At 61.0% G+C, this 57,671-nt stretch carries 47 protein-coding genes, 1 rRNA gene, 4 pseudogenes and 1 other annotated feature (1 of these 53 running past the window's edge); of the genes and pseudogenes, 25 read left to right on the top strand and 27 right to left on the bottom strand.

What is annotated here, in order from left to right:
- The 3 genes from EVC45_RS23380 to EVC45_RS23370 form a co-directional block, all read right to left on the bottom strand.
- Nucleotides 1–456, bottom strand: partial view of an ABC transporter permease gene (locus tag EVC45_RS23380; RefSeq protein ID WP_211193465.1) — the 5' portion only. The gene continues 414 nt to the left of window position 1, outside the view; only the first 456 of its 870 coding nucleotides appear in the window; its start codon is at nt 454–456; its stop codon lies beyond the left edge, outside the window.
- Nucleotides 457–469: 13 nt separating this feature from the next.
- Nucleotides 470–1,564, bottom strand: coding sequence for an ABC transporter substrate-binding protein (locus EVC45_RS23375; RefSeq protein WP_129960602.1), 1,095 nt, complete (start codon nt 1,562–1,564; stop codon nt 470–472).
- Between the two features lie 579 nt (nt 1,565–2,143).
- A complete protein-coding gene (locus EVC45_RS23370) occupies nt 2,144–3,649 on the bottom strand; it encodes an efflux transporter outer membrane subunit (RefSeq protein WP_129960601.1) in 1,506 nt (501 codons plus the stop codon).
- 86 nt (nt 3,650–3,735) lie between these two features.
- On the opposite strand from EVC45_RS23370, the gene EVC45_RS23365 reads away from it, so the two are divergent.
- The 3 genes from EVC45_RS23365 (at nt 3,736) to EVC45_RS23355 (ending at nt 8,655) form a co-directional block, all read left to right on the top strand.
- A complete protein-coding gene (locus tag EVC45_RS23365) occupies nt 3,736–4,353 on the top strand; it encodes a TetR/AcrR family transcriptional regulator (protein ID WP_129960600.1) in 618 nt (205 codons plus the stop codon).
- Nucleotides 4,354–4,438: 85 nt separating this feature from the next.
- Nucleotides 4,439–5,560 carry an efflux RND transporter periplasmic adaptor subunit gene (locus EVC45_RS23360; protein WP_129960599.1) on the top strand — a complete coding sequence of 374 codons (1,122 nt, stop codon included), beginning with the start codon at nt 4,439–4,441 and terminating at the stop codon, nt 5,558–5,560.
- On the top strand, nt 5,557–8,655 hold the full coding sequence (locus EVC45_RS23355; RefSeq protein WP_129960598.1) for an efflux RND transporter permease subunit: 3,099 nt from the start codon (nt 5,557–5,559) through the stop codon (nt 8,653–8,655). The genes EVC45_RS23360 and EVC45_RS23355 overlap by 4 nt, the downstream gene beginning before the upstream one ends.
- Nucleotides 8,656–8,881: 226 nt before the next feature.
- Here the strand turns inward: EVC45_RS23355 and EVC45_RS23350 are convergent, their stop codons facing one another.
- Nucleotides 8,882–9,517 (bottom strand): glutathione S-transferase family protein, encoded by a 636-nt coding sequence (locus tag EVC45_RS23350; RefSeq protein ID WP_129960597.1) that lies wholly within the window; start codon nt 9,515–9,517, stop codon nt 8,882–8,884.
- 169 nt (nt 9,518–9,686) lie between these two features.
- Between EVC45_RS23350 and EVC45_RS23345 the strand changes: the two genes are divergently transcribed.
- Nucleotides 9,687–10,085 carry a hypothetical protein gene (locus tag EVC45_RS23345; protein ID WP_248295228.1) on the top strand — a complete coding sequence of 133 codons (399 nt, stop codon included), beginning with the start codon at nt 9,687–9,689 and terminating at the stop codon, nt 10,083–10,085.
- A 781-nt stretch (nt 10,086–10,866) separates the two neighbouring features.
- Here the strand turns inward: EVC45_RS23345 and EVC45_RS23335 are convergent.
- Nucleotides 10,867–11,748, bottom strand: coding sequence for an NmrA family NAD(P)-binding protein (locus EVC45_RS23335; RefSeq protein WP_129960596.1), 882 nt, complete (start codon nt 11,746–11,748; stop codon nt 10,867–10,869).
- Nucleotides 11,749–11,866: 118 nt separating this feature from the next.
- Between EVC45_RS23335 and EVC45_RS23330 the strand changes: the two are divergent.
- Nucleotides 11,867–12,421: pseudogene (locus tag EVC45_RS23330) on the top strand (nucleotidyl transferase AbiEii/AbiGii toxin family protein); the annotation flags it as partial.
- Nucleotides 12,415–12,678: a sequence feature (23S ribosomal RNA rRNA prediction is too short), on the top strand. Its footprint overlaps the pseudogene before it by 7 nt.
- A gap of 207 nt (nt 12,679–12,885) precedes the next feature.
- Nucleotides 12,886–12,999: ribosomal RNA gene (gene rrf, locus EVC45_RS23325) — 5S ribosomal RNA — on the top strand.
- 213 nt (nt 13,000–13,212) lie between these two features.
- Here the strand turns inward: rrf and EVC45_RS23320 are convergent.
- Nucleotides 13,213–13,401, bottom strand: coding sequence for a hypothetical protein (locus tag EVC45_RS23320; RefSeq protein ID WP_129960595.1), 189 nt, complete (start codon nt 13,399–13,401; stop codon nt 13,213–13,215).
- A 535-nt stretch (nt 13,402–13,936) separates the two neighbouring features.
- On the opposite strand from EVC45_RS23320, the gene EVC45_RS45715 reads away from it, so the two are divergent.
- The 3 genes and pseudogenes from EVC45_RS45715 (at nt 13,937) to EVC45_RS23305 (ending at nt 16,011) form a co-directional block, all read left to right on the top strand.
- Entirely contained in the window at nt 13,937–14,101 is a 165-nt protein-coding gene (locus tag EVC45_RS45715) for a hypothetical protein (protein ID WP_168991517.1), read from the top strand.
- Nucleotides 14,102–14,501: 400 nt separating this feature from the next.
- Entirely contained in the window at nt 14,502–14,972 is a 471-nt protein-coding gene (locus EVC45_RS46200; RefSeq protein WP_211193464.1) for a hypothetical protein, read from the top strand.
- A gap of 13 nt (nt 14,973–14,985) precedes the next feature.
- Nucleotides 14,986–16,011 (top strand): annotated as a pseudogene (locus EVC45_RS23305) (IS110 family transposase).
- A 591-nt stretch (nt 16,012–16,602) separates the two neighbouring features.
- On the opposite strand, the gene EVC45_RS23300 reads toward EVC45_RS23305, so the two are convergent.
- The 4 genes and pseudogenes from EVC45_RS23300 to EVC45_RS23285 all read right to left on the bottom strand — a co-directional run bounded on the left by EVC45_RS23300 (nt 16,603) and on the right by EVC45_RS23285 (nt 20,339).
- A complete protein-coding gene (locus EVC45_RS23300; protein WP_129960594.1) occupies nt 16,603–17,628 on the bottom strand; it encodes an IS110 family transposase in 1,026 nt (341 codons plus the stop codon).
- Between the two features lie 462 nt (nt 17,629–18,090).
- Nucleotides 18,091–18,228 (bottom strand): annotated as a pseudogene (locus EVC45_RS23295) (integrase); the annotation flags it as partial.
- Nucleotides 18,229–18,260: 32 nt separating this feature from the next.
- Nucleotides 18,261–18,668 (bottom strand): hypothetical protein, encoded by a 408-nt coding sequence (locus EVC45_RS23290; protein WP_129960593.1) that lies wholly within the window; start codon nt 18,666–18,668, stop codon nt 18,261–18,263.
- A gap of 765 nt (nt 18,669–19,433) precedes the next feature.
- Nucleotides 19,434–20,339, bottom strand: coding sequence for a hypothetical protein (locus EVC45_RS23285; protein ID WP_129960592.1), 906 nt, complete (start codon nt 20,337–20,339; stop codon nt 19,434–19,436).
- Here EVC45_RS23285 and EVC45_RS23280 point away from each other — a divergent pair.
- On the top strand, nt 20,318–20,575 hold the full coding sequence (locus EVC45_RS23280) for a high-potential iron-sulfur protein (RefSeq protein WP_129960591.1): 258 nt from the start codon (nt 20,318–20,320) through the stop codon (nt 20,573–20,575). The two genes, EVC45_RS23285 and EVC45_RS23280, sit on opposite strands and share 22 nt — an antisense overlap.
- A gap of 142 nt (nt 20,576–20,717) precedes the next feature.
- On the opposite strand, the gene EVC45_RS23275 is transcribed toward EVC45_RS23280, so the two are convergent.
- The 5 genes from EVC45_RS23275 to EVC45_RS23255 form a co-directional block, all read right to left on the bottom strand.
- On the bottom strand, nt 20,718–20,915 hold the full coding sequence (locus EVC45_RS23275; RefSeq protein ID WP_129960590.1) for a hypothetical protein: 198 nt from the start codon (nt 20,913–20,915) through the stop codon (nt 20,718–20,720).
- 539 nt (nt 20,916–21,454) lie between these two features.
- Nucleotides 21,455–21,991 (bottom strand): heme-binding protein, encoded by a 537-nt coding sequence (locus EVC45_RS23270; RefSeq protein WP_129960589.1) that lies wholly within the window; start codon nt 21,989–21,991, stop codon nt 21,455–21,457.
- Between the two features lie 128 nt (nt 21,992–22,119).
- Nucleotides 22,120–22,512, bottom strand: coding sequence for a cupin domain-containing protein (locus EVC45_RS23265; protein WP_129960588.1), 393 nt, complete (start codon nt 22,510–22,512; stop codon nt 22,120–22,122).
- A gap of 333 nt (nt 22,513–22,845) precedes the next feature.
- Nucleotides 22,846–23,859, bottom strand: a complete 1,014-nt coding sequence (locus EVC45_RS23260; protein WP_248295227.1) for an AEC family transporter — start codon at nt 23,857–23,859, stop codon at nt 22,846–22,848.
- Between the two features lie 41 nt (nt 23,860–23,900).
- On the bottom strand, nt 23,901–25,007 hold the full coding sequence (locus EVC45_RS23255; RefSeq protein WP_129960587.1) for a mandelate racemase/muconate lactonizing enzyme family protein: 1,107 nt from the start codon (nt 25,005–25,007) through the stop codon (nt 23,901–23,903).
- A 270-nt stretch (nt 25,008–25,277) separates the two neighbouring features.
- On the opposite strand from EVC45_RS23255, the gene EVC45_RS23250 reads away from it, so the two are divergent.
- The 3 genes from EVC45_RS23250 to EVC45_RS23240 all read left to right on the top strand — a co-directional run bounded on the left by EVC45_RS23250 (nt 25,278) and on the right by EVC45_RS23240 (nt 28,783).
- A complete protein-coding gene (locus tag EVC45_RS23250; protein ID WP_129960586.1) occupies nt 25,278–26,009 on the top strand; it encodes a FadR/GntR family transcriptional regulator in 732 nt (243 codons plus the stop codon).
- 319 nt (nt 26,010–26,328) lie between these two features.
- Entirely contained in the window at nt 26,329–26,694 is a 366-nt protein-coding gene (locus tag EVC45_RS46850) for a glutathione S-transferase C-terminal domain-containing protein (protein WP_248295226.1), read from the top strand.
- 346 nt (nt 26,695–27,040) lie between these two features.
- Nucleotides 27,041–28,783 (top strand): FAD-dependent oxidoreductase, encoded by a 1,743-nt coding sequence (locus tag EVC45_RS23240; RefSeq protein WP_129960585.1) that lies wholly within the window; start codon nt 27,041–27,043, stop codon nt 28,781–28,783.
- A 962-nt stretch (nt 28,784–29,745) separates the two neighbouring features.
- Here EVC45_RS23240 and EVC45_RS23235 read toward each other — a convergent pair.
- From EVC45_RS23235 to EVC45_RS23210, 6 genes are all read right to left on the bottom strand, one after another.
- Entirely contained in the window at nt 29,746–31,011 is a 1,266-nt protein-coding gene (locus EVC45_RS23235; protein WP_129960584.1) for a site-specific integrase, read from the bottom strand.
- Between the two features lie 239 nt (nt 31,012–31,250).
- The gene (locus EVC45_RS23230) at nt 31,251–31,688 is read right to left on the bottom strand and encodes a DUF6691 family protein (protein ID WP_129960583.1); all 438 of its coding nucleotides are present in this window, start codon (nt 31,686–31,688) and stop codon (nt 31,251–31,253) included.
- A gap of 1 nt (nt 31,689) precedes the next feature.
- Nucleotides 31,690–32,121, bottom strand: coding sequence for a YeeE/YedE family protein (locus EVC45_RS23225; protein ID WP_129960582.1), 432 nt, complete (start codon nt 32,119–32,121; stop codon nt 31,690–31,692).
- Nucleotides 32,122–32,168: 47 nt separating this feature from the next.
- Nucleotides 32,169–32,972, bottom strand: a complete 804-nt coding sequence (locus tag EVC45_RS23220) for a sulfite exporter TauE/SafE family protein (protein ID WP_129960581.1) — start codon at nt 32,970–32,972, stop codon at nt 32,169–32,171.
- A 31-nt stretch (nt 32,973–33,003) separates the two neighbouring features.
- Nucleotides 33,004–34,311 (bottom strand): FAD/NAD(P)-binding oxidoreductase, encoded by a 1,308-nt coding sequence (locus EVC45_RS23215; RefSeq protein WP_129960580.1) that lies wholly within the window; start codon nt 34,309–34,311, stop codon nt 33,004–33,006.
- 34 nt (nt 34,312–34,345) lie between these two features.
- A complete protein-coding gene (locus tag EVC45_RS23210; protein WP_129960579.1) occupies nt 34,346–35,227 on the bottom strand; it encodes an MBL fold metallo-hydrolase in 882 nt (293 codons plus the stop codon).
- A gap of 258 nt (nt 35,228–35,485) precedes the next feature.
- On the opposite strand from EVC45_RS23210, the gene EVC45_RS23205 reads away from it, so the two are divergent.
- The 5 genes from EVC45_RS23205 (at nt 35,486) to EVC45_RS23190 (ending at nt 39,535) form a co-directional block, all read left to right on the top strand.
- Nucleotides 35,486–36,901, top strand: a complete 1,416-nt coding sequence (locus tag EVC45_RS23205) for a sigma-54-dependent Fis family transcriptional regulator (RefSeq protein WP_248295225.1) — start codon at nt 35,486–35,488, stop codon at nt 36,899–36,901.
- 194 nt (nt 36,902–37,095) lie between these two features.
- Nucleotides 37,096–38,025, top strand: coding sequence for a Ku protein (locus EVC45_RS23200; protein WP_129960578.1), 930 nt, complete (start codon nt 37,096–37,098; stop codon nt 38,023–38,025).
- On the top strand, nt 38,022–38,864 hold the full coding sequence (locus tag EVC45_RS23195; RefSeq protein WP_129960577.1) for a tetratricopeptide repeat protein: 843 nt from the start codon (nt 38,022–38,024) through the stop codon (nt 38,862–38,864). Before EVC45_RS23200 ends, EVC45_RS23195 begins: the two co-directional genes overlap by 4 nt.
- A gap of 313 nt (nt 38,865–39,177) precedes the next feature.
- On the top strand, nt 39,178–39,345 hold the full coding sequence (locus EVC45_RS45710) for a hypothetical protein (protein WP_168991514.1): 168 nt from the start codon (nt 39,178–39,180) through the stop codon (nt 39,343–39,345).
- 10 nt (nt 39,346–39,355) lie between these two features.
- Nucleotides 39,356–39,535, top strand: a complete 180-nt coding sequence (locus EVC45_RS23190; RefSeq protein ID WP_129960576.1) for a hypothetical protein — start codon at nt 39,356–39,358, stop codon at nt 39,533–39,535.
- A 113-nt stretch (nt 39,536–39,648) separates the two neighbouring features.
- Here the strand turns inward: EVC45_RS23190 and EVC45_RS23185 are convergent, their stop codons facing one another.
- On the bottom strand, nt 39,649–41,757 hold the full coding sequence (locus EVC45_RS23185; RefSeq protein WP_129960575.1) for a glycoside hydrolase family 28 protein: 2,109 nt from the start codon (nt 41,755–41,757) through the stop codon (nt 39,649–39,651).
- Nucleotides 41,758–42,270: 513 nt separating this feature from the next.
- On the opposite strand from EVC45_RS23185, the gene EVC45_RS23180 reads away from it, so the two are divergent.
- The 3 genes from EVC45_RS23180 to EVC45_RS23170 all read left to right on the top strand — a co-directional run bounded on the left by EVC45_RS23180 (nt 42,271) and on the right by EVC45_RS23170 (nt 49,304).
- The gene (locus EVC45_RS23180; protein ID WP_129960574.1) at nt 42,271–45,312 is read left to right on the top strand and encodes a CHAT domain-containing protein; all 3,042 of its coding nucleotides are present in this window, start codon (nt 42,271–42,273) and stop codon (nt 45,310–45,312) included.
- A gap of 265 nt (nt 45,313–45,577) precedes the next feature.
- Entirely contained in the window at nt 45,578–48,649 is a 3,072-nt protein-coding gene (locus EVC45_RS23175; RefSeq protein ID WP_129960573.1) for a CHAT domain-containing tetratricopeptide repeat protein, read from the top strand.
- Nucleotides 48,650–48,758: 109 nt separating this feature from the next.
- Nucleotides 48,759–49,304 (top strand): M23 family metallopeptidase, encoded by a 546-nt coding sequence (locus EVC45_RS23170; RefSeq protein WP_129960572.1) that lies wholly within the window; start codon nt 48,759–48,761, stop codon nt 49,302–49,304.
- Between the two features lie 79 nt (nt 49,305–49,383).
- Here the strand turns inward: EVC45_RS23170 and EVC45_RS23165 are convergent, their stop codons facing one another.
- The 4 genes from EVC45_RS23165 to EVC45_RS23150 all read right to left on the bottom strand — a co-directional run bounded on the left by EVC45_RS23165 (nt 49,384) and on the right by EVC45_RS23150 (nt 52,236).
- Nucleotides 49,384–49,752, bottom strand: coding sequence for a nitrile hydratase accessory protein (locus tag EVC45_RS23165; protein WP_129960647.1), 369 nt, complete (start codon nt 49,750–49,752; stop codon nt 49,384–49,386).
- Between the two features lies 1 nt (nt 49,753).
- Nucleotides 49,754–50,425: a nitrile hydratase subunit beta gene (gene nthB / locus EVC45_RS23160; RefSeq protein ID WP_129960571.1), complete on the bottom strand. Its 672-nt coding sequence runs from the start codon at nt 50,423–50,425 to the stop codon at nt 49,754–49,756.
- Nucleotides 50,422–51,096 carry a nitrile hydratase subunit alpha gene (gene nthA, locus EVC45_RS23155; protein WP_129960570.1) on the bottom strand — a complete coding sequence of 225 codons (675 nt, stop codon included), beginning with the start codon at nt 51,094–51,096 and terminating at the stop codon, nt 50,422–50,424. Before nthA ends, nthB begins: the two co-directional genes overlap by 4 nt.
- A gap of 180 nt (nt 51,097–51,276) precedes the next feature.
- Complete coding sequence (locus tag EVC45_RS23150; protein ID WP_248295223.1) at nt 51,277–52,236, bottom strand: GDSL-type esterase/lipase family protein; 960 nt, start codon at nt 52,234–52,236, stop codon at nt 51,277–51,279.
- 1,913 nt (nt 52,237–54,149) lie between these two features.
- Between EVC45_RS23150 and EVC45_RS23145 the strand changes: the two genes are divergently transcribed.
- The 3 genes from EVC45_RS23145 to EVC45_RS45705 all read left to right on the top strand — a co-directional run bounded on the left by EVC45_RS23145 (nt 54,150) and on the right by EVC45_RS45705 (nt 56,737).
- Nucleotides 54,150–55,391 (top strand): S53 family peptidase, encoded by a 1,242-nt coding sequence (locus tag EVC45_RS23145; protein ID WP_129960569.1) that lies wholly within the window; start codon nt 54,150–54,152, stop codon nt 55,389–55,391.
- Between the two features lie 865 nt (nt 55,392–56,256).
- Complete coding sequence (locus EVC45_RS23140) at nt 56,257–56,601, top strand: hypothetical protein (RefSeq protein WP_129960568.1); 345 nt, start codon at nt 56,257–56,259, stop codon at nt 56,599–56,601.
- Nucleotides 56,591–56,737, top strand: a complete 147-nt coding sequence (locus EVC45_RS45705) for a hypothetical protein (protein ID WP_168991515.1) — start codon at nt 56,591–56,593, stop codon at nt 56,735–56,737. Before EVC45_RS23140 ends, EVC45_RS45705 begins: the two co-directional genes overlap by 11 nt.
- A 69-nt stretch (nt 56,738–56,806) precedes the next feature.
- Here EVC45_RS45705 and EVC45_RS23135 read toward each other — a convergent pair.
- Nucleotides 56,807–57,160 (bottom strand): annotated as a pseudogene (locus EVC45_RS23135) (dimethylsulfonioproprionate lyase family protein); the annotation flags it as partial.
- A gap of 311 nt (nt 57,161–57,471) precedes the next feature.
- Between EVC45_RS23135 and EVC45_RS46195 the strand changes: the two are divergent.
- A partial coding sequence (locus EVC45_RS46195; protein WP_129960567.1) for a hypothetical protein occupies nt 57,472–57,671 on the top strand: 200 nt, incomplete at its 3' end.

Here is a 57,671-nt window from a genome sequence, read left to right as displayed (position 1 = left end):
GACACCGACGAGCAGCAGCAGAAACGGCAGCCAGCCAAGCACGGGAATCTGCACGAGCGCATTGAAGCCGGGCAGAACGTACGATTCGACCGTGGGCGACAGACCGAGCGCCGCGCCGATCACGAGCCCCGCCAGCGTGCCCGCGCCGAAACCCAGCAGCACGCGCTGCAGACTCACGAACGTGTGATGAGCCAGGTCGCCGCTGCGCGCGAGGTCGCACAGCGTGTCGAACACCATCTGCGGGGGCGGCAGGATTTGCGGCGCGATCCAGCCACGTTCGCAACCGATGCTCCACAGCGCGAACAGCGCGGCGGGCAGCAGCCACGGCGCGAGATGCCAGCCGACGGCCCGCGCGCGCCGCCGCAGATTCGTCTTCGCTTTCGCCTTCGCTTCGTTCGCGATGCGCGCCGGCGCGCGCGCCGCGGCGGGGGACCATTCGCCAAGCACCTTGCTCATCGTCGATCTCCGGTCAGCCGAGGGGTTTGCCTTGCGCGTCGTAGCGCGTCCAGTAGTGGTCGAGAGACTGGCTGTGCAACGCGTTGTCGAGATAGCGCGGCTCGAACCAGCCGTCGACCTCGACGGGCAGGCGGATCAGCTTTAGCTTCAACGCGTCTCCCGCCACGGCCTTGTAGCGCGCGACGATGAACGGATCGATCAACGGCGAGTTGCGCGACTTCAGCGTCTGGTTCGCGAACTCGGCCTGCCACGACGCGTAGCTGACGCCGCTCTTCGCCCAGAGCTTGAACAGCGCATCGCGGTTCGCTTCATCGGACGACCATTGCGCGCCTTTGACGAACTGGTTGACGACCCGTTGCACGATGTCGGGATGCGCGCGATCGAAATCGTCGAGCACGAGCAGGTGCGATTGCCGCGTGAACTGCGGACCGGCCGTCTGCGACTCGTAGACGATCTTCGCGAGACCCTGATCGCGCAGCTTGTAGAGGTGATAGTCATTGACCGACGCGTCGATGCCTTTCGACGAGAGGGCCGCGAGCGCGCTGGCCGAATCGAGATTGATCACGCGCAGGTCGCGCTCGTCGAGCTGGTTGGCCGCGAGCACGTTGTCGGCGACGAGCTGCAGGTTGGTGCCGCGAAAAATCGACACGCGACGGCCTTTCAGATCCTTGATGTTCTGTACGGGCGAGTCGGGCGGCACGGCGAACTTCACGCCGACACGCACGCCCGATTCGAGCAGGATGCGCGTCTTCAATCCGTTTGCGCGGCCGAGCACGGACGGCAGATCGCCCTGAAACGCGAAGTCGAGCGACTTGTCGGCGATCGCTTCGTTGACGGCGGGTCCCGCGCCCTTGAAGAACAGCCATTCGACCTTGATGCCGTCGGCGGCGAATTCTTTTTCGAGCAGCTGAAGCTGTTGCACCGTGGCGGCGGGCGAGCCGCCGAAGGTCGGCGGGTCGCCCGCGCCTTGCTGCGCGACGCCGATGCGGATCACAGTGGGTTTGTCGGCGTGGGCTTGGGGCACCATGGATGCCAGTGCGGCGGCGACCAATGCGGACCTCAGCAGGCCGACGGTACGCAGAAGGTTTCGCGAGATTCGATTTGCCATGGGACAGGACGATGCGCAGCGCGGCGTGGTCGTGGAGCGCTCATTCTTGTCGACGTGCTGGCTCAGGACAAGGAAGCATTGCAGCTATGGATATGCGCGGCCGTGCTTTCCCGTTTCCACAAGGAGGCGCTGGACGGGACGGATGCGTGTCGCAGCGCGGCTTGAGGACCTTCGATAGCGAAGATGATCGTTGGGGCGGATTTCGTTTCCGCATGCGCGCCGGAGCACTGATCAAGCGGCTGAAACTTCTGGAATTGCTATTGAAAGATGGTGTGTGGTCAGCTCACGAGGGATGGCCGTCCTTGAGGCTGAACCATGCACCTGACGGCAGACGGGGCCGCCCGTCGATCGGCAATGCGCCAAACTATCGCAATCGGGCACCCATCTGTGCCGCCAGGAAGCCCGGCTCAGATATCGACGCGCGCTGTGCCTGTATCAGACGCCGGAGATATCGCTCATCGGACTGTCTGCGCTGGATCAGAATTATGCCGACGCAGCATTGCTGCCCAGCGTAGTGCCGCGGCGGGCCGGACACGCTGCACATCATCAGCCAGTAATCAGCCCGCTGTCCGGTACAACTCATGGGGCACTCGTCGCTGCAATCTGGGCGCCTGAATGTGCGATTGAGGGCTTCTGCGTCTGAAGCGTTTCCGGATTCCAGCCGCCACCGAGTGCCTTGAACGTCGCAATCGCTGCGCGAGCGGATTCCGTCTGCGCCTGCACCCTCGCGTCCGAAGCCTGCAGCAGGGTCTCATCGGCGTGCAGCACCTCGATAAAGCTCGCGGCGCCCCCGCGGTATGCCGCCATCGAGGAATCCCTTGCTTTCGTCAACGACGATTCTGCGTGCGACAGGGTGGCGGCCTGGGCCTCCCGGTTCACGAGCGACGAGAGCGAATTTTCGATATCCTCGGTGGCGCGAAGAGCCGTCTGGCGATACGCCGCAAGAGCTTCCGCGTCCGCGCCTTTCGCCTCATTCACGTCGGCGTTAATACGCCCGAAGTCAAACAGGCGCCAGCGCAACCCGACGAGGCCTGCCATCTGGCTGGCGCCGCCAGTAAACAGTGTGCCGGCCGCCGCCGAGGTCGCACTGCCCAGGAATGCATTCAGCGAGACAGTCGGATAGTACTCGCTGATTGCCGCGCCGATGCGGGCGTTGGACGCCGCCAGGTGTCGCTCTGCGGCGATGAGATCGGGGCGCCGTTGCAGCAGATCTGCCGGTGTTCCCATGTCGGAAATGGAAGGAGCAGCGGGGATTGAACCCGCGTCCGTGAGCTCTGCCCTGTGTGTACCCACAGGGGAGCCCAGCATGACGTCAAGTGCGTTCAATGCCGCATCCAGGCCCGCATTGAGCACCGGCACCGTTGCTTTGACCTGGTCGAGCGATCCTTGCGCCTGCTCGACCTGATAATCGGCCGCAGCGCCCTTCGAGTTAAGGAGCTTCACGTCGGTGAGCAGTTGTTCCTGTGTTTTCACCTGCCGGTTCGCAATATCCAGGCGCGTCTGAAGCCCTCGTATCGTGACGTAGATGTCCGCTGTCTGTGCTGCGACGGCGAGTCGGGTGGCAACAGCGGCCGCCTGGGTGGCCGAATAGTCTGCGAGCGCTGCTTCGCGCTGCCTGCGCAGTCCGCCGAAAATGTCGATCTCCCAACCTGCTTCCAGGTTGACTTCATATTCACTGCCCCAGCGCTTGAAACCGGGCTGCGAGTTGAGAAGCTGACCGACCGGCGTATTGACCGACTGGTAGGCCCTGGTCGCCGAACCGGAAACAGTGGCCGATGGCAGCAACGCCGCGTCAGCGGCACCGAGGCGCGCCCGAGCCTGATCGATTCGCGCGACGGCCTGGGCGAGGTCCAGGTTCTCTGCAAGGGCGAGAGAAACGTAGCGTGTCAGAAGAGGATCGTTGAACTGCTCCCACCAGACGGAGAGGTCAGCCGCAGGGACGGCTGCGCCGGCGTGGATCGTGGGCTGTGTCATATAGGTGGCCGGCATTGGGACGGCCGGCTGGTGGTAGTCAGGGCCTACCGCGCAGGCTGAAAGAACTGCGGCGGCGGACAGCAGGAGAAGAGGGCGGAAAGGTGAAGGCATGATCAACTCGCAAGTGGCAACATTGTGACCAATATACAATATGGTCACTGGTTGTCAACCACTCTTTTAGCCGGTAAGCTTTCGCCATGAACAAGCCCACCCCATCCCCACAGCCGTCCCGTGGCCCCACGGAACATGAAGTTCGCGCCCAGATCGTGGACGCGGCCACGGATTATTTCAGCCGGTACGGTTACGAGAAGACGACCGTTTCGGACCTCGCGAAGGCAATCGGCTTCTCGAAAGCCTATATCTACAAGTTCTTCGATTCGAAGCAGGCGATCGGCGAGGTGATCTGCGCGAACCGGCTCGCGGCCATCATTGCTGCGGTGAACGAAGCCGTCGCCGAGCCGTACAGCGCGACCGAAAAATTTCGCCGTATGTTCAAGGCCTTACTGGCTGCTGGTAGCGAACTCTTTTTCGCGGATCGCAAGCTCTACGATATCGCTGCAGTGGCCGCAACCGAGCCGTGGCCATCCGTCGGAGGGTACGAGGCGCAGATACAGGATCTCCTGAAGCAGATCGTCCTCCAGGGTCGCGAGTCCGGCGAATTTGAGCGCAAGACGCCGCTGGACGAAACGGTGCACGCTATCTTCCTGGTGATGAAGCCGTACTTCAGCCCGCTGCTGTTGCAATACAACCTCGATTCTGCCGACGACGCGACGATGCAGCTTTCAAACCTCGTGCTGCGAAGTCTGGCGCCATGAAAACACTGTTTCGTTTTGTGACTATTGACGTATTTGGTCACTCGCATCAAAATGAGGGCACTTACTCGTCGCAAGGAGAGTCCTCATGTTTTGGCGCCGTTCTGTTGTTTTCACACTGAGCCTGACGTCGATCGCCCTTGCGGCGTGCGGCAACGGGCATGTCTCTGACCCGCGTACCGAGGCCCCGCTCGTACGCACGAGCGTTGTCCAGACCGCCCCGGGAGCGAGCCGCGAGTTCACGGGAGTGGTTGGTGCCCGCGTGCAAAGCGATCTCGGATTCCGGGTTCAGGGAAAAGTCATCAAGCGTCTGGTCGACGCGGGGCAAACGGTCAAGCGCGGTCAGCCTTTGATGCGCATCGACCCAATCGACCTGGGTTTGCAGGCGCGCTCACAACAGCAACTGGTTGACGCCGCGCAGGCTCGAGCCACACAAACCGCGGACGATGAGGCCCGGTACCGGGATCTCGTGGCCGCAGGCGCCGTATCGGCATCGACGTACGAGCAGCTCAAGGCGGCCGCCGATTCCGCGAAAGCCCAGCTCGTTGCCGCCAGGGCGCAGGCTGATCTCGCGAACAACGCATCCGGATACGCCGTCCTCGTGGCGGATGCAGACGGCGTGGTCGTCGAGACGCTGGCTGAGCCGGGCCAGGTGGTCGTCCAGGGTCAGATCGTCGTGCGTCTTGCGCACGCAGGGCCGCGCGAAGCCGTTGTTCAGCTCCCCGAAACACTTCGCCCCGCTGAAGGTTCGATCGCGCAAGCGACGCTCTACGGCGCCGGCAGCAAGAGCGTTCCCGCCACCTTGCGGCAGCTCTCGGACTCCGCTGATCGCCTGACACGCACTTACGAAGCCAGGTATGTCCTTGGTGGCGCGCTTTCCGACGCTCCGCTGGGCGCCACCGTGACTATCGATCTCCCTGGCGACGGCGGAAAGCAGGCCGTCGCTCTGGAAGTTCCGGCGGGCGCGTTGTTTGATCCGGGAACCGGCACGGGCGTCTGGGCGGTTGAAGGATCGCCCGCCCATGCGTCCTGGCATAAGGTTCACATCGCGGCACTGGGCAACGAGACGGCGACCGTCACCGGCGACCTTCACGAAGGCGAACGGGTGGTCGCGCTGGGTGCCCAGCTGATTCACGATGGCGAAACGGTGCGCCTCGCCGATGACGGTATGGCTATGGCTTCGGTCTCGCGGAAAGGAGAGGCGCAATGAGCGGCTTTAACCTCTCGGCCCTCGCCGTTCGCGAGCGCTCTGTCACTCTCTTTCTGATCATCCTGATCTCGATTGCGGGGATCGTCGCCTTCTTCAAACTTGGACGCGCGGAGGACCCGCCCTTTACCGTCAAGTCGATGACGGTCATCACGGCATGGCCCGGCGCCACCGCGCAGGAAATGCAGGACCAGGTCGCCGAACCGCTTGAAAAGCGTATGCAGGAGCTGCGCTGGTACGACCGCACCGAAACGTATACGCGTCCCGGACTGGCATTTACCACGGTGACGTTCCTGGATAGCACGCCGCCCGCCGAGGTTCCTGAGCAGTTCTATCAGGCCCGCAAGAAGCTGTCCGATGAGGCCGCTAATCTGCCCCCCGGCGTGATTGGTCCGCTGGTCAATGATGAGTACTCCGACGTAACCTTTGCGTTGTTCGCGCTGAAAGCGAAAGGGCAACCGGAACGGTTGCTCGTGCGTGACGCCGAGGATCTTCGTCAGCGACTCCTCCACGTGCCGGGGGTCAAGAAAATCAACATCGTCGGCGAACAGGCCGAGCGAATCTACATCTCGTTTTCGCACGACCGTCTCGCGACGCTTGGCGTGACGCCGCAGGATATCTTCGCGGCGCTGAACAGCCAGAACGTCCTGACACCGGCAGGATCGATCGATACGGCTGGGGCGCAGGTTTTCATTCGCGTCGAAGGCGCATTCGACAAGCTGCAGAAAATCCGGAACACCCCGATTGTTGTTCAGGGCCGCACGCTGAAGCTCTCGGACGTCGCCACTGTCGAGCGCGGTTACGAAGATCCGGCCACCTTCGAAATTCGCAACAACGGCGAACCGGCGTTGCTCCTTGGCGTCGTCATGCGAGACGGCTGGAACGGACTGAATCTGGGCCAGGCGCTCGACAGAGAGGTGGCGTCGATCAACACCGGGCTGCCGCTGGGCATGAGTCTCACCAAGGTGACCGACCAGGCCGTCAACATCCATTCGGCTGTCGACGAGTTCATGGTCAAGTTCTTTGTCGCGCTGCTCGTTGTGATGGTAGTGAGCTTCGCCAGCATGGGATGGCGCGTCGGCATCGTCGTGTCGGCAGCGGTGCCGCTGACACTCGCGGGCGTCTTCGTCGTCATGGCTGCGACAGGCAAGAATTTCGACCGTATTACACTTGGCTCGCTGATCCTCGCGCTCGGACTGCTTGTGGACGACGCCATCATCGCCATTGAGATGATGGTCGTGAAGATGGAGGAAGGTTACAGCCGGGTGCAGGCATCGGCTTACGCGTGGAGCCATACAGCCGCGCCAATGCTCTCGGGCACACTGGTCACCGTAGTCGGCTTCATGCCGAATGGCTTTGCCCGCTCCACCGCTGGCGAGTACACCAGCAACATGTTCTGGATCGTGGGCATCGCGCTGATCACTTCATGGATCGTTGCGGTCGTCTTTACACCGTATCTGGGCGTCAAGCTGCTGCCTGAGATTCCAAAGATCGAGGGCGGGCATGAGGCGATCTATAACACCCCGAACTACCAGCGCTTTCGCCAGTTCCTGGTGCGCGTGGTTCAGCGCAAGTGGATGGTCGCCGGGATCGTCATTGCCTCGTTCGTCGTCGCCGTGATGGGAATGAGTGTGGTGAAGAAGCAGTTCTTTCCGACCTCCGATCGCCCGGAAGTTCTCGTGGAGGTGCAGATGCCCTATGGCACGTCCATCGAACAAACGTCCGCGGGGACGGAAAAGGTCGAAGCCTGGCTCGCAAAGCAACCCGAAGCAAAAATCGTGACGGCGTATATCGGGCAGGGCGCCCCGCGCTTCTATCTGGCGATGTCTCCGGAACTTCCGGATCCGTCCTTCGCGAAAATCGTGATACGCACGAATGACGAGAAGCAGCGCGAGGCGCTCAAATTCCGTCTGCGCAAGGCCATTGCGGAGGGTTTGGTGCCTGGAGCGCAGGTTCGCGTCACGCAGCTCGTGTTCGGTCCTTATTCGCCGTATCCCGTTGCGTTTCGCGTCATGGGCACGGACCCGCAAAAATTGCGCGCGATCGCGGCGCAGGTCGAGGGTGTCATGAGTGCCAGTTCGATGATGCGAACGGTCAATACCGACTGGAGCCCGCTCGTTCCGACAGTGCACTTCACCCTGGACCAGGATCGGCTCGGCGCTGTCGGGTTGACGTCGAGTTCGGTCGCGCAGCAGTTGCAGTTTCTCCTGACCGGCATCCCTGTTACGAATGTGCGGGAGGACATCCGCTCTGTGGAAGTCGTCGCGAGGTCGGCAGGTGACACCCGGCTTGATCCGGAGAGAATCAGCGGGTTCACGCTGGTCGGTGCCGCTGGCCAGCGTGTGCCGCTCTCCCAGGTGGGCAAGGTCGATATCCGGATGGAAGATCCGATCCTTCGCCGGCGCGATCGCACGCCGACGATCACCGTGCGCGGCGACATTGCCGAAGGCCTGCAGCCGCCTGATGTATCGAAGGCCATGCTGGCAAACCTGCAACCGGTCATTGCGAAGCTTCCGGCGGGTTACCGGATCGAGGAGGCAGGGGCGACGGAGGAATCGGGCAAGGCGACGAAGGCGCTCGTGCCGCTCTTTCCGATCATGATCGCACTCACGTTGTTGATCATCATCTTCCAGACGCGGTCGATCTCGGCGACCATGATGGTGTTTGCGACCAGTCCGCTCGGGTTGATCGGGGTGGTTCCGACGCTGTTGCTGTTCAATCAGCCATTCGGCATCAATGCGCTGGTGGGGCTCATTGCGCTCTCTGGCATCCTGATGCGCAACACACTGATCCTGATCGGCCAGATCGAGCAGAACACACGGGAAGGCATGACGCCTTTCGATGCGGTGGTGGAGGCGACCGTCCAGCGGTCCAGGCCAGTCATATTGACTGCGCTTGCGGCAATGCTCGCCTTCATCCCGCTCACCCATTCCGTATTCTGGGGCACGTTGGCCTATACCCTGATTGGCGGAACGTTCGCGGGAACGATCATGACGCTGGTGTTCCTGCCCGCGATGTACGCCATCTGGTTCAGGATCAGGCCTGACGCCAGCGAAGCACCGGCCGCTCAGGAGGAGCGTGTAAGCGAGATCGCATAGCCGCTATCGTGCACAGGCCTGCACGCCCCGTGGGCGTGCGGCTAGCCAGGGCACTCTCATTTCCGGAAACTGAATGGATCGAGGCGCAGCAGCACGAGCGCCTCGATCACGACGTTCGGGCGACCGTTGGCCTAGGCCTGGTACCGCTCATAAGCCATCGTTGCATATGTGCGGGACTGGAGTACCCATCGTCCGGGGAACGTGTTCCTGGCGTGCGAGGCACTCATCAGCGCGCTGTCGGCGCGATATCGAATGCCTGCAGGCCGCGGAGAACGGCCGGCCTCGCTTCGACAACCTCGTACCAGCGTTGCAGTGTGGGCAGCGTCCGCCACGGAAGATCCGCATAGACCGATCGGGTGATCGTGAACGCCGCAATGTCGGCGATCGAGAATGCATCGCCAGCCATATACGCGTGCCTGTCGAGATAACGCTCCGCGGTTGCGAGCGCGGCGAGCATGCTTTCGGTAAGCAACGCCTGGGCATCTCTGGCGCCGACGCATTTGAGGGAAAAGGCCGCATGGCCAGGTGCGATCACCTCCGTCAGGAAGAAGAAAAAGCGCTCATAAGCTGCGGCGCGGGCCCGTACGTTCATGGGCAGCAGGGAACCCGGCGATTTCTCCGCCACGTAGAAAACGATGGCGTTCGACTGCGTGAGGATTAATGGTTGTTGGTCGGCTTCGCGCTCGACAAGAACCGGGACCTTACCCGCAGGATTGAGAGCGAGATGCGACGGCGCCATCTGTTCGCCGGCGGCGAGATTGACAAGTCGCACCTCGTACGGCAGTCTGGCTTCCTCCAATGCGATGGCGGCGCGGATGCAGTTGCCCGTCGGCGCGCCAACAAGCTCATAGGTCGTGTTCACTCGACAATACCTCCAGGCTGACGATGGAACTCGTCTGGACCCACGACTTGCCACGGTTTCGACGGCTACAATCCGAGCTCAGCCGGGCGCCCGTTGCACCGCGACCGTGGCCGTTGATTCACAAAGGTGCGGGCTGAATTCAGGCTATCACCGATACGGCGAGCAAACGATGAAAACTTTCCTTCTGAGGTTGGCCTCCGCGTCGGTGGTCAGTGTCGCCGTAGCTGGCGCAATGGCGCAAACGCCTCCTTCAGTAACGCCGACGACGGCAATTCTCGCGATCGGCACATTCCCCGCCGGCACGGATATGCAGCTTGTCAGGCGCATCCTGCCAGGCGAAGTCCGCGAGACGGCTAATCTCTATCTCAATGGCAAGATCCAGCAGTGGTACTCGCTTCAGGATCGGCCCGGCGTCGTACTGGTTCTCAACACGACTGACGTCGAACTTGCGCGAGCGATGCTTGAGCAGTTGCCGCTCGGAAGATCGCATCTCATGACCTTCCAGCTGCTTCCCGTCGGGCCGTTGAATCCATTGCGGGAGCTGGTTACGCCACCCGGCCCTCGTTAGGGCGGAGCCGGAGTGGTCCAAAGGCTGCGCGCGATATGCTCTGCCGCGTCGCCTGGAGTGCTGTACGGACTGTCGCGAACTTGAACCGGCGAAGGTCGGGCTGTCACTGGCTGAAGGAATAGATGTGCTGCGCGTGGCAGCGCAGACTGACGAGGTCTGTCACCGGTCCGTTTCGGCATGGTCGGTGGTGGAGATCGACGCGGATGGTGAGTTTCGCGTGCAACTCCGGTGGCCGTGACTGTCGACAGCCGAGGCACCCGCACTCGAAATCCCGGGGGTTTTTAGTGCCGCTTTATCGCGTTTGACGCAATATGCGTTGAATTTCTCTGCATTCACGATTGAAGAAGAGTGCCTGGCGCCTGCGCGGCGTGATTCGCCAGCCTGGCGTCGATAAGAGCGCGAGCTTCGCGGTCAACGCACGTGAGAGCAACGCTCTCCGACTCGTATGTAACGGGACCGGCGGCTTCTGCGGTGACGTCCTGTTTTCGTGTCCTTCCACGCAACGACCACGTGACTTGATATGTCAGTGCGATTCCATCGGACAAACGGGCCGTCCGCGGCACCAGGAACGCTTCGATAACGAACCCGCGATAACGCCCGACGATGTGAGTTTTCATTGATGGACTTCACCGTTTCCAGGCAATAGTCTCTACAACTCCGGAGCTGCAGAGGGCCAATTGTTTCACGAAGCCTGAATCGATCGGATGGATACCATCCGAATCGTCTTCAGGTGCTTTAACGATGGGTGAGCAGCGTGTGGCAAAGCAACGGCCGCCGCCCATCAGCCTTCGAAAAGCTGGCGGTTAGCGCGGACAAATGCTTCAACGGTTTGCGGCGCCTGTCCGGTGACTTGCTCGATGATGCCGTCTTTGCCCGCGAAGACGCCGTTCTGGTAGTCGATGGCAACTTCAATGAAGTGCTGGATCATGAACTCCGGGAGACCGTACTTGTGCAAGTGCTTGCGATATTCGTCGAGCGTCGCTGGGCGATAAGCAATCTTCCGGTCGAGAACCTTGCCGATTTCATCCGCGATACCGTGATGGTCGAGTTCGATCGGACCGCAGAGGTCGTAGGTCTTGCCAATATGTCCTGCAGGATTGGTCAGCACAGTGGCGATGAAACGCGCCTGGTCTTCTGCGGCGATCGGTGCATGGCGCCCGTTGCCGTAGGGAAGGGTAATTCTTCCTTCGTTGACGATGGTATCGAGCACCCATGGGAAGATCAGCCATTCCGAGAAGAATGTCGGACGGATGTGAACCGATGGCACGCCCGACCAGTCGAGAACCCGTTCTGCGATCCAGTGATTGCGCGCCGCGTGACTCTTCGAGTCTTCCCGCGCGGAAATCTGTGACATTTCTACGAGGACTTCGACCCCCGCACGCCGCGCCGCGTCCGCGAAATACGCTGTCGCCTCGATGAAGCCCGGCCGCACCGGATAGCACAGGTATGCGCCAGTCACGCCGTCCATTGCCTGGAGCACATCGTCATGCTCGAGCAGATCGCCGACGACGACTTCGGCACCCTGGGCACGAAGCGCTGCACTGCGTTCGTCTTCCTGGTGCACGAAGGCACGGACCGCATGCCCGTCGTTCAACAGATGACGGATTGTGTGAGCGCCTGTCTTGCCTGTGGCGCCAGTGATCAGATATTTACGTTGCTGCATGATGGACTCTCCAGTCTAACGATGTGAGCACTCGTCGCGAGTGCGGGGCTGCCAGATCTCGCCGCGATCGAAGAATCGCTTCGAAATCATTGAGGTGCATATTTGCGCACCTGCCGGCATGGATGCAGGCGTTCCTGCGCACTGTTCCGTCCTTCGATCCGAGTCCCGTCAATGCAGCTGCGCCGTACGTACATGCAAACGCGGATACAGCGAGTCGGTCTCCAGCCGCAGTCAACCCTGCTGGAGGTTCGCGATGAACGAGGCGTTCAGGGAGATCATCACGGCCAGTGAGGCTGACCGTCGTGATCTGTTCGTGGGTACGGCTGCCCGCCTCGGCACGGCTGTGCAGAACGTCGAAAAGGACTTCTGGGTATGCTGGGTTCTGGACGCGCTCTTCAACGGACTCCCACCGCACGGGCCGCGCCTTCTGTTCAAGGGTGGCACCTCGCTATCAAAGGCGTTCGGCTTGATCTCCCGGTTTTCTGAAGACATCGACATTACGGTCTTCCGGGATGACCTCGGGCAACCAGCCGCGCCCGCTGAGCTTGAGGCACTGAGTGGAAAGCAGCGTCGTCTTCGGCTCGACGCGATACGCGAGGCGTGCCAGGCCTTCATTCAGGGAGACTTCGATACGGGGTTGCGCGAGCGCGCCGTCGAGTTTATCCAGCAGGGTTTTACACTTGAGGCCGATCGTGACGACGCCGACGGACAGAGCCTGCTGTTGTGGTACCGGTTGTCACGCCAGTGGCATCGCCGGGTAGCTATGTTCGGAAGAGATAACCGCTGAAAGCATCTAAGCGGGAAACTCGCGTTAAGATGAGATATCCCCGGGGCTTCGAGCCCCTTGAAGGGTCGTTCAAGACCAGGACGTTGATAGGTCAGGTGTGCACGTACAGTAATGTACTGAGCTAACTGATACTAATTGCCCGTAAGGCTTGATCCTATAACCGGTGTGTTTTGCGATGATCGTTGGTGCTTCAGCACTTACGGGCATCTCACCCCCGAAGGGGGGACGGACACGCAGACGGTTGAGAGATCGGTGTTGTGCCAGAAACAACACAACCCCCACACGAATCCTTTACGCTTCTTCCCCGATTGGCTGTGGCGCGCACAACCGCGACGCAGCAACCCCTCATGCCTGATGACCATAGCGAGTCGGTCCCACCCCTTCCCATCCAGAACAGGACCGTGAAACGACTCCACGCCGATGATAGTGCGGATTGCCCATGTGAAAGTAGGTAATCGTCAGGCTCCTTATGCAGTAAGTCCAGAACCCCGGTGTCTCCGAAAGAGAGCCGGGGTTCTGGCATTTACGCGCGCATTTGCGTAGCTCGCAGCGCCGCATTCCGAGTGCGCCATCAACGGGCAAGTGATGGTGCGCGACAGCGGCCTGCGTGTATCGGCCGCCATGGCCATTAGCGTCCGCGCGGTTTGCAACGGCACAAGCATGCAGGCCTCGGCGGTTTATGGCGTCGGCAGATGCAATTGGCCGTCGTCGCCGAGCACGAGTCCTTGCCAGGTCGCGGGTTTGCCCGAGAGTTCCCATGCCTGGATCTGAGGCGGGGTCCTGCCGATACCACCGCTCACGCGCGCAAGCGCTGCATGGTCGAGGTCTTTGTTCATGGGCAGGTCTTTGATGGTCAGCGTAGTCATCGTCGTGCTCCTTCGGCAGCGCGGTCAGCTTGTCTGCGGACCCAGTCGTCAGAGAGCACGGAGCATGCCACTCAGGCGAAGGCCGTCGGGACGGGACAATGCCCGCAAGAGTGATGGACGCGGACCAACAATCAATCGCTGCATGTCGGCGCACGACCGTCTTTAAGGTGAGCATTTTCGGGAGCCTTTGCAACGGACGATCCGCATGCTGTCCTCTCAAAGGTTCTACGGCCATCCAGTCGGCCAGCTTGGCGGTCATTGCCATCGCGGCGACCCGAGTGACGGTAAGGGGTCGAGCGCTGTCCTCGCGCAGGCGAAACGTCGTCACTCGAAGTGATGGGCGGTCTAAAGACTGCAGTGCAACCCATAATAGCGGTCCATGGCCGGCGATCTCCCAACGACCTCAATGGCCGAATTGTGCGCTTAGGTCGACCGTCAGGTTTCGGCGGTGGCAGCCATTCGATCGGTCACGTTGCAGCAGGGAGTAGGGGCACCTGCGGACTCCGTTCCCCGCACGCCGCGTCCGAACACTGGAATGCGAGCACAATGCAGTGTGCCGTATTATCCCGTTGAAGACTTCGACGACTTTCGGCAGGCGATCATGGAGGCAACAGTCGATTTCCTGGCAATGGACTCGAGCGCACCGTTCGATGTGGAATGGGACGCCGGTGAACCGGATTGCGGAGAACTGCTGATCTAACTTCCTCGTACTGTCGCATCACCGGGCACCGGTTGCTGATGACCGACCCGGACAAGGGTATCTTCTTCATCAAGGCAAGCGGCTGACGTCGTCGGTGGTGGAGCAACACCGGCCTTCATCTAGTCCACCTGCAGGAGAACCGGGAGAATATAGTGTCTGGAAAATTCGTGGTCAGTCTGACTCGAGCCAAGGACGACATAGACCGTGCAACGGTCGCCTTCGAGGTCCCCAACGCCAGCTTCGTCGAAGCGTGTGGCAAAAACACCATCGGCTGACCGTGCATCAAGAAACGCACGCTCGACGAAGACGAACTCTTTGCCGCAGCGAAGATCGCCGGCGGCGCCGTGGCCGCCCAATTCATGGGTGACGTCTGCCCCAGTCTCCACTACCTGGGGTGATCATGACAACTCGCAGAACGTTCATTGCCAGCGCGGCCGGCCTCGCCTCGTCATGGGCGCTCGCTCCAAGTGCGCGAGCCCAGGCCCCCAAAACGTTGCGCTTCGGCGTCGGTCCGCTGCTACCCACCGCTGAAGACACCAAAAAAAGTTTTGACCCATTCTTTGCGTGGCTCGCGAAACAGCTCCGCGTCGATTATGAACTGTCGGCAACTACCGACTGGGCCGGCATGGCTGTCGCAATGGGCTCGCCGAGATTGCAAGCAAAGTTGTCTATCCGCGTGACTCTCCACAGCATGCGAGATTTTCCCGACTCTGCGACAGAACAGGCGCTCGGCTTGCACGCCGTGATCATTGCGGGCCATTCGGCCGTCCATCGCGCCACGACTCTCGTTGATATCGCGCATCGCGACACAACTAATGGGATGGTCCGCCCCGCCTCACCGAGTAGGTTACGCTGGCAGCGTTCACCCTGAACCGGAGACCATCATGGACGACACGACGCTGGTCGGTATCGATCTGGGCAAGCATAGCTTCCACCTGCACGGTCAGGATGGAAAAGGCCGAGCCCTGTTTCGCAAAAAGCTGAGCCGCAAGCAACTGATCGAATTCTTCGCAACGTTCCATGTCTGTACGGTGGTCATGGAGGCCTGCGCCGGGTCACATCACATGGCTCGCAAACTGGCCACATTCGGGCATGTGGTCAAGCTGATCTCGCCGCAGTTCGTCCGGCCATTCGTCAAGTCAAACAAGAATGACTTTGTCGATGCCGAGGCTATATGCGAAGCCGCGTCACGGCCGACAATGCGTTTCGTGACGCCGAAGACGGAATCGCAGCAGACACTCTAGGTCTTACATCGCGTGCGTGAATCGATGGTGCGCGACCGCACTCGAACGATCAACCAGATACACGGCTTCCTGCTCGAGCACGGGGTCAGTCTGCCAGTGGGCAAGGCTGCCATCACGCGGTTGCCTGCGATCCTCGCTGCGCATGAACTACCACCCAGATTGGTTCTGATTCTCGAACGCCTTCACGAACACTTCAAGTACCTCACCGAACAAATCGATGAGATTGGCCAAGAGCTGGCACGCCAACTCGCTGACGACGATATCGGCCAACGCCTGTTAAGTATTCCGGGAGTAGGTCCAATCACGGCAAGTGTGCTCGCTGCGGAAATGGGCGACGGCAAACAGTATGGATGCAGCCGCGACTTCGCGGCGTCGGTTGGGCTTGTTCCCCGGCAATACAGTACAGGCGGGAAAGCTAACCTTCTCGGAATCAGTCGGCGCGGAGACAAGAACCTCAGGCACCTGCTGGTCTTGTGTGCCCGAGCCTACATGAAAGGCCTCGACAGACGAACTGGTCACCTGGCCGAGTGGGTTCGCACGATGCTGACGCGTAGGCATTCGAACGTAGTGGCGTGCGCGCTGGCCAACAAGCTGGCCCGAACCGCGTGGGCGATTGTTGTGCGCCACACCACGTTCAATGCCGAGCTCGCGGGCCTTCCGGTCTGAGCGATCACAGCACTCTCCTATTTACGACACACCTCACTGGTTTTGCGACGACTGAAAATTGATGACGCGAACGGCACACCGGCCTGTGGAACAACCTGACAAGTAAAGAGGCTTTTGAAAGCCGATCAACTTTATAGGATCCTCAGGCGCGAATCTCATCGTGGCGCGGGGAGCAGTCCCCACAACGACGCCGAATAGATTTAGGCAAGCCTACACAACATTGAAGTTCAGGGTTGCAAAAATGGGGCGGACCATAGATTTACTTGACGGTCGGCTTGACGATAGACAACTTTGCTTTCGTGAGCGACTCGCAATTCGCTCACGCACGCTCACACAACTAATCTATGGTCCGCCCCAGTTTTGCAACCCCTGATGCTCGATGTCGTGTTGGCTTGCCTAAATCTATCCGGCGTCGTTGTGGGGAATGCTCCCCGCGCCTCGATGAAGTTCGCGCCTGTGGCTCCTATAAAGTTGTGCGGCTTCGGCAAGCCTCTTTAGTTGCCAGGGTATTCCACAGGCCGGTGGGCGGTTCACGTCATCATGTTTCAGTCGTCGCAAAAGCAGAGGAGGTAACGCTAGGCCTGTGCGCTTTCAGGCTGAGGGCCTGGCGAATTCAGAATCGAATGTGCTATGGCGTGCGACGATGGCCCATGCGGTCCGTGCAAGCTTGTTGGCCAGCGCACAAGCCACAACATTTGAGTGGCGACGCGTCATCATTGCGCGAGCCCATTCAGCGAGCCGGCCAGTTCGTTTCTCGAGCCCGCGCAGATAGGCTCGGGCGCATAGGACCAGAAGACATCTGACGTGCTTGTCACCTCGACGGCTGATCCCGAGGAGGTTGGACCTGCCGCCGGTGCTGTATTGGCGCGGAACAAGTCCAACTGACGCGGCAAAGTCGCGACTGCAACCGTACTGCCTGCCATCGCCCATTTCTGCGGCAAGCACGCGCGCGGTAATCGGACCGATCCCAGGAATGCTCATGAGCCGTTGCCCAACGTCGTCATCGGCGAGTTGGTGCGCCCGCTCCCGTTCAATCTCACCGATCTGCTTTTCAAGGTACTTGAGGTGTTCATGGAGGCGTTCGAGAATCGCTATGAGCCGGGGCGGCAATGCTTGCGCATCGAGAAATTCCGGCCGTCGCGCAACGGCGGTCTTGCCGACCGGCAGCCTCACGCCTGACTCAAGCAGGAAGGCATCCATCTGGTTGGTCGTTCTCGTGCGGTCCCGGACCATCGATTCACGCACGCGGTGCAGAACTGAAAGTGTCTGTTGCGACTCGGTCTTGGGCGTCAGAAAACGCATTGCTGGACGCGCTGCGGCTTCGCAGATCGCTTCTGCGTCGACAAAGTCGTTCTTGTTCGATTTCACGAATGGCCGTACGAACTGAGGTGAAATCAGCTTCACCTCGTGGCCGAAATTGGCCAGCTTGCGCGCCATGTGATGAGAGCCGGCACACGCTTCCATGACGACGGTGCAGACCTCGTACATTGCGAAGAATTCGATCAGTTGTTTACGCCCCAGCTTCTTGCGAAACACTGCCTTGCCGTTGCGGTCCTGACCGTGAAGGTGAAAGCTATGCTTGCCAAGATCAATCCCAACGAGCGTCGCGTGGTCCATGATGGTCTCCGTTACGAGTGAGCGCTCCTAGCGTAACCTGCCGCGTGAGGCGGGGCGGACCATGTCATTAGTTGGTACTACTGCCGTCGGGCCGTTCGAGCTCCGACGGCACAGTGACGTTTAATCGGCCGCTCGCATCCTGTGGGCGGGCTGGAAGGGCTTTTTCGTCTCGGTCGGACATCAAACGTCCGCGATACGAGAAACGAAAGCTTCGCGTTCATTGCGTAACGACATTAGTTGAAACCGTACAGGGAGCAACAACTTTAGGTGACGGCGAGGCACCGATAGGACCAACTTTTGTTGAAGTGCAAATCAGGCTTCGCGCCTTACAAATTAGGGCTCTCGGGGAAAAATAGGCCGCCCTTCTTTAGTACCAACTTTAGTTATGCAAGCGACAGCCCTGCTGGCTGGCCTTCTGGACCGTTAGCGTGCTTTATTGTCCGAATCCTGAAGCCACCCCAAGATGCCCTTGACGATCGTGTGCAGCGCCGCGCGGGTGAGCGGCTTCATTGACTGGCCGAGCGGCAGCACCAGCGGCGTCTGCTCATGCGGGGAGGGCGTCACGGCCAGGCCGCGCTCACGCCGGTAGCGGCCGAGCTCGACCCATGTGGGCCCGGAAAAACAGACTTCAGTCACATATTTCGCTTGTGGAGCACCCAGGCACCGATGCCGAGTGCAGGGTCGAGAATCGCAAACGTCCCTAGCAAATGAGGGAAAATACCAGCTGTCACCAAGGGCACAAGCACTGCAGGCACGAGCACCACGCGATCGAGCACTGAAGCGGGGCCGAATTGTCGAGCGCCAGAGCGACCGCCGAATAAGTAGAGCCAGCCAATGACGGCCACCCCCATCCCAATTACCCGGACGAGCGCACTCTCGTGTCCTGCGAACGGTACATCCATGAAGATCGTCTGCACCGATCCGGGCCAAACGATGAGCAAAGCTCCGAACGCAAGATAGACAAACCCATTCATCACTGAGTATTTCGACGCAGTGGACAAGTTAGCGGGTTTTTCAAGAAGATCGTTGAAAAAGGACATGCTGTTACCTCCTGGGCAGTCGTGCTCGTTCGCAAACGGAACCGACTTCGGCGAATCAGACGAGTGAAGTCCTAGTAAGGTGAAGCGATCCTCCGCAAATTGCGCGGCGCGGTCGTAGAGATGTCCTCTCACAGGCCGCTATTCGCTTGCTCTGCATTCGCATGCGTATTTCGTCAGCAGAGGCGTCTCCCTCGGTACCTCACGCGACTGGCAGTGCCGATCCCTTCCCCGTCGCCGAGATGATCCGCCAACGCCCGGCTTGTGCGTCTCGCTCAGCCGCCGGAATAAGAGACGAAGAAAATGGGTCGCCAAATGCTGACTGGCGGATACTCGCGTAGACCGACGATGCTTCCCAATATTAAATTGTTCCCAGTACCATTGAAACCGTTTTCATTCTCGTGAGAAACAGACCAACGCTTCGAGGACAATGCGGATGGGGGTGCCGTCAAGATTCGGACGTTTACGTACGCTAGGCAGCCTCAGTCCCTTGCCGGGCGCGGCGCAGCATCGACGCGCCGTTTGCCAGAATGTCCCGATAGGGTGTACTTCAACCTGGCACCTCGATTAAACATCCGGCGCTATTGCACTGTCGAATCGGACAGCATCGTTGGTATGATCGGGTTTCGGTGCATACTGCGCGTCAAGATCGCGCCAATCGTTTATATGTCTGACGCTACTTTCACTTCGGCACAGTTGCTGCGGCCTTTCCTCGCTTTTCTGCGTCATGCTGCGATAGCCCGGCAGAACGGGCAAACGGAGGCGCAATCAATCTGGCTGCAGGCAGCGGCGCACCCCACGGCATTGACAATGACTCGATCGGCGCGCTGACGCTCGTGCTGATCCAGCAACAGCAATATTCGGATGCGATAACAATGGCTGAAGTTGTTGCCCAGCCTGGAACGTCATGGAGCTCGCGTCCATCCCGAGCACGGACATCAGGTTCTGATCCGGGTCGCCGCCGCGTTGCATATGGGGAGCACCGTTCGTGCTTGAGAGCCAGTCCGGCCAGAGCTTCTGCAGGAACGCGGTGATGTTCGGCTCGATCGGCCCGGCAAGCTTCGGATTTAGGCGGTATTGCGCGAGCGACGTAACGGGAAGGACTCCGTATGGTGTCTGTCCGTCCCGGAACGCCGGGACCGGTCCTCTGGGAATGGCGTTCGCCAACCTGTACTGGCGCGCCTGCTCGATGACCTCGGTCGTGAAGACGTCCGCCATCATCTGCGTCAGGAAGTAGCCGAGCGTTGCAGGCCACAGAAACCGCATCATGTCGGTGGCACTGGCCTCGTTGGTCCTGTCCGCGTAGGCGACGTGGTCGACGATCCCGGTCGGAACTCCGACAAGCGAGGCGAACCGTAGGCCATCGCAGTCCGGGTTCGACGTGAGCGCGTCCTGGCGCTCAACCCTGAAACTCAACTCCGCGTCCGGATCCTTGCGGCTGAAGGCCGAGCTTGCGTCGGGCGTGTTATTGGTCGGTGAGCCTTGAGGGACCAGCGCGAAACCATCCGTATAGTGGTGTGCGGTGAGCCGGTCGGAGAAGGTCTGGCTGGCGTTCGAATCGCCGGCACGGACCCCGTAGACCAGAATCCGGTCGAAGCCACCCGCGCGCTGCGCAGCAGTGAGCGGGATCCTTAAGGCCATCCCAGCGGTCAGTGCAGCATCGAAGTCGACCATCCATTTCAGCCCGGGATCGGTCGGAAGCCGACACGACGTCGCTCGCGCTCGGTTACAGGATTGACGCGACGAACGTCGACAAGGCGAAGTATGCAAAGTACGCAGCAGGTCAGGTCTGCCGCAACTGCGCGTTTTATCAGGGTAAGTCGAATGATGCGTTCGCTCCGTGCCCGATTTTCGGCGGCAAGCAGGTCGCGGCAAAGGGTTGGTGTAGTGCCTATAACAAAAAGGTCTGATCGCACACAGGCTGCTCGAAAACGAAAGACGTGCGCATGCAGGGATGTGATGCGTCAAGGGGGCGTGAGCTTCCCTGGCCAAGCTATATACCGCGGGCGACATTTGTCTTTTGCTGATTCGAAAGGCAATTCTCAGCCGCAATCAGTCCAGCAGATCCGTTCCGACGCCAGGAGTGTGCGTGTCCATCCAGTCGTAGGAGTCGCTGTGGTGCGCCCATGCCCAGTTGCGCGGCACAGCGGCCGCTTGTTCCTTCTTGCTCGACACCACTTCGACATGGGCGGGCACGCTAGCACCGCCATGATCGTCGGTATGCCGGAAATTCAAAGTCTCACGCTTCATTGTCTGATCCTCAATAGAGCTTGTTTCGGCGACGGTACGTCTTGATTGCGTGCGGGCAGCACGACGACGGCCACGCCAGTCAGCGACGTCCCCCCACCGAACAGATCGATGCTACCGGCCGCCTGTCAGGTGGCGAGGCAACCGGCGCTCGAAACGGCTATCGAATATGTCGGCGGCGAGCGTCGGGCGAATGTTTCCGATTGGCTGAAGTCCGGAGTGTTTGGGGGCGCAAGCCTGCCAGGTGGGCAAGCGATTACAATAAACCACGCACCGGCAAACCTCTGCGTCGCGTACGTCGCGCTAGACGCGAGTGTGCAACGAAGCGGGTCAGGTTGGAGCGGCGGGCGCAATCCGGTGTTCTGGAATTCATTGTCCCGGCCTTCCAGATCAACATCGATCATGCGCCCGCCGCCCGTCGGGCCATCGAGTGAACATGGGACACGACGTTCACCAGGGCTACAAGGTTTCGTAGCGACGATGTGAGTTATCGCAAGGCTCGGGCAGGCTCGGTCAACGCGTACGGCCATCCCCGCACGCGCTCACTGTGGCAACTTGTCCGCTACTTTAGCTACGCCCGCGGCTGCGCAGACTTCATCTTTGTCACCACCCGGCGCACCGCCGATGCCCAAAGCGCCCACGATCTCGCCGTGTGCCTTGAAAGCGACCGCACCTGGGAGCGCAATTACGTTCTTGACCGTCGCGAGTTGCGGCGCAAACTGGTTCTTCTTCACCAGTTCGAAGAATCCGCTTGAGCGATCGAATCCAAACTCCGGTCCGAGCGTGATGACCGTAAATGCTTTTCGGAAACTCGATTCACCCGTGGCCACCGGTGCATGATCGCCACGCAACACGACCTGAGGTACGCCGTCCATATCGACGACAGTAACCGTTGACCAATAATGATTAAGCTCGCAGACTCGGAGCGCTTCTTGTGCAGCCTCGACGGCGATACTAAGTGGCAGCGTGTAGTGGTATTGCGATTGCGGTTGCGGTGGTTGTGCCGCCTGCTGCGCGTGCACGGACATACATGCGATAGACGCCCCAACAAAGAGTGCGGCTAGCTTTGCAAATTTCATGAATCCCTCTTAACTCGGAATTGTTTGACTGGGCGCTCCAACGAGCGCGTTACACCGCATAAACCGTAAGGACGGAACAACTGGTCGGGCAAACCAAGCGCGTGTCTTTTGCGGCAATCTGGTGAACGTCAATCAGCATGTGTTACCAAGGGCTTGCCCTTTTCGATAATATAGTGAGCCAAAGCCTTAAACTGAACGCTGCCGACATTACACACGTTATGCACTTCTCCAGGCGCGAATTCCAGCGGTCGTCCGGCTTTGAGTGGCAAGTCCGGCTTATTGTCGAACTTCGCGACAGCCTCTCCCTCCAGCACATAGGCGCTTTCAACGCCTGGGTGAGAATGCCGGCCGGTGCAGCCATCTGGCGGGAGTTCAGCAATCACCATCTCTGTCTCGTAGCCCGGTGGGAAATCGATCGTTTGTAGTGTCGTTCGCTGCTGACCAAACGCGCTAGCTCCGGTAGCAGAAAGAAAAACAATGGCTGTCGAGATAGTCGCCCATGGTCGCGTCACTGATGACATTAAACATCTCCTGAGTGAATCGTTGTTGATCGGTCCTTGACCGCAGATAACATCGTAGGTGGTGCCCTTTTGCCAGTAAATCTCTCGGGAGGAACAAGAATTTTTCCACCGAGGAATAACTCTTAGCTAACCAAACGATTGGCGTGCGAAACCAACGTTAGGGTTGAAGGCAAATTAGGGCAATGCTGATCAAGTCCACCACTTATGGCTGTCATGCGTTAAAGCGCCCGCCTTGCGATCGACGCAAGGCGCACACGTCCACCACTTATGGCTGTCATGCGTTAAAGCGCCCGCCTTGCGATCGACGCAAGGCGCACACGTTTCCTCAAGCACCTACCCTGCCGCAAGTCCCCCGTCAACCAGGTAAATCGCAGCGGAAAACGTCACGATCGACAGCGCGGTACTGACCAGAATCGACGTCGCGGCTTCGCTTTGATAAGTGCCGGCCTCATTCGCAAACATCGCCGGGATGGTCGCCGACGGAAGCGCGCAAAGCAGGATCATCTGTTGTGCGTAGAGTCCATGAACGCCCAGCAAAACGGTTGCTGCGAACATCAACGCAGGGTGGATGAACAGCTTGAGCCCAAGGTTGGCCCACACCTCGTTCGACAGCTTCAGCTTCACCGACGACATGATCAATCCCAGGCACAGCAGCGATACGCCTGGTGTCGCCTTTCCGAGAAGATTGAATGACTCGGCAACAACGGGATTCAGCTTGATCTGAAGAAGGGAAAAGAGGATGCCCAAAGCCGGTGCCCACATCAGCGGACGGCGCACCGCCCCCGATATGCTCGACAGGAAAGCCTGAGTGCCGTTGCCTTTTCCGCTCGCTACGGTAAGCAACATGGTCGTCAGCGGGATCATCAACAGGCTCGCGATGAGGTTCAGCACGAGCACCGAATAGATGCTGCCCGGTCCGAACATCGCTCCGAGGATTGGGATGCCCATGAAGGCGGCGTCAGGATAACCGTTGACGAAGCCCTTGAGCGTCGCGGCCTTGAGATCGCGATAGCGCCACCAGCCGATCACCAGCGCTATCGCATACATGCCCATGATGCCGATGAACGTGGCGAAGATGAACTTGAAGTCGAAGAGCTGTGCACGAGGCGTACTGGCCATGCCGACGAAAAGCAGCGCCGGGAAGATCCAGCCGAGTACCAGCCTGCTGATCAGCAGGCTGTCCGAATGAGTGAGCCGTCCGCGCTTGCCCGCGATAAAGCCGAGCACGATCACAAATGCGACGGGTAAAAGAGGTCCTACGATCCTGTCCAACATCTCCTGACTCCTTCCATTGTTATTGCGACTGCCGCTCTGGCCGATCACGGACTGGCGCAACGGTTGTTGCATCGGCCTTGATCGAGGGTGCAACGATGAAGCGGCATAGTCTGTTAAAGCTTGATGCGGTAGTCCCGAATCACGTCCTGATTCGGTTCGAGTCCGAGCCCGGGCCCTTGCGGTACGCCGATGCGTCCGTTGCGTGGAATGATGGCGTCGCCATAGAGTTGCGCTTCGAGATCGAAGTAGCGCCATTCGACGAGCGACTTGGCACCGCCCAGGGCCGCACTCGCGTGCACGGCGGCGAGCAGGCCGGGACCGTCATAGAACGTGTGGACCATCACGGTGACGTTATGGGCGTTCGCCAGCGCAAACACTTTTTGCAGCTCGGTGATGCCGCCCATTTTTGCGGGGCTAGGCTGAATGAAATCGACCGCGCCGGTTTCGAGCAGATGCTGGAAGTCCATGAGCGTCGAAGCGTTCTCGCCGGCCGCAACGGGAATGCCGCCTTGCTTTCGCACCATCGCCAGACCCGAATAGTTTTCCGGTGGCCACACCGGTTCTTCGATCCACCGCAGATTGAAGGGGCTAAGTTTCTGGGTCATATCGAGCGCTTCGCGCACGGTCCAGGGGGCGTTGACGTCGAGCGTGATCTCCACGTCGGGTCCAGCCGCTTCGCGCGCGGCGCGGACGGTCTCGACATCGACTTCATGCAGCTTGATGTTCCGGTAGCCGCTGTTCACCGCGCGTTGCACATTGATGCGGACGAGTTCCGGGTCTGCGTAGCGGACCAGGCTCGCATAAGTCGCAAGCGACGTGGCCTCGCTCCCGCCCAGCAGTTGATAGATCGGTTTGTCGGCCGCTTTCCCTGCGATATCCCACAGCGCGATGTCGATCGCCGACAGGCCATAGATGAACGCGCCGCTCCGACCAAAGACGTGAAACTTCTTCTGCAGATCGCTCTGCAATTTCTCGCGCAGCGTGACATCACGACCGATCAGTTCGGGCGACAGGATCGTATCGATCACGACCTTCGCCGCGGGAATCGCAGTGAAGCCGAAGGTTTCGCCCCAACCGACGGTTCCGTCATCGGCGATGACTTTGACGACGAGCGAATCGACCATCTGAAGGTCTTTCGCTCCCCAGACTCCGCCGGCCGACTGACCACCAGTCGTGAAGGGAATTCGCAGCGGAATGGTTTCAATACTGGCAATTTTCATACGGATGCACCTCAAGCAGATTGCGAAGGTGGCGCGGCGATTTTCGGCTCTCGCCTGCGTCAGGTTGACCGAATATTAGAAGACATTCGGTTGTACTGCAAGTGAACATGTTGTACTTTTGCTTGGTTGGATTTCATGGCGACAGGCGTGGAATATTTGACTGGTGGGCGTGTGGCGGTGTTTAGCGAAAATCGGGATACAATTTTTCACTGAGCGATACGGGTCTCTGCATGTAGAATAAGGAGACAACGGACAAAGGCATGAACGACCATGAGTGAACTGAACGTGCGACCAGTAGAGCGGCGGCCTCGTTTCGCAGAGCACATCGCCCGCTCGCTGAGCGACGAGATTGCGTCCGGGCGACTGCGGCCGGGAGACCGTCTGCCGACCGAACACTTTCTCTCGCAGAACTTCGGCGTCAGCAGGAACGTCGTTCGCGAGGCGATCGCGAGCCTTCGAGCGCAGGGGCTGATCGAATCGCGCCAGGGGATCGGCGCATTCGTCTCAACGGCGCGCCAATCGTCGGAGCCTTTGCCGCGCGTGGGTACGCAGTTGCTGGAAGGGGATAACACGATTCGCAACATGTTCGAAGTGCGGGCCGTGCTGGAAAGTCAGGCTGCCGCGCTCGCGGCGTCGCACATGACGCCCCGCAAGCTGAAGACGATTCAGGCGGCGGTCGAACGTATGCGATATGAAGGCGCACCGACTGCGGATACCGTTAACGCGGATCTCGACTTTCATCGCGCCGTGGCCGCGGCGTCGGGCAACGGCTATCTGGAGGCGATGATCCGCACCGTGCTCGAGCCGATGCGGCCGCTAATCGCGGCGAACTTTGCGCGGCAAGGGCCGATGTTCGGCAATATCCCGAATGCGGCGCGTGGGGAGCACGAAGAGCTCGTGCAGGCTTTCATTGACCGGAATGCAGCGGCTGCGCGTAACATCATGGGGCAGCATATCGTCAGCGCGGCGTCCCGGTTCGGCTATGACATTACGTTCTTTTGAGGTCGCGACCGGGGGGGTGGTGTGGTTGTCCTACAGGTGAATATGGCCCTTGGCGCCGCGGCATTTGGCGCGGGTGTTGGATTGCTTCGAGTGCGAGTTGCAATTTAAAAACCGCCCAACGTTCTGTCGCTCAACGACTGGTCCGGCTTTGAACACGTCCATGGCGCGACCCGGATCGATAGCGCCCTGATTATGGCGTCGGTCACTTATGCGATGCAGCCGGCCGAGGCGCAGTCGACGCTGTCGCAGCTGTCACCGGAGCAGATCGAGGCCCTTATAGCCGATCGCATGGTCATGCGTGCAGACTCACCCGCTGCCCATGCCCATGCCCGTGCCGGAAGCCGAGACGATGTTGCACGAGACTTTCGCACGGCTGCAGGAGCAGTTTGCAGCCGGTGTACAACATGTGGCGGGGCCGGAGCTCTCGATTGCCGACTTTTTGCTGTTTCACTGCGTCGGGTTCTTTCGACTCGCCCCGGCACTGGCCGCGCTGTTCGACAGCTTTCCTCTGGTCAAGACGTGGTACGCGCGAATGCAGGCGTACGGGCACGGCAAGCCGCGCCCGATTTCGTCCGAATCGGCCATTGCCTATGCCTACCATCACGATCCACTGCCGCATGGCACGACCGTTCGGCCCGACGCCGGCTTTGCAGCGGGCGACGCGGTGACCGTGCTCCCCCACTGACCACTCAAAAGATCCGGTAGCTGGCGTGCTGCTGACGCTGACCGAACACATGGTCACCTTTCGGTGGCAGGATCCGCGCGCGGGCGCCGTCAACGTGCATTTCCTGCGTCACGGTTACCACGTGCAGGCGGCCGGTTGACGTGTGAAAGCGCAATCACTGTGGCTTATTCGGAAAAACTATGCGCGAGAAGTTCGAAATATTCGCTGCGCTCACCTGCGCTACAACATCCCTGTCGTGACCTATGTCTGACGACTCGTGGCAACTCGATTACCGTGCTGCTTGCGTTAGCCCTGATTTCCGCTAACAATCCACGCGTGATCCCGTCAATCGCCAGGACAGTTCGCGATGAGCAACGAGTCAACGCCGTCAGATAAATCGCCTGCGCGCGAATCGGCCACGGACATCGATCCGCTCGAATCCGACGATCTGCTCGAAGATCCGAGCGTGCGCGATCATCCGCGTCACCAGCAGATGTTTCCAGTGCTCACGGACGCCGAAATCGAGCGGATACGGCGCTTCGGCACACTCTCGCGCTATGCGAAGGGCGCCTTGCTCTATCGCGCGGGAAGCCTGTGTCCTGGCGTGTTCGTGCTGCTGTCGGGCAAGGTGCGGATAGTCGGCCGGGACGGGCTCGGCCACGAACGGATTATTCACACCTACACGCAACGCGGCGAATTTACATCTGACGTGACGCAGCTGTCGACCAAGCCTGCCGTCGTCGACGCGCACGTGAGGGAAGACGTCGAGGCGATCCTGCTGCGCCCCGACGAACTCAGTGCGATGATGATTGGTGAAGCCGATCTGGGCGAGAAGATCATGCGCGCTCTGATCCTGCGGCGCGTGCTCGTCATCGAGCGCGGGCACGGTGTCGTGCTCGTTGGTGCTTCTGGCAGCGGACGGCTGCGTACACTCGAGAGCTTCCTGCGCCGCAACGCATTCCCGAGCATGACGCTCGCCGCGGACAAGGATGCCGAAGCGATCGCACTCCTCGAACGCCTCACGCCGCAACCCGACGACTTTCCGCTCGTCCTCTGTCCGAGCGGCACGGTGCTGCGCAATCCCGACGAAGGGCAACTCGCGTCCTGCCTCGGGCTGATTCCCGAATTCGATCCGGCACACGTCTACGATGTCTCGATCGTCGGGGCCGGTCCTGCGGGATTGGCTGCCGCCGTGTACGCGGCATCCGAGGGACTGTCGGTCGCCGCGCTCGACTGCCGCGCGCCAGGCGGACAGGCGGGCACCAGCTCACGGATCGAGAACTACCTGGGATTTCCGACGGGCATCACGGGCCACGCGCTCGCCGGGCGCGCTTTCGTGCAGGCGCAGAAATTCGGCGCGCACATCGGCATTCCGTGCGAAGTCCGAGCCCTGTATTGTGACAAGCTGCCGCCCGTCGTCGAACTCGCCGACGCGCGGCGCATCACCGCGCGCACCATCGTCATTGCGACAGGCGCAGAATACCGACGCCCCAACGTCGACGGACTGGAGCGCTTCGAACGCTCCGGCGTGTACTTCTGGGCCACGCCAATCGAAGCGCGACTATGCCGCAAGGAACCCGTGCTGCTGGTCGGCGGCGGTAATTCGGCCGGACAGGCGGTCGTGTTCCTCGCGTCGCACGCGGAGCACGTGCACATGTTCATACGCGGCGTGAGCCTCGAACACAGCATGTCGCACTATCTGATCGAGCGCATCCTCGCGCTGCCAAACGTCACGCTGCACACTCGGATCGAACTCACGGCGGTCGAAGGCGAAGCGCGTCTCGAACGTGTGCACTATCGCGGCGCGGGCGGTATTGAAGGCAGCATGACGACGCATCATCTGTTCGTCTTCATCGGCGCCGAGCCGAACACCGCCTGGCTCAAGACATGCGGCGTGGCGCTCGACGACAAAGGCTTCGTGCTGACGGGGCCCGATATTCCCGGAGCCGGCCTGCAGTCGATGTCGTTGCAGGCTAGCGTGCCCGGCGTGTTCGCGATCGGCGATGTTCGCTCCGGTTCGACCAAGCGCGTCGCGTCGGCGGTCGGCGAAGGCGCGGCCGTGGTCGCCCAGATCCATCGGTTTCTCAGCGACGCGCGCGCTACTTGGTAACGGGCGCTCGCGCAGCGCGTGGCTGCCGCGCGTTCACTTCAGCAAGCCTAACGCCCCGGCGCGGTTAGTTTTGCCCAAGTACACGCGGCTCTGCGCAATCAATCGGCGTGATGTATTGTTGCCTACGCCGAAGGCGGCAATCGTACGTACGGTCCCGGTTGGCCAACCCCATTCCGTGACGTTGCCCGCGAATTTCGGATCCCTTAACTGAGCGGAGATTATGCCACCCGTTGGTTCTGGGCGGCGCGGCGTTCCAGTCCTGCTCGAATTGCATCGGGCTGACGTAGCCCAACGTCGAGTGCAAGCGCGAATGATTTTACAAGCCGTCAACACAACGCCCATATCACCGAGTAAAGGGAAGTTCTCTATCGTTGGCCCCCGTTGTTGGCGGCGGCGTAAATCTGACACCAGACGGCGGCGCAAGGTTGAGTTAAACACTAGACCATGCGCCGCAGGCATTGCCGCCCGCAGGGCGAGTAAAGCAGGATCAGAACCCGCCCTCGATGTCATTGATATCGGCGTCGGTGGGTGTTGGCGCTCGCAATTAATGCTAGCGATGTTCACAGATGCTGGGAGTGGACGAAAAGTGGGGGAGTGTCGTTTCAGCGTCGAACGGCGTGAGTCTTTACTCGACGATGCCGACCAGACCGTCAATCTCCTCCTGGACACGCATCTGAGCCTCCTGTTCAGCGGCATCCAGTACGTTGGCAATGAGCGGGAGTATCAGCTCTGAACCCTTGAAATACTGACTCTGACCACCGCTATGTAAGCCGCTCGCGTGGCTTCGGTAAGAGCCAGCGAGCATCTCGCGGGACAACAGTCCTGATCAGGCACATCTGACGTGCCTTGTAGGAAACGCGCCGGTACGCAATGTCCGGCGCTTTGTTTTTCTGGAGCCGATCTTTTCGCTTCCTAACTGCCGATTGGATAGCCGCTCGTGTCGCCTGATAGCGCATGTGACTTCAGGCGACCTTTCGTGGCCCGAAAGGAACAACGTTTGAACCCGCTTCTGCGGCTGGCGGCGTGGCCGTACAGCATTCCTCTATGAACCGGGCCCACGCTTCCATTGCGGCGCGCCGCTCGGGAATCTCTTCGCGGACGTCGTAAATCCCTTCGATGCCCGGCAGCTTGTGGTTCAGCGCGATTTCGGTGATCTCGCGAGAGAAACCCAGGTTTCTCAGGTGGCCCTTTGCCGTGCTGCGGGTGTCGTGCGGCGTGAAGCGGCGAACGTCGAAGTCGTTACGCTTGAACGCCTCTCGCAAAGAGCTTTGCAGCGCGCCGCGGCCGACACGGCCGGTCTTGCTCTGGGTGTTCCGGGCCGGGCAAAGCCATTCCGAATCGCCGGCCATTGCGATTAATTCTCGCATCCATTCGACGACGAGCGGCGCCAGCGGCACGAGGAATGCGTCTCTTGTCTTGACGGTTTCGGCCGGGACATACCAACTTCGGCGGGCCAGATCGACCGCCGCTTTCCTGGCCCGCAGGAGTTCGGACTGTCGCACGCAAGTTGCCAGGAGAACCCTGAACATCAACGCATCGTGCCTACCGAGCTTGTCATCGAGTCCCGCGAGCACATGGGACAGTTCCTCCTTCATCAGCATGACGCGCGCCCGCTTGGGGGGCTGCTTTCCTTTGATCGCGCTAAGGTCGATGCCTGCGACAGGATTTGCGTCAACAAGCCGCTTGCCCACTGCGTGTGCGAATACTCCGCGCGTGATGCCCAGCAGCTGCTCGCAGGTCGACCACGGACGGCCGCTGCTTTCGATCATGTAGACCACGTCCGATGCACGCACAACCTGCACATCGAGGGAACCGAGGGCCGGTTTCACGAGTGTCGCAATGAGCCACCTGTACAACTCTACAGTCGTTGCGGCGAGGTGGGGATAGCGCTTTTCCTCGAAGTCGTCGCACAGTTTGCTGACAGTGATCGCCGCTTGGGCCCGCGCCTTTTCGACTTTGCGATTGGTGGCCGGGTCCTCACCTGCATCGATTTGCGCGCGATAGAAGCGGGTCCTTTTTCGCGCCTCCGAGAGAGTCAGTTCGGGATAGCTGCCAAGGGTCATTTCGCGCCGACGGGAGCCACGGCTATATCGCAGTATCCATGTTGCCGTGCGAGTATCGGAAAGGGTAAAGGTGAGGCCGTCGCCGTCGGCCTTGGCGACAGGTTCGTCGGCGGCGACCCATCGGCGCAGTTGCAACTCATCGAGAGCGTGATGCTTGCGTGCCATTTCGATTTACCCGGCGGTGTTCGCACGCGGATTATGTGATCGCTCCAGCTACCAGTCTAGCTACCATCCTGCCGCTTAATCTACTGATCCAACGTGTTCCTATACGACTCGAATATCCCCTGAGAAATCATGGATTTAGTCGCAGGTCTGATCCTTCGTGATTCGACGTGATTCGTTAATGGCCTTAAGGCCAGGTTAAGGACCGCTTAGGCGCCTCGGAGGCACCTCTGAGGCACCGCTTAAGCGCCGGTCGCCGAGCCCGCCCGTCTGTGCCGTTCCAACCACTCGAAAACCGCCATGCCCGCGAGCATCGCCGCCACGAACAGCCACGCTTTCGCCGACCCGAGTCCGAGCGCGACCAGCGCGGGGCCGGGACAGAACCCGGCAATTCCCCAGCCGACGCCGAACACGCAACTGCCCAGGATCAGCCTGCGCGTGACGCGCGCTGACGCTGGAATCTGCATCGGCAATCCGAGCAGCGAGCTGTCGCGGCGCGTCGCGATCGCGAAGCCGATTGCAGCGACCGCCACCGCGCCGATCATCACGAACGCGAGCGACGGATTCCAGCGTCCGGCGATATCGAGGAAGCCCAGCACGTTCGCGGGGTTGGCCATGCCCGACAACAGCAGGCCGAAGCCGAACAGCAGCCCGCATACGAATGAAATAGCGATCGCCATCCTAGGCTCCGCGAAGATGTCGCATGAAATACACGGTGACGAAGCCGGCCGCCATGAACGTCGCCGTCGCCACCAGCGAGCGCGTGGCGCCGCGTGAAATGCCGCACACGCCGTGTCCGATGTTGCATCCGCTGCCGTAGCGGGTGCCGATGCCGACCAGAAAACCCGCCGCGATCACCACGGGCCACGACGCGTCGACGCTGATCGCGACGGGTGCGCCGAGCGCACGCGCGATCACCGCGGCAACGACCAGCCCGGCAACGAAGGCGACGCGCCATGCGCCGTCGCGGGTGGTCCGGCGCAGCAGGCCGCCAACTATCCCGCTGACGCCGGCGATGCGGCCCAGCAAAAGCACCATTGCCGCAGCCGCTGCGCCGATCAGCAGGCCTCCACTCAGGGACGCGATCGGGGTGAAATGGTCGAGATCGATCATCGCTCGTTCTGCTTGATTGCGATGTGTAGGTTGGAGGGGAACAGTGCTTACATCAGCGCCGCTTTGACCAGCAGACCGAGCGCCACGCATACGAGGATGCTCGCGAAGCCCAGCTGCACCTGGCGCGCGGCGACGTGATGCGACGCGAGCCGTCCGCTGAGCATGCCGGCGGCGGTGGCGCCAGTGAACCACAACGCGACTTCGAGTGGAAGCGTGGCGCCGTGCGTGGCCGTTGCGAGAACGCCGCCACTGCCGACGAGCGCGATCACCATCAGCGAAGTCGCGACGATGCCGTGCATCGACACGTCGGTCAGCTTGCGCATCATCGGCACGATGACGAAGCCGCCGCCGACGCCGAGCATCCCCGTCATCAGTCCCGTCAGCGAACCGGTGGCCGCGAGCGCGGCTGCGGTCGGCCAGGTCCAGCGAAAGCGGCCGGTCGCCGGATCGACACGCGCGACGCACATCGATGACTGCGCGTCGACCGACGCGCGGCGCACGAGAGTCTGACGCAGCAGCCGGAACGCAACGACCAGCATCACCGCGGCAAACAGCGCGAGCAGCACGCGCTGCGGCAACGCATGCGCGAGGCGCGCGCCGGCGGCGGTGGCGGGCACCCCCGCGGCGGCCATCAGCAGCGCGGCGCGATAACGGACGAGCCGCTTGCGGAACGCCTCGAGCGCGCCCACCGCTGCGCTGCCGGCCACCGCGACGAGCGCGACCGGCGTGGCCTGCTGCAACGGCCAGCCCATGCCGAATACCAGCGCGGGCACGGCAAGAATGCCGCCGCCCGCGCCGGTCAGCCCGAGTATCGCGCCCACCAGCGCGCCGAGAAGTAGAGACAGTAGCATCGATGACCCCGTGAGCAGTGCGTGCAAGCGCTTAGTCCGCCAGTTGCGGCTGCGCGAGCCATTCGCGTCCCTTCAGCATGCCGCGCCAGTAGAGCGGCGGCAGGATTCGCTCTTTGAGCAGCCACGCGAGCCGCGATGGCTTTTTGCCGTCGATGAGCCACGCCGGAAACGTCGGCGCGACCTTGCCGCCATACAGAAACTCGGCCAGCACGATCTTGCCGCGCTCGACGGTGAGCGGGCAGGAGCCATAGCCGTCGTAGGTCGCGAGGCCGCTCGTCGCGCCCAGCGCGGCGAGCACGTTGTGCGCGACGACCGGCGCCTGCTTGCGCGCGGCGGCGGCGGTCTTCGCGTTGGAGGTGTTGGTCGCGTCGCCGAGTCCGAAGATGTTGTCGTGGCGTTTGTGCCGCAACGTGGTCGGATCGACGTCGAGCCAGCCGGCCGCATCGGCGAGCGCGCTCGCGCGGATGAAGTCGGGCGCTTTCTGCGGCGGCACGGCGTGCAGCATGTCGAAGCCGGTCTCGAACGTTTCCTTGCTGCCGTCGGCGAACGTGTGCGTGAATCTCGCCATTTTCGCGTCGCCGTCGACTGCGCTCAGCGTCGAACCGAAGTTCAGCGCGATGCCGTAAAGCTCCACGTATTCCATCAATGCGGGCACGTAGTCGGCGACGCCGAACAGCGCCGCGCCGGCATTGCGGAACTCGACGCCGATATGCTGCAGCCGGCCGCTGCGGCGCCAGTGATCGCACGCGAGATACATCGCTTTCTGCGGCGCGCCGGCGCATTTGATCGGCATCGGCGGTTGCGTGAAAATCGCCCGGCCTCGTTCGAGCTGCTGCGTCAGTTGCCACGTGTACGGCGCGAGGTCGTAGCGGTAATTGGAGGTGACGCCGTTGCGCCCGAGCGTGTCGGCAAGCCCGTCGATCGCATTCCAGTCGAGCTTGAGGCCGGGGCACACCACCAGCTGGCGGTATTTGACGGCGCGCGTTCCGTCGAGAATCACGAGGTTTTCCGCCGGCTCGAATCGCGTGACGGCGGCCTTGATCCGCTTCACGTTCGTGGGCAGCACGCTCGCGATCGGACGTGCTGTCGTTTCCGGGTCGAACACGCCGGCGCCGACCATCGTCCAGCCCGGCTGGTAGTAGTGCGTGTCGGCCGGATCGATGACCGCGATGTCGAGATCGGGGCTGCGCGCGAGTAGGCTCGATGCCGTCGCGATGCCGGCCGAGCCCGCGCCGACGATCACCACGTCGTGCTGGTGCGCGGGCCGCATCGGTTGCGATGGGACGCTCGACGTATCGGTGGCCGGGTTCGATGGGTCTGGGCGTTTTGCGTTTCGCATGTCTTTTCCTCTGGTTCGTTTCAGGCCGGCGCGCTCACAGCGCATCGACCGGTATCTTGATGTATGACACGCCATCGCTTTCGGGCGGTGGAAAGTGGCCCGCTCGCATGTTGACCTGCACCGAAGGCAGGATCAGCACGGGCATCGCGAGCGTGGCGTCGCGGGCCGTGCGCATCGCGATGAACGACGCTTCGTCGATGCCGTCGTGTACGTGGATGTTCTGTTTGCGCTGCTCGGCCACCGTCGTCTCGAAGCGCAGCGGGCGACCGCCCGGCTGGTAGTCGTGGCACAGATACAGGCGGGTTTGCGGCGCGAGACCGAGGATGTGCTGGATCGAGCGGTACAGCGTCGACGCGTCGCCGCCCGGAAAGTCGCAGCGCGCGGTGCCGTAGTCGGGCGTGAAAAGCGTGTCGCCGACGAAGGCGGCTTCCTCGCTGCCGTCGCTCGCGACATAGGTCACGCAGGCAGGCGTGTGGCCTGGCGTGTGCATCACGCGCACTGACAGGTCGCCGACGGTGAAGGTCTCGTCGTTGACGAACAGGCGGTCGAACTGCGAGCCGTCGGCGCAAAACTCGGGACCCGCGTTGAACAGCTTGCCGAACACGGCCTGCACCCGCGTGACCTGCGCGCCGATCCCGATCTGACCGCCGAGCCTCGCTTGCAGATAGGGCGCGGCGGACAGGTGGTCGGCGTGGACGTGGGTTTCGAGTATCCATTGCACGCGCGCGCCGAGGGACTCGACGCGCGCGGCGAGGCGATCCGCGGTTGCGGTGCAGGTGCGTCCCGACTTCGGGTCGAAGTCGAGCACGGTGTCGATCAATGCGCAATTCTTCGTGCCTGCATCCATCAGCAGATAGCTGACGGTCCATGTTGCAGGATCGAAGAAGCCCTCGACGGCTAGCTTGCCGGTTGCCATTTCGGTGGGTTCCTTACGATAGCGGACCTGGCCAGTCCGGGCGCCCACCATTGCAGGAGTCGTGCCATCGAGCCGCAGCTTTATCAAGCCCGCTTGTAACGCTCTGATTTCTAGCGGTTTATCGCTGCTGACATGGCGGATTGAACAGACGCCCGCGTGGCGATTGCCATGACGCGTGGCATAGAGACACTGCCATCTGGCAGTCGTGGCAGAAATGGCAGTTCCGGCGTATAGTGCGGCACCCACGGAGTAACGACGATGATCCCGCCCGACTTTCCGCCTGCCCCTTCGCCCGAGTTGCCGCCGCACCCCGCGAGCGCGCCTGACGGCGTGCCCGCAGTGGTGCCCGACGTGAGCACGTTGGTGTCGTATCTGGAGCACGATCCGCAGCCGGCGATCGTGCTCGATCCGCAGTATCAGATTCTCGCCGCGAACCGCGCGTATCAGCGCCAGTTCGGCGTCGAAGGCCAGGCGCACATCGGCCGCCGCTGCTATCAGGTTTCGCATCACTACGACGTGCCCTGCGACCAGGCGGGCGAGCACTGCCCGATGAAACGCGCGACGGAAATTCGCGGCGCGGATCGGGTGCTGCATATTCATCACACACCGCGAGGCCCGGAGCACGTCGACGTCGAATTGCGGCCGATCTTCGACCGGCACGCGCGCATCGTCGCCTATGTCGAGCGTCTCGCTACGGTCAGGAGCGCGTCCGCGCGGCCAAGCTCCGAAGGTCTGGTCGGACGCGCGCCGGCGTTCAACGAGGCGATTTCCGCTTTGCAGCGCGTCGCGCCTTCGATGCTGCCCGTGCTGCTGCTCGGCGAATCGGGCACCGGCAAGGAGCTGTTCGCGCATGCGCTGCACGAAGCGAGCAGCCGCGCCCAGGGGCCGTTCGTCGTGGTGGATTGCTCGGGCATCACCGAGACGCTGTTCGAAAGCGAGTTGTTCGGCTTCGAAAAGGGCGCGTTTACCGGCGCGACGAGCCGCAAGCAGGGCCTCGTCGAAACCGCGCAGGGCGGCACGCTGTTTCTCGATGAAATCGGCGACGTGCCGCTATCCATTCAGGTGAAGCTGCTGCGGCTGATCGAAACGGGCACCTTCAGGCGCGTGGGCAGTACCGACATGCTGCGCGCCGATTTCCGGCTCGTCGCGGCCACGCACAAGCCGCTCGAGCGGATGGTCGCGGACGGCCAGTTCCGTGCTGATCTGTATTTCCGCATCAGTGCGTTTCCGATTCATCTGCCCGCGGTGCGCGAGCGTGTCGACGACATCGCGCTACTCGCGGATTCGATTCTGCGGCGCATTGCGTCGGCGCGAACCGGATCGTCGCCTAAAGCCACGATTTCCGCGGATGCGTTGGCGCTGTTGCGCGCCTATGCGTGGCCCGGCAACATCCGCGAATTGCGCAACGTGCTCGAGCGCGCGAACCTGCTCGCCGACGCTGGCGTGATCCGCGCCGAGCACTTGCCGGCGGCGGTTCGCGACCAGGCTTGCGCTGGCGGGCGGGATTCGCTGGCTGTGGGTGCCGCGTTGCCGCGCAAGCTGACCGATGCGGAGCTCGCGCGCGCAGCGGCGCAATTCCGCGGCAAACGCAGTGAGCTTGCCGCGCAGCTGGGACTGAGCGAGCGCACGCTTTATCGCCGGTTGAAAGCGATCGCAGGCGGTGAGGGTGCCTAAGGGTTTTCTAGGCCACGACCGTTTTGCTTCTGTGGGGAAACCCAGGTCAGCGCCGACAGGCATAAGCCGTGCTATGACGTGTTGCCAGGTGCCAGCGGCCTAAACGCCGTAGAATTCCCTCCAGCATGATTCGCGTTCGTTCGATGGAACCGGAGTTTGTGCGGCCAACGGTCGTCGGTTATCGGGAGAAAGTCATGGCAGCGCGTTCAATTGCGTCTCTGACGCTTTCCTTCGGTCTGGTGTCGATCCCGGTCAAGCTCTATTCGGCGACCGACAGCGCTTCAGGTGTCGGATTCAATCTTCTTACGCCTGAGGGCGGTCGAGTCAAACAGCAGTACATCTCCGAGGCGACAGGCGAGGTCGTCGCGCGCGCCGACATGAAGAAAGGGTATGAGTTCGAGAAAGGCCAGTTCGTCGTCTTCACGCCTGAGGAACTGAAGGCGCTCGAAGAAGGCGCAACGCATGTGGTCGAGATTGTCTCCTTCGTGCCGGAGAAGTCAGTCGACCCGCTGTATTACGACAAGGCTTATTTCATCGCGCCGGACAAACGCGGCGGCAAACCGTACAGTCTGCTGCAGCAGGCGATGCGCGAAAGCGGGCGATGCGCGCTGGCAAAATGGTCCAACAAAGGAAAGACACGCATCGTCCAGATTCGCGCGGCGGAGGACGGCCTGGTGTTTCAGCAACTGCTGTTCGCGGACGAGGTTCGCTCATTGACCGAATTGCACATCGAGCACGTTGCAGTCACCGGCACCGAGCTACAACTCGCGCTGCAGATCATCGACCAGGTATCTGAAGATTCGTACGATCCAACGGCGTACGAGGACGAGGAGAAGAAGCGGATTCTGGCAGCGATCGATCAGAAAATCGCCGGCAAGCAGATCGTGTCTCCCGCCGAGCCGGGCATCGAGTCGGGCGCCGATGTGATCGATCTGATGGAAGCACTTCGTGCAAGCCTTGGCCGCAACAAGACCAGACAGGCCGCGCCCGCAAAAGCATCGCCCGTCAAGAAAGCGCCGGCAGCGGCTTCCGATGAACTGGCCGCCAAACCGAGACGGCCGGCGAAGAGGGCGCCCGCCAAGGTCGAAGAAGCGGCGCCCGCCAAGGTTCGGGCGCGCAAGTGAAAAGGCGCGTTGCCTCGCACGACTACTCGCTGCGCAGTCTCCAGTCGCTGCTGGGCGTCTCGCGACGAGTGCTGTCCGGCCTGATAGACGCTGGATTCGTGCAACCGTCACGCGGTCGCCGTAACGAGCTCCGGTTCACGTTCCAGGACGTGGTGTTGTTGCGCGCAGCTTTCCAGCTTCAATCGGCCAGAATCGCGCCGCGAAAAATTCTGCAGGCGCTTGCGCGACTCAAGGCGGAATTGCCTGAAGAGCTTCCGCTAACCGGCTTCCGCATTACCGCTGTCGGCGACTCGGTGGTCGTCAAGACAGGTGAGTCGCAATGGGATGCGACCTCGGGCCAGCTTCTGCTCGATCTGGAGGTTGCGCCTCTGCGGGGTGAAGTCGCGTTCCTTGACGCTGCTCCGCGTAACATCGTTGACCGGGAGCAGCAGACCGAGGAGTGGTTTGCTCTTGCGGAGCAACTGACCGATGCCGACGTCGTCGGTGCTGAACAGGCCTATAAGAAAGTGCTCGAGTTATCCCCGACTCCGCACTATGACGCTTATAACAATCTGGGCGTCCTGCTTTGCGAGGCTGGAACGAGATGCGACGAGGCTTTGTCCGTCTTTGACAGGGCTCTCGAGCATTTTCCGGACGATGCTCTGTTGCACTTCAATCGCGCGGTCGCTCTGGAAGAACTGGAACGCTACGACGCAGCGGTGGCAGCCTACGAGCGGTGCATCGAGCTGAACCCGACTCATGCCGACGCTCACTTCAATATCGCTCGCCTGAGCGAGATTCGCGGCGACAAGCAGGGGCTTCTCAGACACCTGAGTGCCTATCGCCGGCTAAGCCGTTGATTCGCACCTGACCGCCCACTGGACCCGCGCATCGGTGATTCGCACCACGTGAATGCGGCGCTTGTCGCGGCAGTGTGCGCTCCCGAGCCGACGGCCCGGCAATGCGTACGTACCGTCGACTTTGTTTAAGCCCGATTTAAGCGATGCTTCGTACTCTTCGCCCCGTACCTTGAGGGGACAACGGTTCGACGTCGTGCGACTTGTCCACCGCGTTATCCACCAAAAATGTGGATAACACGCCCTTTCGGTCGATCCATACGTGCGTAGTACAACTCGGGGCATTCCCGGACGGAAAGAGGTTGAGATGGTGTACTTGATTACCGACCTGAAGATGGTCGAAAGCTACGGCCACATCAAGGCTGACAGCGGCCCCGATGCGCTGCGTGAATTTGCTCTCAGCAACGGCTTCGTCGACCTGATGGAGTTCGTGTCCGCCCGGCCCTCGTTTGCTAACAACCTGCTCGCCGTTCAACTGCATTGAGGACCCCGACGTGAGCATGAATCTGGGGCAGGCTCTGGTGCACGCCGAGCAGCTGGAAGCCTACGGTGTGATTTCCCGCACGGCGCAGGCGCTCATCCTGTTGATGCAGGAGTACCGCGCCGTAGTCGGCGTGGAGAAATACGAGCAGATCATCGAGGAAGCGGGCCTCGCTCATCCGGATCCGCAGTGACCCGCTTCGCTGAACCTGCGCCAGGAAAAACCCGATTCTTCGCTTGACGTCATCGCGCTCACTGTGATCACCGCGCACAAGGACGCGGTTGCCCGCGTCCTTGTGCGTCGGCATCAGGTCGCCGGTGCGCTCAGCGAGGTGTTGTACGTAGTGCCCGCGATCACCACGTTGGTCAGCTTAATACCGCTTACATTGCTCACGAAGACCGGACCCGGCGCGGACGACGCAGACGTCGAAGGCGTGGTTGGAAACGCGCCCGTGCACACCGGGTTGCCGAGGTTGCAGTTCGAGATCGTGACGCCGCTGATCGGACTCACAGTCGGCACCGGCACCGGACCGTTGTAGTCGACCGCCTCGGGGCCTTGCATGACGAGCGCCTGGAAGCACGAATTCGACCCGGCGACGAAGCCCGACGGCATCGAGTACGACACCGGACCCGACACGTTGCTCGCGTTCACGTTCGTGATGTTGATATTGCTGATCACCGACGGACTCCAGCGTACCGCATCGCCGGACGGGCTGTAATCGCAGTCGAACGTGATCAATCCGCCTTGGCCGGTGGAAGGATTCGGCGCAAGGCCGGTCGTGCCGGAACCGGTGATCTTGTACTGTGAGCCCTGCGAGCTCAGCGAGCCGCCGCCGTATTTTCCCGCCAGATTCACGCCGTTGGCCAGCGTCACGCCGTCGATCCAGACGTTGTTGATGAAGCCGCCGCGATTCATGTTGCTCTTGAAGCGCAGCGCGATGTTCAGCGGATTGCTCGCCCAGTTCTCGTTTTCCATCGTCAGATTGCGCGCGTAGACATTCTGCACGCCCGCGCTCATTTCGCTGCCGATCGTCAGACCGCCATGGCCGCTTTGCATCGTGCAGTTCTGCACGACGATGTTCTGCATCGGACCGTACTCGGTATCGAGATACTTGCCGGACTTCATCGCGATGCAGTCGTCACCGGTGTTGAACTGAACGTTCTGCACCAGCACGTAGTTGCACGCGTCCGGATCGAAGCCGTCGTTGTTCGGTCCGACGCTATCGGCGAATACGCCGTCGATCACCACATTCGTGCAGTCGGTCGGGTGGTGCTGCCAGAACGGCGTGTTCTGCGTGTGGTAGTTCTGCAGCAGCACGTTTGTGCAGCCGATCAACTCGATCATGCACGGACGCAGAAAGTGTCCGTTGCCGAAGATGCGGTCTGTGAAGGGCACGCGCAGTTCGGACAGCGCGGGTAAATAGTTCTGGTCCTGATTCCAGCCCGTGCCCGTGAGCAGCTGCATTAGCGAACTCGAAACACCGTACTGATTCGTAAAGGGAACGTTTGCCTGCGGATTCTGGATTTGCGAAGCGGGAAGGCTGGTTAGTGGGACGTTGTTCGGATTCACATAAGCCTGCGACGGCGTCGACGATCCGGCACAGCCGTACGTGTTGCTGCTTCCTTTGTAGGTCCACCAGCACGAGGTCGGCGGCTGGGTGCTCGGCTGCATCGGCGTCATCGCCTGACCGTTCAGCACGCAGGTGTTGTCGTCGGCGGTCAGTGCGATGTTGGTCTGGCCGAACGCATAGATCGGCGAGCCGAAGTTCAGGCAATCGTTCGCCTGCCAGCGCGTGTGATACAGATTGCCGTTCGCCGTCGGGTAGGGGCCGTTCTTCGCGTAGTCCGCCGGGTTCGGGCTGAAGTAGATCGTGCAGCCCGATGACAGATGGAAGTTCACATGGCTCAGGAGCACAATCGGACCGCCGCAATACCAGTTGCCGGCCGGTACCACCACACGGCCGCCGCCGCAACGATTCGCGTCAGCGATCGCGGCATTGAACGCGGCGCACGAGTCGTACTGCGTGCCCGTATAGTCGCACGGCACCATCACATTCGAGCCGGGGCTTTGCCGGTCGTTGGCCGGGAAATCGGTCGCTTCCTTACCGTTTACCCATGGAATCGTGCCGCCCGGCCACGCGGTCGACGCAATCAACGCGGAGGCGGGGAGTGTGCGCGCCCCGTAGCTCATCACGTGAAAGTCGCCGGTGTGGGCGAACATCGAGGGATTGAGGTGGGTAAGTTTCCTGAGAATGGCCGCGGCCTGTCCGTCCGGTCCCCAGATCGGGTCCCCGCCGGGTTGTGCCGGAGGTCGACCGCCAGGATAGGAGGGAATCGGCAGCATCGAGTCTGCTGCCGCCGCCGCGCGACCGACCCCCAGCAGGGTTGCGCCTGCGGACACGCCGGCGAAGGCCATGAACGCGCGCCGGCCGGGAGAGGCGCGCGTTGGTGAGGACTTCCGTGAACCTGGGATCGTCCTTGTCATGCGTTTCCATTGATTCGTTCTCCTGTTGTGTCTCGCTGAGAGGCTGATTGAACTCCGACGGTGATGAAGCCGCGTGGCGACGCTAATGCGAACGGAAGATGCAGAGTTACAGCGAAGAGATCGGTCAGGAGCGGCTGGCTCGATCGCCCGGAATATTGTTGTCGGACGACATCGGGATCGTCAATCGAATTTAACCGGGACAGAGTTCTTTTGTGCCGCATGGCTACAGGTGGCTTACGTTGTGGGAAATTTGTAAGACGAGCTCCTTTTCATGGTGATCGTCTAACATTCCTGACAAGCACGCAGGTCGCTTATTCCGTGTTCGCAAGTCGTTGAAGAACGCCGGTTCGGAGGTGGCTCGTGATCACTCCATCGATAGAAGCGAGACGCTCGCGGATCTGCCCGGGCACGCGTGCCCTCATTCTCGTCCTCCGGTTCTGCACGATGCTGTTCCTGATCGCCTCTTGCGGCGAGGAATCGGCTTTCGCTAGCGATGAAACGAACGACGAGCTGGCTGTGCAACCGGACCCGCACTTCATCGCCGAACTCGAAAGACAGGTCTCCGCGATACCGCCCGCCTCGCAGACGAACGAGGAAAAGTGCGCCTTTTACCAATCCCGGGGAGTCGCGAATTTTCGCCTTGGCCGGTATCCGGCCGCGATCGCCGATCTGACACAGGCGGAGGCATCGATCGGCTACTGGCAAACAAACACTGCACCTTGCAGCCGGGACATCATTCGTGACGCGCTAATCTCTGCGTACGAAGAATCGGGCGACTTTGTGGCCGATATTGAATACCTGAAGCGGACGCTGGACAAGCTGTCGGCCTCAGACCTGACTCGCCACCTGTTCATCGATACCGGGCTCGCTCACGCGCAACTCGATCTGGGAAGGCTGCCTGAGGCCAATGCGTCCCTGGAGTCGGCCAAAGGACTGTTATTGCGGCTGCGACACAGTTCCAGGATCGTGACGTTGGAAGCGTCTGCAGCGATCCATGGGGTAGACGCGCGGTTGCAGATGACCGAGGGGAATTACCGTGCTGGCGTGGAGTTGGCCCGACAAGAAGTCGATATACGCCGTGAGATCCTCCATGCCCAGAGCGAGTTGTACGTGCCCAACAGTGAGGCGGCACTCGAGGGCAGGAGATATGTGGCAATCGCCGAAGCGCGCCTCGCTTATGCACTTATAAGCACCGGAAAGCTGGGAGAAGCGGGACACTTCGCGCGCCTCTCGTACGTGGAAGTCGCGACGCTCTCCGGGTTCGGTTCGAACCGCACAGTATCGGCGCTAAAACTGCTGGCGATCATCCGGCTCCGGGAAGGACATATCAAGCAGGCGGAACAACTCTTCGATCGAGCATTGCAGGCTGCGGATCGAGCGAAGATCGTGCCATATTCACTCGGACTGGCTGAACTACGTGCGTGGAAAGGACTGGTACTCAACATGCAGGGAAGATGGGCAAAATCTGCCGAAATCTTCCGCCAGCGCGACACCGGCATGCGAGAAAGTGAAGAGCAGTTCTCGAGGTTCGGGGCAAGGCACTCAGAATGGGCTCTCGCGCTACTGAACCTTGGAAAGTCAGCGCAAGCGGAGGGAATGCTTCGACACCAGATCACCGGGGCTGAGCGTCTTCCCCGCCCGGATCCAGCTGACATTGCCGTCTTTCGCGGCTATCTGGGCAACACGCTGTCCGCCCAGGGGAAGAGCGAAGCGGCTCTCGCACAGTACCGGCTGGCGCTGCCTGAGCTCGTCAAACCGTGGAGATATGGTGGAGGCGACGACGGGAAAGATGCCGCGATCGGCTACGTGCAGCAATACAAGCTTCGAGTGATCGTCGAGGGTTACCTCGAACTGCTCGCGAGGATGGCACGATCCGGCGAAACACCCGCCGGTATCGACGTGGCCGGGGAGACATTCGGGCTGGCCGACACGGTTCGCAACGGCCTTGTTCAGCGCGCGATCACGGCGAGCACCGCGCGAACCAGCCTGCCGAATTCACAGCTTGCAGGGCTTGCGCGCCGCGAACAGGATGCTGCCAATCGCGCCCAGTCGCTTGGCAGCCTGCTGGAACGCGTGTCCCTGATGCCGAACAAACAGACCGACGACGCGACGATCAACGCGCTCGAGCGCGAGGTACGCCTCGCTCAGGAGCAACAGGCAGCGCTGGCAAAAGAAATCACCGCCCGCTTCCCGACCTATGCTGAGCTGGTCGCGCCACGAGCAACAGCGATCAGCGACGTTCGCCGCTTGCTACGCCCGGACGAGGCAGTGGTGGCATTTTTTGTCGGCGCTCGACAAACGTATGTATGGACGCTCGAAGGCGACACGTCTCGCTTCAGAGCGATACCGATCTCGCGCGAGCGATTGCTTCAGCAAGTCGAGTCGCTCAGGCATAGCGTCGATCTGTCCGATGGCACGCTCAAACGCTTTGATGTCGCTGCGGCCCAGCAACTCTATTCGAGCTTGCTGGCGCCCGACGGCGCGCTCTGGGCAACGGCACGCACACTCATCGTGATACCCGATGGCCCGCTTGCCCAGATTCCTTTAGGACTTCTGCTGACGGGCCGCGACGGCGACGTCACGGATGGCTCGCAAGGTATCGACGCGAACAGGCCGTGGCTCATCAAGCGTGTGGCTATCTCCGAGTTTTCATCCGCCAACGTGTTGCTCGCGTTGAGGACCGCGTCGACCAAAGCGGCCGAACGGCGGCCGTTCCTTGGTTTCGGCGACCCCGTTTTCGCCGCGCAGCCACCGGCAGGAGAACGCACGACGCGTGGATTGTCGGTCCGCGATCTCGTCGTGGCGCCCGCTGCCGCCGACACCGACACAGCGCCGGCCTCGGCTCGTCCATCGGGCGTCCCGCTCGTCGAGGCGTTTTCTCACTTGCCCCCGCTGCCCGATACCGGGGAAGAACTGCGCGACATTGCCCGTAGTACGGGGGCGGACCTTCAACGCGATCTCTTTCTGGGCGTGCGAGCCACCGTCGGCAATGTGAAGGCAGCGGAGTTGTCGCGCTATCGTGTGGTCGCCTTTGCGACTCATAGCCTTGCGCCCGGCGAGGTGACGGGCCTCGACGAGCCCGCACTCGCGATGTCCAATCCCGCGCTGGTGAGCGATCCCGGGAGCAACGGCTTCCTGAGCATCGACGACATACTCAGCCTGACGCTAGACGCGGATTGGGTCGTGCTGTCCGCCTGCAATACGGGAAAACATGACGATGAGAACGGCGAATCCGCGTCCGGGCTGGAGCGGGCGTTCTTCTACGCTGGCGCGCGCGGCATTCTGGTCTCGAACTGGGCAGTCGAGACGGTATCGGCACGGCTGCTGACGACTACCTTGTTCCGCAACCAGGCAGCCGATCATCGAATGTCGAGGGCGCAGGCTCTACGGCAGGCAATGCTGGAGGTCATGCGCACGCCGGGAGAAAAGTATGGCCATCCGGCTTTCTGGGCTGCGTTTTCACTGGTAGGTGACGGACGGGATTGAAGCGAGGTCCGTCTCAGCGCACTCAGAACACACGCGGCGTCAATGCACAGCACGACGACCGATTTCGGTAAGCACATCAGTAGTCCGGCTGGGAGGCGACGGAAGATTCCATATCAAGGCGCAAATTGCCGAGGTATCGGCATGTATCCACGATGTCAGCGGCTATTCTCCAGACGCAGGACCATCTGCCGTCATTCGCGTTGGCCGGCCGCTCTCAGCCCGTGCAACGCAATTCCCGACGACTCAACGACGCGAGGAGGAGCAAGTGAAAACGACGCACATGCACCTCGTGTGGTGTTTTTTCACATGGCTGCTCGCAGGTTGCTCGTCAGGCGCGCTGACTCCACACGATGAAGCAGGCAACCTGCCGCTCTCGGCATCCGTTCAACCAATCCTGCAGCCGCCGAGGAACACGAACGACATTCTTGTGGAAATTCGCACCGAAAAGGGCAATGAGGCCACCTTGCAGCGTCTCACGGCGATTGCCGATGCAACATCTCCTCAGGACGGTCAGAGCCTGGTGACGTTCTATTGGAAACGTGCGAATGCGGCCGCGCAGATCGGCCGCTCGGAACAGGCGCTCACCGATCTGCGCACGGCTTATGAGCAAACAGAGCACGCCGGCTTCGCGGGAAAAAGACGCGACGTCGTCCGGGAACTTGCCAATGCGGAATTGGAGGCGGGCAACTTCCAGACGGCGATCGAACTGATGCAACAGGCCATACGCGAGGTACCCAGGTCAATCGGCAACTATGAAACGCTGAGTGCCATCTATGCCTCGATGGGCGATACGAGCGACTCTCGAAGTGCCGGGCAGCAGGCGGAGCAACTGTTGAGCCGCGTCAGCCAATCCGATCCGCCACAGGAGTGGCGTGCCCCGACCGTCGAATATCTGATCCTCGAGTCGGACGGCCAGTGGAGAAAGGCCGAGCCCTTCATACGTGACTCGATTGCCGCCTACAAGGGCAGCGCTCGTAAAGATCGGACGCCCAACTGGGTCGAGAAACGTCTGCTGCATCTGTCCGCCAATCTGGTGAAGCAGGGTAGGTATGACGAGGCGGAAGCAATAGATCGTCAGGTCATTCGCACGTTGCTTCGTCGAGTCGGGCGAACCAACCTCGATACCGTCGATGGGGTCCTCGCGCTGGGCGAAGCGGTTTATGCACGCAATCACATCGCCGATGCGCTTCGTCTGTGCGACGAAGCGCTCGCGATCCTTGACGAGATGAAAGCGCCGCCGAATGTACGTGAACGCCGCCTGATCGATCACTTCAAGGGCCGCATTTATCTGGCGCAAGGCGACCTGACGAAGAGCCTGACATCGTTTGAGCAAGCAAAGGCGGGGCTCCCCGACGACGACTTCTTTGCGAGAGCTCTCTTTCAGCAGTCACCTGATGCAATTCTGTCTTTGGCCGCAAATGGGCAGACCGCGCGGGCGCTCCCGCTCGCGACCAACCTGGTGGAACTGCGGCGCGGCACGTATGGGGAAGGCAGTCGGGAATGGGTCGAGGCACGCGCGATTCATGCATTCACGCTCGCCCATGCCGGGCAGAGCGCCGACGCAATCGCCGAGTTCGAGGTATTTGCGCAATACGCCACGACCGGCGGGGGTAGCAACGTATTCGATCATGTGCGTTACCACCTCCTGACGGAATGCTACGTCGGCGTCATGTTCGAAGCCTCGCAGCATGCGAGCGATCCCAAGGTGAGCCGCCAGATTGCCGAGAAGGCCTTTGTTCTGGCGGATTCGGCACGCGAAGCTGAGGTTCGGCGAGCGATTCAGGCTTCGTCCATGCGAGCGGCAGCAGCGTCGTCGCAAACCGCGGACGTCGTTCGTCAGGAACAGGACCTTGCTTTGCGCGCGAGCGCATTGCGCGTTCATCTCGCCAGATTGTCCGCCACCCGGCCCAGCCCGCAGATACAGCAGATCACGTTGGAACTCGTCGACGAGCTGAAGCGGACTCAACAGGAGCAGGACGCGGCTCACCGGGATCTTGTCATGCACCTGGGCGAGCGCGGCGCCGCCATGGAGTCGCCCGGCGTGGGGGTCGGCGCTGTCGCCAGGGCGCTGCACGCGGACGAGGTGCTGGTCGCGACCTTCATCAGCAGCGATCGCATCTTTATCTGGAGTATCGATCCGTCCGGCTCGATTCTGTTTCGCGCGTCCAGCGGCGGGCGTGAACAGATTAGCCGTCTCGTGGCGCTGGTCCGGGCCTCGACCGAAATACACGGAGATACCTTCGCAAGCATCAAGCCGTTCGATGTCGCCGCGGCCTACGCCATCTATGAACAGGGCCTCTTGCCCGTGCGGTCGGGATGGGATCGCGCGCATTCGCTCGTCATTGTCCCTGACGAAGCACTTGGCTTCGTGCCGTTCGGCTTGCTACCCGTTGAGCGGCCTTCGCACACGACTGATGCTCAAGCGCTGTTCGACGGTTACCGGCACGTAGCATGGCTGGCCCGCACGCACGCCACTTCGAGCGTGCCGTCAGCCGCGGCCTTCGTCAGTCTGCGGCAAGTATCGCCGGCGACCGCTGCCCGCAAGAAATTCATCGGCTTCGGCGACCCTCTGTTTAGCGCTGCGCAGTCGGCCGCCAGTACGCCTCAGGTGAGCCAGCGAGGCGCGAATGGCATCCGTGTCCTCGATACACGTATCACCAGTCGGGGCGCATTGGATAGCCAGGCGCTCGTCTCGGCGCATCTGGACGATCTGATGCCCCTCCCCGAAACGGCCGACGAGGTACGCAAGGTAGCACGTGCGCTCGGTGCGGATGAAAGCTCGGACGTTTTACTCGGCAGCGCGGCAACCGTATCGGCGGCGAAGAGCGGACTGCTCGCCGATCGCCGGGTGGTCATGTTTGCCACGCACGGACTCGTGCCGGGGGACCTCGACGGACTCCAGCAACCTGCTCTGGCCTTGTCGAATCCGAAGGTGGTGGGTGGAACGGGCGATGGGCTGCTCAAGATGGGTGATGTGCTGACGCTCAAACTGAACGCCGACTGGGTCGTGCTGTCAGCCTGCAACACGGCTGCGGCCGATGGCGCTGGTTCAGAGGCGGTCTCAGGTATGGGACGGGCTTTTTTCTACGCGGGCACGCGCGCTCTACTTGCAACGCATTGGGCTGTGGAAACAGAGTCGGCCCAGGAACTGACGACCCAACTGTTTTCTCTTCAACAGTCGGAGCCGACGCTGGGCCGCGCGGAAGCGTTGCGGCAAACAATGATTGCAATGATCGACAAATCCGGACGATTCAAAGACGGCAAGATGATCGCGTCGTATGCGCATCCGTTTTTCTGGGCGCCGTTTGCGCTTTTTGGCGATGGCGGTGCAAACTGAACGATAGCGTCATCAGCTTCATCAGCGCGGCAATGGGCTGGGGTAGTTCGAAAACCTTCGCGTTTGGTGAGATAACGCACGGCCTGGCATCATCAAAAGGAGTAGCGACATGACTCTGCCTCTTGTAGTGAACACGATTCGCTCAGATGGACCGCATGAGGCTCTCGGCAACTCTTTCGGCAAGGTTCGGAACAATGGAACGAGATGGCACAAAGGCTGGGATCTCTCCGCAGAACCCAATTCTCCGGTGTTCGCCGTAGCGGATGGAACTGTTGTCCAGGTATACGCAAACGTGTCAGGCTTCGGCCGCTGCATCTTGCTTGAACTCAAAAATCCAAAGTACAAGCCCGGATTGAACGCTTCCATTGGAATCGAGAACTATGAAAAGCTCTACGCACTCTATGCGCACCTGAGTCATGTCGAAGTTAGCAAAGGCGACTCGGTAAGTGAGACTGACCGGATCGGGAAAACGGGTATGTCGGGTAATGCGGTCGGGGAACCCGCCCATCTGCATTTTGAGCTGTTGCTTGAGAATAGCCTGGCCACGAACGCGCCGCGCATCGATCCCGGTGAGCTACTGGGCTACGAGCTGTATACCTGTGGTGGCTCAGGCCTGGTGAACCAGAAAGTGTTCGGCTCGCTTAAGGGCAACTAGCTGCGTGCGCGGCGATGGGGCCGTCTCGACTGCTGCGCGAGCAAGCAGCACCGCGCTGGGATGCACAAAGCGCGCACATTCACTTCAATTCGATCGGCTGCCCATGCGGTGTATGTCTCGCTGCGATATCCCACTCGCTCCGGCGCTGCTCGAGAATACCGGCGGTCAGCAAGCCCTTGCGGGCACTGATGAGTTCCAATGCCGTCAACCAGTGGCCATAGTAAGTGTCGCCGTGGTCCGGGTCGCCGGCCGACTGCGCATCGCGGATGGTCTGTCCCAGACATTCCGCCCATTCGGCCCACGTGAACAGGCCGCGCCGATGCAGACTCAACGTCATTGCAAACGCCCTGGCTTCCCATGGCGCGCTGAAAACGGGCCCTGCATCGTCACAAGGCAATGCCGGCAACGCAGCGTGCAATTCGGGCAGGTTCGACTGGGTGTGTGTCATATCAGGCAGGCGCAACATCCGGATACTCGAGATAGGATTCCCAGCAATCGACACAGACGGATGCCGCGGTCGTATCCTTGCCCCACAGTTCCGACCCATCGAAGCGAATCGTATACAGCCATTGTGGCTGTTCACCGAGGCCGATTGCGTTGGTGTCGGGAAACACGTGCGGACCGTGCACCGCGACGACGCGACCTCGCCTGCCTCGGCAATAACGCGGCAACCGCGTATGCGTTGCTGGGTTGAACTGACGGGTCACGACCGCGTCGCCAATCTTGAAGCGCGCCTCGGTGGTCGCGGGACGATCGACGGGACCGCCTCGGCGTAGCGTCGCGGCTACGGCGCTAGCCATCAATACGCGAGGCACCGGCACTCCCGAGCGGCTCGACACGCCGTTAGCGATTTCCTCGGTCGTCGCCAAGCCCGTTTCCAGCAGCAGCTTTTTCAGACCTTCGAACCAGATCTCGAAGTAGCTGCTGGCGAGATATTGCGCAGGCGGCAAGCTCTCCCGCGCGGCACGAGACATGTCGATGTTCCACTTACCGAGCGCGCCCATCGCCAACGTAATCGCCAGCACGCGACGCTCCCAGTCCGCGTGAAAAATCAGCGCGTCGGTTTCCGGCCGTATCGGGCCGAACGATTGCATTCCACCCAGATCTTGCGCACCGTTCATGTCGACTCCCGGGCGGCTTCCGACCCTTTCGGCAGACCCGCGCCGATCATCGAATCGCGTGTCACCAGGTCGGCCAATGCTTCCTCGGAGAAACCAGCAGTGCCGGGAGGCTGCATAGGCAACACCAGATAGCGGACCTCCGCGGTGGAGTCCCACACGCGAAACTCGACTTCGGCGCCCAATTCAAAGCCGAATTCCTTCAATACACCCCGCGGATCGATAACGGCACGTGACCGGTAGGGCGCCGACTTGTACCAGACTGGCGGAAGCCCGAGTACCGGCCACGGATAGCATGAACACAACGTGCAGACCACCATGTTGTGGACCGCGGGCGTGTTCTCCAGCACGACCATATGCTCGCCCTGTCTGCCTTGATATCCGAGCGACGCGATCGCTGCCGTCGCGTCGTCGAGTAACCATCGTTTGTACGCGGGGTCGACCCACGCTTTCGCGATCACGCGCGCACCGTTGCGCGGCCCGACCTTGTGCTCGTAGGTCTCGATCAGTACGTCCAGCGCGTTGGGATCGACGTAACCCTTCTCGACCAGCAGAGATTCCAGTGCGCGGACGCGCAAGTCCATCTCCGGCAGAGCACTGCCCGCGTGATCGTGATCGTGTTCGTCAGCATGTGAATGCCGCTGCCCGTCGCGAGGAGGTTCGTTACCGTTCATCGAAGGTCGCCCGGAAAGTGTCCGACGTGACGAGTATGGTCGGCGCTACAGGCAAATGCAATTCGTACGAGCGAGCCGCTGGCGAACTCATGGGTATGCTCTTTTCCGTCAGGCGGCTGTCCGCGTCGGACATCGCGTGCTATCCGCTGCTCTGCAACGAGGGTTCCATGGATGACGTCATCACTTGAGGCTATTGAGGTCCAATGCGTTGGCGATCGCCTGCATGCCAGCGTCGTTCGGATGCAGGTTGTCGCCACTGTTGAAAGCCGGCAGGAAGGAGGCTGGGTCGGCGGGATCGCTCACGGCACGAGCCTGGTCCAGCACGGCATCGCAGCCGCTCGACGAGCTCAGCACAAACGTGTTGATCGCTTGGCGCGACGTTTCGATCGCGGCCGTCCAGTATTGCGTGCCGCGAAACGGTGTCAGCGTGGAGCAGACAACCTTGACGTTGACCCCATGTGCGCGGGAGATCAGCTGTTGAAACGCGCCGATCAGATCCTGCGCGGTAGACGGTGTGTCGGTGTTGAGGTTGTTGACGGCATCGTCGGACACGATGATCCACTTCACTCCGGGCTGGCCCAACGCGTCGCGATCGAAGCGATTCAGGCCCGCCTGGCCCGCGTCGTCGGTGAAAAAGTTATTGCCGCTGATTCCCTCGTTCAATACACCGACCACCATGCCGGCGTCGGAAAGGCGAACGGCAAGATCGTTCGGCCAACGGCGATTAGCGTTGCTGCTGGATGCGCTCCCGTCGGTGATCGACGCGCCGAATGCCACCACCGCGCCCGTCGCCTGGGGGTTTTGAACATCGACGTTCGTCAAAAAGTAATAGGCCTGACCGGCAGGGTTAGTGGTGAAGCCGGTGAAGCTCGGGTCCGCACCGAGGTTGCCCGGCGCGACATAGACGTCCTGTAGCGAGCCGTCGTGGCCCGTCGGCTGCGGTGAGGTTGCGCCGGGCAGATACACGCTGACCGCAAGATCCGAGAGTGGCGGCACGTCGAAGGGAACAGGGTCGCTTGCGATCGACGCACCTGCGGGCAGCGTCACACTTTGCTGGCCTCCGAACGTTACCGTTCTGGTGCTGCTGGCGACCGTACTGGGACCGCTGTCGCGCAGCGCAACGTAAACGTTGCCGATCACGACGGACCCGCTCCCGTAAAGGTTCGACAGATGCACACGCACGGCAGACCCGCCAATGCTGGTGTGCACGATCTGCCGCACGGTCTGGTTGTTGAAGCCCGGGCTCTGGGTGACCCATGGTGCGACAGCCCAGGTGCCGGTCCATGGGACCGCTGCCGTGCCCTGGGACACACCTGCAGAACTACTTCCCGATGGCGCGCTGGCACCACTCGCCGGTGTTGCGGCGGAACCGCTTCCCGATGTCGCGCTGGAACCGCTCGCCGGCGATGCGCCGGAAACGCCTCCCGATGTTGCGCCGGAGCCGCTCCCCGATGTTGTGCCGGAACCACTCCCCGATGTTCCGCCGGAACTGGTCGCCGATGTTCCGCCCGAGCCCGTTCCCCCACTCGCGCCACCGCCACCGCCACAGGACACACAGACTGCCGCAAAAAGCGCAACGAGCGCGCGTCGATGGCAGGCGCAAGTGCCATCGGCGAATTCTTGCAATCGGTGCATAGTGCCTCTCAAAGCGGTTAGCCGGACCACAAGAAGGTCAACCTGTACACGAACAATCGCGTTGACGCAATGCGCATTATTTATACCTGCGTGTCTTCTTACGTCCGACAATTGGCAATAGATCAGCTTGCGAACCTACGATGCAGGGCAGTGCGCCGTCGGTAGCTTTTGACGCTGAGTTCGAAGATGGTCGATTGATGAAGGGCTGCACTCGCAAATAACCTCGGGGAAGCTCAACGCGCAAAGCTAGCGAAATCATTGTTAGCTACACATCTGCATGGCATTTTCATGTTCGTGCCACCGGGAAACATAAACCACCTTTAAAAAAGCAATATTCTTCTCGGCATCAAGGAGGAAGATCGCGAGTTTGTCTCATGCATTTGTATTCCTCACGATCGAGCGTGACCACGTCAAGTCCGCGCATGGCGAGATGATATTTACCGACGACGTGTCCGTGGTCGCGTAATTTTTTCGGCGCAACAGAAACTGCCTGATTTAAGGGCCTGTTCACAGACCTAACGTGTGCGGTATGGAGTTCCAATTCGTAAAGTTGTTGTCCAATTTCACCTCGGGTATTTGCCTATCAGAGCATCTACCCACCACGCGATGAGCGCGTTAGAATGAACTCACTATGACGCGTTGCACAACGATCGCTCGGTGCGTTCAAGCATAAGGTTTGTGGAGAAGACCTTTATACGTACCGGTTAGCGTCCCTATCCAGCTGAGTTGAACTTACGGAGAACGTGCATGACCGTTTTCACACCTGTACAACTCATTGCGACGCAACAGGCCAGCTTGGCCGCTCTGTTTGCGCTGACAAGACAGGCTCTTCGAGACTTTCATGAGCCTGTTGAACCCGATTTTCTGTCGGTTAAGGTCGTGCCCGAAATAGGCATGACACGCCATCAGGAAACGCGGTCTCGAACGACGCCCGGGATTCGAGCAGTGCGTCCAGCGCGTAGCCACCTGTCGGCAGATCCGCCCACTGCCGCGAATACGTCATATCTATACGACGAATCGTGTGGCAATAGCGACCGGGAATAACAGGTTACCGCTGCGTCGTACCGCTCCACGATTGCTCCGCGTGCGGCGCACATCACTCTCATCACGATCTCGCCTGGCGTAATGTCGACAGCACACCTTTTTCACGAGGCGTGCCCGAACTTCGCTGTAGAGGATGAGAGAGCGAAGTCGATATCCGTTGATCGACGCCTGCGAGCTATTTCATTTCGATTGCCGATTGAATGCGGCGTCGATGAGGATTGCCTGATGTCATGCGCAGTCGGCATGTCCTTGAATAGCCCGTTTTCCAGAATGCTTGGGCGAGCACGAAAAGCTGGTGAAAACAAACGCTGCGCTCCGTTTCAAGAGAGCTTTTCATGCAGCAATTTTTGAACTGGGATTAGGAGAAGCGGCAAATGAAAATGTATCCAACAATCGCATTGTGCGTAATCGCCAGTTTGTCAGGTTGCGGTGGCGACGCGGGCGATGGCGGAAACTTCGCGCCCGCGAGCCCGGTTTCTCACTGGAAGCGTATCGATCAGATGACGGGACAGATGGTCACAGGCAGCGGCATTGCCGGCACGTTGAGCCCCAACGACCTGATGACTCACTACAACATGCCTCCCCAGTACACGGGCGCAGGTCAGACTATTGTCATCGTCGACGCAGCTGGTTCGGCGGACGTCGCCAGTGACCTGAACGCATTTAGCTCCTATTACGGACTACCTCAATGCAATGCCACGAACGGCTGCTTTCAGCAGATCAATCTGAGTAGCGCGCCCGCGGCGTCTTCCAACGACTGGGACATGGAGATCGGCCTCGATGTGGAATGGGCGCATGCGATGGCTCCCGCGGCCAAAATCGTCCTGATTGAAGCCGCAAGCGCAAACGTGGCCGACCTGTTCAAAGCACTTCAAGCTTCGGTGGCGCAGCCGAACGTCGCGGCGGTGTCGATGAGTTGGGGGGCGCCGGAATATGCATCAGAAACCAGGTCGAATTACGACGGCTTTTTCAAGCAACATCCCGGCGTAGCTTTTTTCGCAGCCGCGGGCGATACAGGGAACGACGGCAGCAATCAGATCTATCCGGCCGCTTCGCCCTACGTCACGGCGGTGGGCGGTACCACGATCGCGAGTCTCGTGTTGCCGCAAACCAGCACTAGCGAAATCGCGTGGTCTCAGGGAGGGGGCGGCGCAAGCATCTATGAGACGATGCCAGCCTTTCAAAGCGCCTACCTGAAGGCGACCCATAGTTCGGCACTGAAGCTGAACAAAGGCAAACGCGGCATTCCGGACGTCGCGTATAACGCAGACCCGTCAGCAAGCCCGGTTGCAGTCTATGTCAAGGGTGGCTGGTATGCGATAGGCGGCACGAGTGAGGGGGCGCCTCAATGGTCGGCGATCGTGGCGCGTCTCGGACAGTATCTGAATGGCAAAGGCTCTTCAGTGTCGGGCTTGCTGACGCCAAATAACGGTTTCAATGGCGTGATCTACCAGACCAGACTGAACCAGGCTTCGAACAGCGGCTTCTATAACGTGACGGTCGGCTCGAACGACACTAGCGGAAAACCTTGTGCGCTGTGTACCGCTGGGCCGGGATACGACGACGTGACAGGGCTGGGTGTTCCCAATGTCGGCAACCTGCTGGGAAGCTTCTGAGGCTCCTGCACCGAAGTTCACGAGCGGCTGGCGCGGCCTGACTCAAGTCATTGCCTGAGCGTCCGCAATGGCCGCCGCCGCACATCGTCGTAGTGTTGTCCGGGAAACATGTGTGGATGGCGGGAACACTCCGTTCCCTGCAGTTTAAATGTAGCCCTGGAGTGATGACGCGGAGCCGAAGTGCAACGCTCGATGGCAGCTCGTTACGTAGCGCACGCGTCTCACGTCAATTCCACGGCAATCACGACTTCCACCGCGGCGCGCGCCAGCTCTTTCAACGAAAAGCGCCACGAGGCCGCTGAGAAGGATCGAGAGAACTACTTCCCGTTGCAATTCGCGGCGTACGTGGCTCACATCGAGAGTTTGAGGGGTCTCTTTCGGGTGCCGAGGCAGCGGCGCCGGGATCTCTGTCGTGACCACACGGATCGTGGCGCGGTGTATTCACGAGCCCCCGGTAGGCGTATGTGTGCGCGCCGCATATCGGTCACGACTCGTTCAGCAAACGTTCAGATTTCCCATTTAGAGTTTGCCGGCTTCACAGACAGAACGGTGGACGGGTTGAGCGTATTAGCGGTACTAGGGGTCGTTCTCCGTGGACGAAGAACGCATGCCGCATTCTCAGGCGACGCCGCGGGCCGGAAGCCAAGCCGCAAGCGCCGACTCGCTGACACTCGACATCACGTCGCTTCGCGCGCAAGTGTCTGTTCATAGGGGCAATCGTGTTTCTCGTGCAATTTCTGACAGTTGACATGCGCACGCGTGGCGATGCGCGGGACCGGACGGCCGAGCCGCAGGGCTGGCTGCGCCATCCACGATGCGGTCGGCATCGATCTGATGGCGACGCAGCGAGGGAGCGCATTCGGCCATGACCAGGACCGCCTACCTCATCGATCCGTGGACGCGCACCGTGGAAGCGGTAAAGCGCACCGCTGTCGATACCCCCAGCGTCCTGCGGGAAATCCATTCGCTGATGCATTGCGACTACATCCAGTCCGTGCGTTTGCATAACGCGGGCTCGGACGTCATGTATCTGGACGAGGACGGCTACGCGAAGGGTACGCAGGCGTTCTTTCGCTGTCGACTGTGGTCGGATCAAACGGTCGCAGGTCGTGCGCTATGGGTCGGGAAGACAGTGGACGGGGACGACGCGAGTCCCTCGACACCGCTCGACGATGTGCGCGCGCATATCGTGTGGGGCGTTGTCGCGTAGGCTACCGGTGTCGACGCTGTTCGTCGATCGGGCCACGGTATTCATTTTTGATGCGTGCCTGGCCGCGTGGCTCGGCGGCGTGCGGCGCGGCTCGAGCCCGGCGGCGTCCTCCCAGGCGCAGAGCGCGACGGAGTGAGCGCGGGGGAAACACCGCAAATGCTTGAATGCTCCTGCGGCTCAGGAAGCGGTGACAGGTGCGACGCCTCTATACGAGCAGACACCACAGCGCAATGAGCGGGCTCGTTCCCGAGCGCATTGCATGCTGGGAACCGGGCGGGTTATGCAGGCCTCCGCCTATGCCGGGATCGAACCAGTCTCCGTCGCGCTGGCGGAATTCCCCTGCACTGATCAGTACATAGGCCGCTTCCGGCGGATGTCGATCATCGGGGTATCGCGCACGAGGCGCGAGTAGCGAGAAGCCAAGCTGGACGTCATAGCGGCTTTCCATGCCGCCAGGGCCGCAAACTATGCCATTGACGTGCTGGTCGACATAGTCTTCGCTTCCATTGAGCCCGGAAGTTCGTCGTTGCCATCCGATAGCGGGTTCGAGCACCTTGATCGCACCTTGCCAGGGCGGCACTAAGGGCAGCGCGAAAAGTCAGCGGGGCGCCGGGTCTTCGCGTATCCAGTCGAGCAGCTGCGTGACTACCGGTGTGATGGTTCGGCCATGGGAACCACGATGAAAGCGATCTGGCGATAGCCCTTCGGCCCTTTGGTGGTCTTCATCCGCGCTCACCTATGTCGACGGGTAAAACAGGTGGGATTGGGCCCGCGGCGATGATCGTCTTCAGGACAAACCCCAGGCCAACGATTCGCCAGTGGCACCCAGCTTCGAAAGCCATGTTGCGCGGGCATTTTCGCATGATTTAAATGAATGTCACGCGGCTTATAAAGCGCGTTGACGGAGCATTTTCACGGTCCAATACTCAGCGCCATATCAGTGCCGCAATCGCTATCGAACGTTCTCATTCAGAGGGGCCGCAAATGTCTGCCGTTCAGATTCAAACGCATCGCGAACTAATCGATTGCCGCAAGAAGGGACACGGAATGCCCGGCGAGTTGTTCGGCCG

This window comes from Paraburkholderia sp. UYCP14C (assembly GCF_004197395.1).
In the GTDB taxonomy this organism is placed as follows: domain Bacteria; phylum Pseudomonadota; class Gammaproteobacteria; order Burkholderiales; family Burkholderiaceae; genus Paraburkholderia.
This window is presented reverse-complemented; position numbering and strand designations above follow the sequence as displayed.

Excerpts from the sequence above, each read along its gene's own strand:
- EVC45_RS23230 (WP_129960583.1), bottom strand. The coding sequence starts at position 31,688 with ATGGCGATCGCTATTTCATTCGTATGCGGGCTGCTGTTCGGCTTCGGC.
- EVC45_RS45715 (WP_168991517.1), top strand. The coding sequence starts at position 13,937 with ATGCGAGCACAATGCAGTGTGCCGTATTATCCCGTTGAAGACTTCGAC.
- EVC45_RS23370 (WP_129960601.1), bottom strand. The coding sequence starts at position 3,649 with ATGCCTTCACCTTTCCGCCCTCTTCTCCTGCTGTCCGCCGCCGCAGTT.
- EVC45_RS23210 (WP_129960579.1), bottom strand. The coding sequence starts at position 35,227 with ATGGCAACCGGCAAGCTAGCCGTCGAGGGCTTCTTCGATCCTGCAACA.
- nthA (WP_129960570.1), bottom strand. The coding sequence starts at position 51,096 with ATGAACGGTAACGAACCTCCTCGCGACGGGCAGCGGCATTCACATGCT.
- EVC45_RS23215 (WP_129960580.1), bottom strand. The coding sequence starts at position 34,311 with ATGCGAAACGCAAAACGCCCAGACCCATCGAACCCGGCCACCGATACG.
- EVC45_RS23260 (WP_248295227.1), bottom strand. The coding sequence starts at position 23,859 with ATGCAACAACCGTTGCGCCAGTCCGTGATCGGCCAGAGCGGCAGTCGC.
- nthB (WP_129960571.1), bottom strand. The coding sequence starts at position 50,425 with ATGAACGGTGCGCAAGATCTGGGTGGAATGCAATCGTTCGGCCCGATA.
- EVC45_RS46200 (WP_211193464.1), top strand. The coding sequence starts at position 14,502 with ATGACAACTCGCAGAACGTTCATTGCCAGCGCGGCCGGCCTCGCCTCG.
- EVC45_RS46850 (WP_248295226.1), top strand. The coding sequence starts at position 26,329 with ATGCCCATGCCCGTGCCGGAAGCCGAGACGATGTTGCACGAGACTTTC.
- EVC45_RS23180 (WP_129960574.1), top strand. The coding sequence starts at position 42,271 with ATGCTGTTCCTGATCGCCTCTTGCGGCGAGGAATCGGCTTTCGCTAGC.
- EVC45_RS23265 (WP_129960588.1), bottom strand. The coding sequence starts at position 22,512 with ATGTCATCAGTGACGCGACCATGGGCGACTATCTCGACAGCCATTGTT.
- EVC45_RS23205 (WP_248295225.1), top strand. The coding sequence starts at position 35,486 with ATGATCCCGCCCGACTTTCCGCCTGCCCCTTCGCCCGAGTTGCCGCCG.
- EVC45_RS23240 (WP_129960585.1), top strand. The coding sequence starts at position 27,041 with ATGAGCAACGAGTCAACGCCGTCAGATAAATCGCCTGCGCGCGAATCG.
- EVC45_RS23360 (WP_129960599.1), top strand. The coding sequence starts at position 4,439 with ATGTTTTGGCGCCGTTCTGTTGTTTTCACACTGAGCCTGACGTCGATC.
- EVC45_RS23355 (WP_129960598.1), top strand. The coding sequence starts at position 5,557 with ATGAGCGGCTTTAACCTCTCGGCCCTCGCCGTTCGCGAGCGCTCTGTC.
- EVC45_RS23300 (WP_129960594.1), bottom strand. The coding sequence starts at position 17,628 with ATGGACCACGCGACGCTCGTTGGGATTGATCTTGGCAAGCATAGCTTT.
- EVC45_RS23250 (WP_129960586.1), top strand. The coding sequence starts at position 25,278 with ATGAGTGAACTGAACGTGCGACCAGTAGAGCGGCGGCCTCGTTTCGCA.
- EVC45_RS23185 (WP_129960575.1), bottom strand. The coding sequence starts at position 41,757 with ATGGCCTTCGCCGGCGTGTCCGCAGGCGCAACCCTGCTGGGGGTCGGT.
- EVC45_RS23320 (WP_129960595.1), bottom strand. The coding sequence starts at position 13,401 with ATGACTACGCTGACCATCAAAGACCTGCCCATGAACAAAGACCTCGAC.
- EVC45_RS23235 (WP_129960584.1), bottom strand. The coding sequence starts at position 31,011 with ATGGCACGCAAGCATCACGCTCTCGATGAGTTGCAACTGCGCCGATGG.
- EVC45_RS23275 (WP_129960590.1), bottom strand. The coding sequence starts at position 20,915 with ATGAAGCGTGAGACTTTGAATTTCCGGCATACCGACGATCATGGCGGT.
- EVC45_RS23375 (WP_129960602.1), bottom strand. The coding sequence starts at position 1,564 with ATGGCAAATCGAATCTCGCGAAACCTTCTGCGTACCGTCGGCCTGCTG.
- EVC45_RS23255 (WP_129960587.1), bottom strand. The coding sequence starts at position 25,007 with ATGAAAATTGCCAGTATTGAAACCATTCCGCTGCGAATTCCCTTCACG.
- EVC45_RS23365 (WP_129960600.1), top strand. The coding sequence starts at position 3,736 with ATGAACAAGCCCACCCCATCCCCACAGCCGTCCCGTGGCCCCACGGAA.
- EVC45_RS23140 (WP_129960568.1), top strand. The coding sequence starts at position 56,257 with ATGACCAGGACCGCCTACCTCATCGATCCGTGGACGCGCACCGTGGAA.
- EVC45_RS23290 (WP_129960593.1), bottom strand. The coding sequence starts at position 18,668 with ATGTCCTTTTTCAACGATCTTCTTGAAAAACCCGCTAACTTGTCCACT.
- EVC45_RS23170 (WP_129960572.1), top strand. The coding sequence starts at position 48,759 with ATGACTCTGCCTCTTGTAGTGAACACGATTCGCTCAGATGGACCGCAT.
- EVC45_RS23165 (WP_129960647.1), bottom strand. The coding sequence starts at position 49,752 with ATGACACACACCCAGTCGAACCTGCCCGAATTGCACGCTGCGTTGCCG.
- EVC45_RS23345 (WP_248295228.1), top strand. The coding sequence starts at position 9,687 with ATGAAAACTTTCCTTCTGAGGTTGGCCTCCGCGTCGGTGGTCAGTGTC.
- EVC45_RS23145 (WP_129960569.1), top strand. The coding sequence starts at position 54,150 with ATGAAAATGTATCCAACAATCGCATTGTGCGTAATCGCCAGTTTGTCA.
- EVC45_RS23270 (WP_129960589.1), bottom strand. The coding sequence starts at position 21,991 with ATGAAATTTGCAAAGCTAGCCGCACTCTTTGTTGGGGCGTCTATCGCA.
- EVC45_RS23285 (WP_129960592.1), bottom strand. The coding sequence starts at position 20,339 with ATGGTCGACTTCGATGCTGCACTGACCGCTGGGATGGCCTTAAGGATC.
- EVC45_RS23200 (WP_129960578.1), top strand. The coding sequence starts at position 37,096 with ATGGCAGCGCGTTCAATTGCGTCTCTGACGCTTTCCTTCGGTCTGGTG.
- EVC45_RS23220 (WP_129960581.1), bottom strand. The coding sequence starts at position 32,972 with ATGCTACTGTCTCTACTTCTCGGCGCGCTGGTGGGCGCGATACTCGGG.
- EVC45_RS23335 (WP_129960596.1), bottom strand. The coding sequence starts at position 11,748 with ATGCAGCAACGTAAATATCTGATCACTGGCGCCACAGGCAAGACAGGC.
- EVC45_RS23225 (WP_129960582.1), bottom strand. The coding sequence starts at position 32,121 with ATGATCGATCTCGACCATTTCACCCCGATCGCGTCCCTGAGTGGAGGC.